Origin of the sequence: Nonomuraea longispora (genome assembly GCF_004348345.1) — a bacterium.
Lineage (GTDB): Bacteria > Actinomycetota > Actinomycetes > Streptosporangiales > Streptosporangiaceae > Nonomuraea > Nonomuraea longispora.
In genome coordinates, this window is the sequence record NZ_SMJZ01000052.1 from 1 (window position 1) to 46,004 (window position 46,004).

Annotated in this window: 46 protein-coding genes; 13 read left to right on the forward strand and 33 right to left on the reverse strand. The window is 71.2% G+C overall.

Annotated features, from left to right (window positions below; translation table 11 throughout):
- Positions 1-134: 134 nt before the first annotated feature.
- The 12 genes from hisG to E1267_RS15920 all read right to left on the reverse strand — a co-directional run bounded on the left by hisG (position 135) and on the right by E1267_RS15920 (position 11,346).
- On the reverse strand, positions 135-980 hold the full coding sequence (gene hisG / locus E1267_RS15865) for an ATP phosphoribosyltransferase (protein WP_132333229.1): 846 nt from the start codon (positions 978-980) through the stop codon (positions 135-137).
- A 61-nt stretch (positions 981-1,041) separates the two neighbouring features.
- The gene (locus E1267_RS15870) at positions 1,042-1,305 is read right to left on the reverse strand and encodes a phosphoribosyl-ATP diphosphatase (RefSeq protein WP_132333230.1); all 264 of its coding nucleotides are present in this window, start codon (positions 1,303-1,305) and stop codon (positions 1,042-1,044) included.
- A gap of 211 nt (positions 1,306-1,516) precedes the next feature.
- Positions 1,517-3,304 (reverse strand): DEAD/DEAH box helicase, encoded by a 1,788-nt coding sequence (locus E1267_RS15875; RefSeq protein ID WP_132333231.1) that lies wholly within the window; start codon positions 3,302-3,304, stop codon positions 1,517-1,519.
- Positions 3,305-3,611: 307 nt separating this feature from the next.
- On the reverse strand, positions 3,612-3,971 hold the full coding sequence (locus E1267_RS15880) for a metal-sulfur cluster assembly factor (protein WP_132333232.1): 360 nt from the start codon (positions 3,969-3,971) through the stop codon (positions 3,612-3,614).
- 61 nt (positions 3,972-4,032) lie between these two features.
- Entirely contained in the window at positions 4,033-4,473 is a 441-nt protein-coding gene (gene sufU / locus E1267_RS15885; protein ID WP_132333233.1) for a Fe-S cluster assembly sulfur transfer protein SufU, read from the reverse strand.
- Positions 4,474-4,475: 2 nt separating this feature from the next.
- Positions 4,476-5,732, reverse strand: a complete 1,257-nt coding sequence (locus tag E1267_RS15890) for a cysteine desulfurase (protein WP_132333234.1) — start codon at positions 5,730-5,732, stop codon at positions 4,476-4,478.
- Positions 5,729-6,475, reverse strand: a complete 747-nt coding sequence (sufC, locus tag E1267_RS15895; protein ID WP_132333235.1) for a Fe-S cluster assembly ATPase SufC — start codon at positions 6,473-6,475, stop codon at positions 5,729-5,731. The genes E1267_RS15890 and sufC overlap by 4 nt, the downstream gene beginning before the upstream one ends.
- A 4-nt stretch (positions 6,476-6,479) precedes the next feature.
- Positions 6,480-6,800 carry a non-heme iron oxygenase ferredoxin subunit gene (locus E1267_RS15900; protein ID WP_132333236.1) on the reverse strand — a complete coding sequence of 107 codons (321 nt, stop codon included), beginning with the start codon at positions 6,798-6,800 and terminating at the stop codon, positions 6,480-6,482.
- Positions 6,797-7,921, reverse strand: coding sequence for a Fe-S cluster assembly protein SufD (gene sufD, locus E1267_RS15905; RefSeq protein WP_132333238.1), 1,125 nt, complete (start codon positions 7,919-7,921; stop codon positions 6,797-6,799). The genes E1267_RS15900 and sufD overlap by 4 nt, the downstream gene beginning before the upstream one ends.
- A complete protein-coding gene (gene sufB / locus E1267_RS15910) occupies positions 7,921-9,333 on the reverse strand; it encodes a Fe-S cluster assembly protein SufB (RefSeq protein WP_132333240.1) in 1,413 nt (470 codons plus the stop codon). The genes sufD and sufB overlap by 1 nt, the downstream gene beginning before the upstream one ends.
- Positions 9,330-10,028, reverse strand: coding sequence for a helix-turn-helix transcriptional regulator (locus E1267_RS15915; protein ID WP_132333297.1), 699 nt, complete (start codon positions 10,026-10,028; stop codon positions 9,330-9,332). Before E1267_RS15915 ends, sufB begins: the two co-directional genes overlap by 4 nt.
- A gap of 91 nt (positions 10,029-10,119) precedes the next feature.
- A complete protein-coding gene (locus tag E1267_RS15920) occupies positions 10,120-11,346 on the reverse strand; it encodes a multidrug effflux MFS transporter (protein WP_132333241.1) in 1,227 nt (408 codons plus the stop codon).
- Between the two features lie 183 nt (positions 11,347-11,529).
- Here E1267_RS15920 and E1267_RS15925 point away from each other — a divergent pair, with 183 nt between their 5' ends.
- Both E1267_RS15925 and E1267_RS15930 read left to right on the forward strand, forming a co-directional pair.
- Entirely contained in the window at positions 11,530-12,438 is a 909-nt protein-coding gene (locus E1267_RS15925) for an ABC transporter ATP-binding protein (RefSeq protein WP_132333243.1), read from the forward strand.
- Positions 12,435-13,232: an ABC transporter permease gene (locus E1267_RS15930; RefSeq protein WP_165959636.1), complete on the forward strand. Its 798-nt coding sequence runs from the start codon at positions 12,435-12,437 to the stop codon at positions 13,230-13,232. The genes E1267_RS15925 and E1267_RS15930 overlap by 4 nt, the downstream gene beginning before the upstream one ends.
- A 37-nt stretch (positions 13,233-13,269) precedes the next feature.
- Here E1267_RS15930 and E1267_RS15935 read toward each other — a convergent pair whose 3' ends face one another.
- Positions 13,270-14,472, reverse strand: coding sequence for an MFS transporter (locus E1267_RS15935; protein WP_132333245.1), 1,203 nt, complete (start codon positions 14,470-14,472; stop codon positions 13,270-13,272).
- 185 nt (positions 14,473-14,657) lie between these two features.
- On the opposite strand from E1267_RS15935, the gene E1267_RS15940 reads away from it, so the two are divergent.
- Complete coding sequence (locus E1267_RS15940) at positions 14,658-15,548, forward strand: hypothetical protein (RefSeq protein ID WP_132333247.1); 891 nt, start codon at positions 14,658-14,660, stop codon at positions 15,546-15,548.
- 210 nt (positions 15,549-15,758) lie between these two features.
- On the forward strand, positions 15,759-16,688 hold the full coding sequence (locus E1267_RS15945) for an EamA family transporter (protein ID WP_181957806.1): 930 nt from the start codon (positions 15,759-15,761) through the stop codon (positions 16,686-16,688).
- Positions 16,689-17,020: 332 nt separating this feature from the next.
- Here the strand turns inward: E1267_RS15945 and E1267_RS15950 are convergent, their stop codons facing one another.
- From E1267_RS15950 to E1267_RS15985, 8 genes are read right to left on the reverse strand one after another with little or no spacing between them, the layout of a single operon-like run.
- Positions 17,021-17,689, reverse strand: a complete 669-nt coding sequence (locus E1267_RS15950; RefSeq protein WP_132333249.1) for a GntR family transcriptional regulator — start codon at positions 17,687-17,689, stop codon at positions 17,021-17,023.
- Positions 17,690-17,703: 14 nt separating this feature from the next.
- Positions 17,704-18,648 (reverse strand): ornithine cyclodeaminase family protein, encoded by a 945-nt coding sequence (locus E1267_RS15955; RefSeq protein ID WP_132333251.1) that lies wholly within the window; start codon positions 18,646-18,648, stop codon positions 17,704-17,706.
- The gene (locus E1267_RS15960; RefSeq protein ID WP_246063924.1) at positions 18,645-19,625 is read right to left on the reverse strand and encodes a proline racemase family protein; all 981 of its coding nucleotides are present in this window, start codon (positions 19,623-19,625) and stop codon (positions 18,645-18,647) included. Before E1267_RS15960 ends, E1267_RS15955 begins: the two co-directional genes overlap by 4 nt.
- Complete coding sequence (locus E1267_RS15965) at positions 19,622-20,623, reverse strand: proline racemase family protein (protein WP_132333253.1); 1,002 nt, start codon at positions 20,621-20,623, stop codon at positions 19,622-19,624. The genes E1267_RS15960 and E1267_RS15965 overlap by 4 nt, the downstream gene beginning before the upstream one ends.
- The gene (locus E1267_RS15970) at positions 20,620-20,964 is read right to left on the reverse strand and encodes a dihydrodipicolinate synthase family protein (protein WP_132333305.1); all 345 of its coding nucleotides are present in this window, start codon (positions 20,962-20,964) and stop codon (positions 20,620-20,622) included. The genes E1267_RS15965 and E1267_RS15970 overlap by 4 nt, the downstream gene beginning before the upstream one ends.
- Positions 20,964-22,472, reverse strand: a complete 1,509-nt coding sequence (locus tag E1267_RS15975) for an FAD/NAD(P)-dependent oxidoreductase (RefSeq protein WP_132333255.1) — start codon at positions 22,470-22,472, stop codon at positions 20,964-20,966. Before E1267_RS15975 ends, E1267_RS15970 begins: the two co-directional genes overlap by 1 nt.
- On the reverse strand, positions 22,469-22,711 hold the full coding sequence (locus E1267_RS15980; protein ID WP_132333257.1) for a (2Fe-2S)-binding protein: 243 nt from the start codon (positions 22,709-22,711) through the stop codon (positions 22,469-22,471). Before E1267_RS15980 ends, E1267_RS15975 begins: the two co-directional genes overlap by 4 nt.
- On the reverse strand, positions 22,708-23,853 hold the full coding sequence (locus E1267_RS15985; protein ID WP_246063926.1) for an NAD(P)/FAD-dependent oxidoreductase: 1,146 nt from the start codon (positions 23,851-23,853) through the stop codon (positions 22,708-22,710). Before E1267_RS15985 ends, E1267_RS15980 begins: the two co-directional genes overlap by 4 nt.
- A gap of 105 nt (positions 23,854-23,958) precedes the next feature.
- Here E1267_RS15985 and E1267_RS15990 point away from each other — a divergent pair, with 105 nt between their 5' ends.
- On the forward strand, positions 23,959-24,945 hold the full coding sequence (locus tag E1267_RS15990) for a COX15/CtaA family protein (protein ID WP_132333261.1): 987 nt from the start codon (positions 23,959-23,961) through the stop codon (positions 24,943-24,945).
- 128 nt (positions 24,946-25,073) lie between these two features.
- Here E1267_RS15990 and E1267_RS15995 read toward each other — a convergent pair whose 3' ends face one another.
- From E1267_RS15995 to E1267_RS16010, 4 genes are read right to left on the reverse strand one after another with little or no spacing between them, the layout of a single operon-like run.
- Positions 25,074-26,258 carry a PrsW family intramembrane metalloprotease gene (locus tag E1267_RS15995; protein ID WP_132333263.1) on the reverse strand — a complete coding sequence of 395 codons (1,185 nt, stop codon included), beginning with the start codon at positions 26,256-26,258 and terminating at the stop codon, positions 25,074-25,076.
- Positions 26,245-27,207: a cation diffusion facilitator family transporter gene (locus tag E1267_RS16000; RefSeq protein WP_132333265.1), complete on the reverse strand. Its 963-nt coding sequence runs from the start codon at positions 27,205-27,207 to the stop codon at positions 26,245-26,247. The genes E1267_RS15995 and E1267_RS16000 overlap by 14 nt, the downstream gene beginning before the upstream one ends.
- Positions 27,204-27,587, reverse strand: coding sequence for an ArsR/SmtB family transcription factor (locus E1267_RS16005; RefSeq protein ID WP_132333267.1), 384 nt, complete (start codon positions 27,585-27,587; stop codon positions 27,204-27,206). Before E1267_RS16005 ends, E1267_RS16000 begins: the two co-directional genes overlap by 4 nt.
- Positions 27,588-27,638: 51 nt before the next feature.
- Positions 27,639-28,583 (reverse strand): heme o synthase, encoded by a 945-nt coding sequence (locus tag E1267_RS16010; protein ID WP_132333269.1) that lies wholly within the window; start codon positions 28,581-28,583, stop codon positions 27,639-27,641.
- Positions 28,584-28,959: 376 nt separating this feature from the next.
- Here E1267_RS16010 and tkt point away from each other — a divergent pair, with 376 nt between their 5' ends.
- The 6 genes from tkt to pgl all read left to right on the forward strand — a co-directional run bounded on the left by tkt (position 28,960) and on the right by pgl (position 37,135).
- Positions 28,960-30,990: a transketolase gene (gene tkt / locus E1267_RS16015; protein WP_246063928.1), complete on the forward strand. Its 2,031-nt coding sequence runs from the start codon at positions 28,960-28,962 to the stop codon at positions 30,988-30,990.
- Positions 30,991-30,996: 6 nt separating this feature from the next.
- On the forward strand, positions 30,997-32,088 hold the full coding sequence (gene tal, locus E1267_RS16020) for a transaldolase (RefSeq protein ID WP_132333273.1): 1,092 nt from the start codon (positions 30,997-30,999) through the stop codon (positions 32,086-32,088).
- Complete coding sequence (locus E1267_RS16025; protein ID WP_132333309.1) at positions 32,088-33,713, forward strand: glucose-6-phosphate isomerase; 1,626 nt, start codon at positions 32,088-32,090, stop codon at positions 33,711-33,713. Before tal ends, E1267_RS16025 begins: the two co-directional genes overlap by 1 nt.
- A gap of 73 nt (positions 33,714-33,786) precedes the next feature.
- Entirely contained in the window at positions 33,787-35,316 is a 1,530-nt protein-coding gene (gene zwf, locus E1267_RS16030; RefSeq protein ID WP_132333307.1) for a glucose-6-phosphate dehydrogenase, read from the forward strand.
- Positions 35,317-35,377: 61 nt separating this feature from the next.
- Entirely contained in the window at positions 35,378-36,295 is a 918-nt protein-coding gene (locus E1267_RS16035) for a glucose-6-phosphate dehydrogenase assembly protein OpcA (RefSeq protein WP_132333275.1), read from the forward strand.
- Between the two features lie 66 nt (positions 36,296-36,361).
- Positions 36,362-37,135 (forward strand): 6-phosphogluconolactonase, encoded by a 774-nt coding sequence (pgl, locus tag E1267_RS16040; RefSeq protein ID WP_132333277.1) that lies wholly within the window; start codon positions 36,362-36,364, stop codon positions 37,133-37,135.
- Between the two features lie 29 nt (positions 37,136-37,164).
- Here the strand turns inward: pgl and add are convergent, their stop codons facing one another.
- Both add and E1267_RS16050 read right to left on the reverse strand, forming a co-directional pair.
- Entirely contained in the window at positions 37,165-38,184 is a 1,020-nt protein-coding gene (add, locus tag E1267_RS16045) for an adenosine deaminase (RefSeq protein ID WP_132333279.1), read from the reverse strand.
- Positions 38,185-38,505: 321 nt separating this feature from the next.
- Complete coding sequence (locus tag E1267_RS16050) at positions 38,506-39,270, reverse strand: hypothetical protein (protein ID WP_132333281.1); 765 nt, start codon at positions 39,268-39,270, stop codon at positions 38,506-38,508.
- Between the two features lie 75 nt (positions 39,271-39,345).
- On the opposite strand from E1267_RS16050, the gene E1267_RS16055 reads away from it, so the two are divergent.
- The gene (locus E1267_RS16055; protein WP_132333283.1) at positions 39,346-39,933 is read left to right on the forward strand and encodes a Clp protease N-terminal domain-containing protein; all 588 of its coding nucleotides are present in this window, start codon (positions 39,346-39,348) and stop codon (positions 39,931-39,933) included.
- On the opposite strand, the gene E1267_RS16060 is transcribed toward E1267_RS16055, so the two are convergent.
- From E1267_RS16060 to gap, 6 genes are all read right to left on the reverse strand, one after another.
- Positions 39,925-40,947: a GNAT family N-acetyltransferase gene (locus tag E1267_RS16060; protein ID WP_132333285.1), complete on the reverse strand. Its 1,023-nt coding sequence runs from the start codon at positions 40,945-40,947 to the stop codon at positions 39,925-39,927. The genes E1267_RS16055 and E1267_RS16060 overlap by 9 nt on opposite strands.
- 411 nt (positions 40,948-41,358) lie before the next feature.
- On the reverse strand, positions 41,359-41,703 hold the full coding sequence (locus tag E1267_RS16070; RefSeq protein WP_132333287.1) for an RNA polymerase-binding protein RbpA: 345 nt from the start codon (positions 41,701-41,703) through the stop codon (positions 41,359-41,361).
- 74 nt (positions 41,704-41,777) lie between these two features.
- A complete protein-coding gene (secG, locus tag E1267_RS16075) occupies positions 41,778-42,008 on the reverse strand; it encodes a preprotein translocase subunit SecG (protein WP_132333289.1) in 231 nt (76 codons plus the stop codon).
- 99 nt (positions 42,009-42,107) lie between these two features.
- Positions 42,108-42,890 carry a triose-phosphate isomerase gene (gene tpiA / locus E1267_RS16080; protein ID WP_132333291.1) on the reverse strand — a complete coding sequence of 261 codons (783 nt, stop codon included), beginning with the start codon at positions 42,888-42,890 and terminating at the stop codon, positions 42,108-42,110.
- 1 nt (position 42,891) lies between these two features.
- Positions 42,892-44,091 carry a phosphoglycerate kinase gene (locus tag E1267_RS16085; RefSeq protein WP_132333293.1) on the reverse strand — a complete coding sequence of 400 codons (1,200 nt, stop codon included), beginning with the start codon at positions 44,089-44,091 and terminating at the stop codon, positions 42,892-42,894.
- A gap of 123 nt (positions 44,092-44,214) precedes the next feature.
- The gene (gap, locus tag E1267_RS16090; RefSeq protein WP_132333295.1) at positions 44,215-45,219 is read right to left on the reverse strand and encodes a type I glyceraldehyde-3-phosphate dehydrogenase; all 1,005 of its coding nucleotides are present in this window, start codon (positions 45,217-45,219) and stop codon (positions 44,215-44,217) included.
- 187 nt (positions 45,220-45,406) lie between these two features.
- Here gap and E1267_RS16095 point away from each other — a divergent pair.
- Positions 45,407-46,004, forward strand: a 598-nt coding sequence (locus E1267_RS16095; RefSeq protein WP_220449507.1) for a hypothetical protein, incomplete at its 3' end; no start/stop codon positions are given.

Consider the following 46,004-nt stretch of genomic DNA (forward strand, 5'->3'; position numbering starts at 1 on the left):
CCGCCCGCGCGACCCGGCCCCCCGCCAGCACGGAAGCTTCCGGCTGCGTACCGGCCTTCCCCCAGGGACAGGCTCTTCGCAGAGCGCGCGGGCGCCCCGGGGCGTGTCGTGCCCGGGGGCGCCCGCGGAAGATGTCAGAGGCGGCAGGCGTAGATGTCGGTGACCAGGATCGCCCGGGCGCCGATGTCCCAGAGCTGGTCCATCACCTGCTGGTGGCCTTGGCGCCGGACCATCGCCCGCACGGCCACCCACCCCTCGCGGTGCAGCGGGGAGACCGTCGGCCCCTCCATGCCGGGCGTGAGGGCGATGGCCTCCTCTATGCGCTCGGCGCGGATGTCGTAGTCCATCATGACGAAGTCGCGGGCGTGCACGACGCCCTGGAGGCGGCGTACGAGCTGGTCGCGGCCCTGCGTCCGCGGCGCGCTCTGCTGTTTGATCAGCACGGCCTCCGAGCGCATGATCGGCTCGCCGAACACCTCGAGGCCGACGTTGCGCAGCGTCGTGCCGGTCTCCACGACGTCGGCGATGGCGTCGGCCACGCCCAGGCGGATCGCGGTCTCGACGGCGCCGTCGAGTTTGATCACGCGGGCGTCGACGCCCTGGTCTGAGAGGTATTTGTCGAGCAGCCCCGCGTAGGAGGTGGCGATGCGCCGGCCGTCGAGGTCTTTGACCGACGACATCGTGCCCGCCATGGCGGCCAGCCGGAAGGTGGAGCCGCCGAAACCGAGCGGCATGATCTCCTCGGCCGGGGCGCCCGAGTCGATCAGCATGTCGCGGCCGGTGATGCCGGCGTCGAGAGTGCCCTCGCCGACGTAGATGGCGATGTCGCGGGGCCGCAGGAAGAACAGCTCGCAGCCGCTGGCCTCGTCGACCACCACGAGCTCTTTGCTGTCCCTGCGCGGCCGGTAGCCGGCCTCTTTGAGCATGCTCTGGGCGGCCTCGCTGAGGGCGCCTTTGTTCGGTACTGCCAGACGCAGCATGTCAGGTCCTTGTCGTCTCTGTCGCTTCTCCAGGGCTTGCCGGTGACGGGCGCGTCGCGCCCTAGAGATGCTTGTAGACCTGGTCGAGCCCGATGCCCTTGGCGATCATGAGCACCTGCACGTGGTAGAGCAGTTGGGAGATCTCCTCGGCGGCTCTGTCGTCCGACTCGTGCTCGGCGGCCATCCAGCTCTCGGCGGCCTCCTCGACGACCTTCTTGCCGATGGCATGGACGCCGGCGTCGAGCGCGGCCACGGTGCCCGAGCCCGCCGGCCGGGTCATGGCCTTCTCTGACAGCTCGGCGAACAGCTCTTCGAAGGTCTTCATGGTCTCTCTCGTCGATTGGCTGACGTGCCTGTCAAGCCTAGTCTGCGCCAGGCACTGGCGCTGCCCGGTGTCCGCCACGCGGGACGCGCGAGCACAACGCTCCTTCACCCGCGGCATCGCGCTCAGCGGCCGAAGGGCTGATCCCGTACGGAACGGCGCTGCCCGCCGCACCTGGGCAGGTGCGGCGGGCAGCGGCGATGGCGAACGGGCGTCAGCGCTCGTAGCGGCCGGAATTGCGGCGGTAGCCGCCCTTGCCGCGCTCCCCCGAGCGGAAGCCGTCACGCGGCCCACGCTCGTCGGGACGGCCGCCGCCGGAGCGGTAGCCGTCGCGCGGGCCCGTGGCAGCGCGGTCGTCGGAGCGGTAGCCGCGCTCGCGGTCGGCCGAGAACGGGCGGCCGCGGTCGGAGGCGTAGCGCGGGCCCGCGGCAGCGCGGTCGTCGGAGCGGAACCCGCCCCGCTGGCCGCGGTCGTCCTGGCGGACGGGGGGACGGTCGTCGGAGCGGTAGCCGCCGCGCGGCCTGCCGTCACGGGGCTCGCGGCTGAAGGGCCGCTCACCGCCCTGGTCATGGCGGCGCGGACGCCGGTCGCCGTCGAACTCCCGGCGCGGGCCGCGGTCGCCACCCGACGGGAACGGCCGCTCACCGCCCTGGTCGTGGCGGCGCGGGCGCCGGTCGCCGTCGAAGTCCCGGCGCGGGCGGCGGCCGCGCCGCTCGGAGCCGTTGTGGCCGCCGTCACGGCGGGGCCGCAGCGGCTTGCGCACGTCGGGCTCCCAGACGGGGACGGGCTCGCCGCTCGGTGTGCGGGCCCCCGTCACCTCGGCGAGTCTGGGGTGCCCCGCGGTGACCTTCAGGCGGAACGGGTGGATGCCGGCGCGCCGGGTGAGCGCGTCGGTCGAGCGCCGCTCGTTGGGCAGCACCAGCGTGACCACGGTGCCCTTCTCGCCGGCGCGGGCCGTACGGCCGCCCCTGTGCAGGTAGCTCTTGTGGTCCTGCGGCGGGTCCACGTGCAGCACCAGGCTGATGTTGTCGACGTGGATGCCCCGCGCCGCGACGTCGGTGCAGACGAGCACGCCGATGGAGCCCTCGCGGAACTCGGCGAGGATGCGGGTGCGCTGGTTCTGGCGCTTGCCGCCGTGCAGGCCGCCCGCCTTGACACCGACCCGGGCCAGCTGCTTGCACAGCCGGTCGACGCCGTGCTGGGTGCGGACGAAGATGATCGTACGGCCCTCGCGGTTGGCGATCGCGGCCGTGACGTCGAACTTGTCGTCGCGCGTGACCTGCATCACGTGGTGCTCCATGGTGTCGACCGGGGAGGTCGCGGGGGCCACGGAGTGGGTGATCGGGTTCTTCAGGAAACGCCGCACCAGCTTGTCGACGTCGCCGTCGAGCGTGGCGGAGAACAGCAGCCGCTGCCCGTCGGCCGGCGTCTGCCCCAGCAGCTCGGTGACGACGGGGAAGAAGCCGAGGTCGCACATGTGGTCGGCCTCGTCGAGGACACTGACCTCGATCTCCGACAGGGAGCACTCACCCTGCCTGATCAGGTCGCCCAGGCGGCCCGGCGTGGCGATGACCACGTCGACGCCGCGCCGCAGCGCCTCGATCTGCTTGCCCATCGACATGCCGCCGACGATGACCTTCATGCGCAGCCCGAGGCCGCGACCGAGAGGTTCGAGGGCGTCGTGCACCTGGAGGGCCAGCTCCCGGGTCGGCACGAGGATCATGGCCTTGGGTCTGCCGGGGGCGGGGCGCACACCCGCGATGCGGGCCATGGTGGGAAGGCCGAAGGCGAGCGTCTTGCCGGAGCCGGTCTGGCCGCGGCCGAGCACGTCGTGGCCGGCGAGCACGTCGGGGATCGTCGCGCTCTGGATGGCGAACGGGCTGTCGAAGCCCAGCTTGGCCAGCCCGTTCACGAGCGGCTTCGGCAGGCCGAGCAGCTCGAACTCGGAGGGGCCAGGCTCGGGAGTGGTCTCGCCGAGCTCGGGCATGACAGCGTCAAGCATGGTCACGAAATTCGTGCCTTTCCGTCGAAGTGGCGCGTCACTTCTGCGAAAGGACGAGCCGGGACGTACGGCGCTGGCCGTACACGTTCAGGGGCACCCGCCGTCGGGGCGGGTCGAGAATGAGGGAGACACACCGGGGCACCGGCCGCAGGCGGCGCGAGACGCGCAATGAGACGTCAGGTGCGTTTGGTGCCAACGCCGGGATGTTATCGGATATTCCCCCGGATGGGCCCGGACCTTCCAAAACCCGCCTGGCACACACACTGAAACGGCCGACGCTTTACGCCAGCCGCAACAGCAGAAAAGATCAGACGTTAAAGCCTAGCATACGCAGTTGCTCACGGCCTTCATCAGTGATCTTGTCCGGCCCCCACGGCGGCAGCCAGACCCAGTTGATCTTGACATCGGAGACCATGCCGTCCAGCGCGGAGTGGGCCTGGTCCTCGATGACGTCGGTCAGGGGACAGGCCGCGCTGGTCAGCGTCATGTCGATGGTCGCCACCACCTGCCCGTCGTCGGACGGGTCGAGATTGAGCCCGTAGACCAGGCCCAGATCGACCACGTTGATGCCGAGCTCGGGGTCGACGACGTCCTTGAGCGCCTCCATGACCTCGTCAACGTTCGTGTCACCCTCGAAGCCGGTCGGGGTCTCCACTGGCTTGCTCATGACACCTCCTTCGCGGTCGTGAGCGAACCACCGGGTCGCATCGTGCCTTCGTTCCGCTCACTCACGTGGCAGCGCTCCTCACTACAGCGTCCTTGTAGGCCATCCAGGAAAGCAACGCGCATTTGACGCGCGCCGGGAACTTGGCGACGCCCGCGAACGCGACCGCGTCGCCGAGCACCTCCTCGTCGGCCTCCACCTTGCCCCTGCCCTGCATGAGCCGGGTGAACTCGTCGACCACGGAGAGCGTCTCCTCGACCGTGGAGCCGGTGGCCAGCTCGTGCAGCACGGACGCGGCCGCCTGACTGATGGAACAGCCCTGCCCGTCGTAGGAGACGTCCAGGATCTTGCCGGCGTCGCCCACCTTGACCCTGAGCGTGATCTCGTCGCCGCACGTCGGGTTCACGTGGTGAACCTCGGCGTCGTACGGCTCGCGCAGCCCCCGCCCCTGCGGGTGCTTGTAGTGTTCCAGGATCAGCTCCTGGTACATCGACTCGCCGATCATGGCTATGCGAACACCTTCTGAACGTGATGGAGGCCGCGCACCAGGGCGTCGATCTCGCCCGTGGTGTTGTACAGGTAGAACGACGCTCGCGTGGTCGCCGGTATTCCGAAGCGCAGATGCAGGGGGCGCGCGCAGTGGTGCCCCACGCGTACGGCGACGCCGAAGTGGTCGTCGAGGATCTGCCCCACGTCGTGCGGATGTATGCCCTCCAGCGTGAACGACAACGTGCCGCCGCGCTCCTCGATGGTGTCAGGACCGATGAGACGGAGGCCGGGCACCTCGCGCAGGGCATCGAGCGCGTGGGCCGTCAGCGTGCGCTCGTGGGCCTCGATGGACTCCATGCCGACGCCGGTGAGGTAGTCGACGGCCGCGCCGAGCCCGACGGCCTCGACGATCGGGGGCGTGCCCGCCTCGAACTTGTGCGGCACGGGAGCGTACGTCGAGCGGTCCATCCAGACCGCCTCGATCATCTCGCCGCCGCCCAGGAACGGGGGCATCGCGTCGAGCACCTCGGCCCTGCCCCACAACACGCCGATGCCCGAGGGGCCGACCATCTTGTGGCCGGTGAAGGCCACGAGGTCGGCGCCGAGCCGGGACACGTCCACCGGGTGGTGCGGCACGGACTGGGAGGCGTCGAGCAGGACGAGCGCGCCCATCTCGTGGGCCCGCGCGGCCACCTCGGCGACCGGGTTGACGGTGCCGAGCACGTTGGACTGGTGAGCGATCGAGACGATCTTCGTCCGCTCGGTGATGACGCCCGGGTCGTAGTCGAGCCGCCCGTCGCCGGTGACCCCGAACCACTTCAGGGTCGCGCCGGTGCGCTGCACGAGCAGCTGCCACGGCACGATGTTGGAGTGGTGTTCCATCTCGGAGATGACGATCTCGTCGCCCGGGCCGAGCGTGAAGCGGGGATCGGTGACGGCCGGGTTGCCGAAGGAGTAGGCGACCAGGTTGAGCGCCTCGGAGGCGTTCTTGGTGAAGACCACCTCGTCGCGCGAGGGCGCCCTGATGAAGCCCGCGACCTTGTCACGGGCGCCTTCGTAGGCGTCGGTGGACTCTGCGCCCAGCAGGTGCATGGCCCGGCCGACGTTGCTGTAGTGGAATGCCAGGTGCTCGCGCATGGTGTCGATGACCTGGTTGGGCTTCTGCGAGGAGTTGCCCGAGTCGAGGTAGACGAGCGGTCGCCCGTCGGGCAGCTCGCGGGAGAAGACCGGGAAGTCCTTCCTGATCTTCTCCACGTCCAAGCCGTCGTATGTCATGCAGACGCCTTCGTGTACTGCTCGTAGCCCTCCGACTCGAGCTTGTCGGCCAGCTCGGCGCCGCCCTCCTCGACGATCCTGCCGCCCGCGAAGACGTGCACGAAGTCGGGCTTCACGTACCGCAGGATGCGCGTGTAGTGGGTGATCAGCAGCACGCCGGTCTCGCCGGTGGCGCGGAAGCGGTTGATGCCCTCCGACACCACGCGCAGCGCGTCGACGTCGAGACCGGAGTCGGTCTCGTCGAGCACCGCGATCTTCGGCTTGAGCAGCTCGAGCTGGAGGATCTCGTGGCGCTTCTTCTCGCCGCCGGAGAAACCCTCGTTGAGGTTGCGCTGGGCGAAGGCCGCGTCGATGGCCAGCGAGTCCATGCCGCTCTTCAGGTCCTTGGCGAACTGGCGCAGCTTGGGCGCCTCGCCCTGGATGGCGGTGACGGCCGAGCGCAGGAAGTTGGAGACCGACACGCCTGGGACCTCGACGGGGTACTGCATGGCCAGGAACAGTCCCGCGCGGGCCCGCTCGTCGACCGACAGCTCCAGCAGGTCGACGCCGTCGAGCAGCACCTCACCGCCGGTGATGGTGTATTTCGGGTGGCCGGCGATCGCGTAGGCGAGCGTCGACTTGCCCGAGCCGTTGGGGCCCATGATGGCGTGGGTCTGGCCGGACTTCACGGTCAGGTTGACGCCGCGCAGGATTTCCTTGTCCTCGACGGCGACCTTGAGGTCACGAATCTCTAGGGTGGACATGTCTTTATGACTCCTTCGAGAGCGAGACGAGGACGTCATCGCCGTCGATCTTGACTGTGTATACGTTCACGGGCCGGGTCGCTGGCGGCCCCGTGGGCTTGCCCGTACGGACGTCGAAGCACGAGCCGTGCAGCCAGCACTCCAGCGTGCCGTCGTAGACCTCGCCCTCGCTGAGCTTGACCTCGGCGTGGGAGCAGACGTCGTGCAGGGCGAAGACCTCCCCGCCCTTGCGTACGAGCGCGACCGGCGTCTCCCCCACCTCGACGCCGAGCACCCCGCCGTCGGGGATGTCGTCGAGCGCGCACACCTTCTCGAATGCGGTCATCGGGCCAGCTCCGCCTCCACCGCGCCGAGCACGCGCTCGCGGATCTCATCGACCTGGATCTTCTCGATGAGCTGGCCGAGGAAGCCCTTGATGACCAGGCGGCGGGCCTGGTCGTAGGGGATGCCGCGAGCCTGGAGGTAGAAGATGTGCTCGTCGTCGAGGCGTCCGGAGGCGGAGGCGTGCCCCGCTCCCGCGACCTCGCCGGTGAGGATCTCCAGGTTGGGCACCGAGTCGGCGCGCGCCCCGTCGGTGAGGATGAGGTTGCGGTTGAGCTCGTAGGTGTCGGTGCCCTCGGCCTCGACCCTGATGATCACGTCGCCGATCCAGACGGCGTGCGCCCTCTCGCCCTGCAGCGCGCCGCGGTAGTCGACGTTGCTCTTGCAGTTGGGCTGCGAGTGGTCGACGAGCAGGCGGTGCTCCAGGTGCTGGCCGGCGTCGACGAAGTAGAGGCCCGACAGGTCGGCGTCGCCGCCGGGAGCGGTGTAGGACACGCTGGGCGCCAGGCGTACGAGGTCGCCGCCGAGCGTCGCCACGAAGCTGCGGAAGGTCGCGTCCTTGGCCAGCTGGGCGTGGTGGTGCGAGACGTGGACCGCGTCGTCCTCCCAGTCCTGCAGGCTGACGACCTTGAGCGTGGCGCCGTCGCCGACGACGAACTCGACGTTGTCGGCGTAGACCGCGCTCCCCTGGTGCTCGATGATCACCACGGCCTCGGCGAGCGGCCCGACTTTGACCACGACGTGACCGTAGGTGGCGCCGTCGAGGCCGCCGCCGCGCACCTCGACGCGGATCGGCTCGTCCGGCGTGGCCTCCTTGGGCACGGTCACGACCAGCGCCTTCTCGAAGGCGGAGTAGGCCTGCGCGCTGACCCGGTCGGCCGGCACGTAAGCCTGGCCGATGCGGGGGTCGCCACGCCCCACCCACTCCGCGGTGACCCCGGCCGGCGTGGTGACCTGGGTGAGCGCCTGGCCGGTGACCTCGGCCTTGCCGTTGTGCAGCCCCTTCAGGCGCGAGAGCGGCGTGAACCGCCACGCCTCCTCGCGCCCTGTCGGGACGGCGAAGTCGGCCAGGTCGTAGGACGCCTTCTCGTGCAGGGTCGACAGGGGCTTCTCGTTCAGGCCCATCAGCCGACGGCTCCTTCCATCTGCAGCTCGATCAGCCGGTTGAGCTCGAGGGCGTATTCCATGGGCAGCTCGCGCGCGATCGGCTCGACGAAGCCACGCACGATCATGGCCATCGCCTCGTCCTCGTCGAGCCCGCGGCTCATGAGGTAGAAGAGCTGGTCCTCGCTCACCTTGGAGACCGTGGCCTCGTGCCCCATCGAGACGTCGTCCTCGCGGACGTCGACGTAGGGGTAGGTGTCGGAGCGGCTGATCTGGTCGACGAGCAGGGCGTCGCACTTGACGGTGCTGGCGCTGCCGTGGGCGCCCTCCTCGATCTGCACGAGACCGCGGTAGGAGGTGCGGCCGCCACCGCGCGCCACCGACTTGGAGATGACGCTGGAGCTGGTGTGGGGCGCCAGGTGCACCATCTTGGAGCCGGCGTCCTGGTGCTGGCCCTCGCCGGCGAACGCGACGCTCAGCGTCTCACCCTTGGCGTGCTCGCCCATGAGGTAGACGGCCGGGTATTTCATCGTCACCTTGGAGCCGATGTTGCCGTCGACCCACTCCATGGTCGCGCCCTCGTAGGCCACGGCGCGCTTGGTCACCAGGTTGTAGACGTTGTTGGACCAGTTCTGGATGGTCGTGTAGCGGCAGCGCGCGTTCTTCTTCACGATGATCTCGACGACCGCGCTGTGCAGCGAGTCGGAGGAGTAGATCGGCGCGGTGCAGCCCTCGACGTAGTGCACGTAGCTGTTCTCGTCGACGATGATCAGGGTCCGCTCGAACTGGCCCATGTTCTCGGTGTTGATCCGGAAGTAGGCCTGCAGCGGGATCTCGACCTCGACGTTCGGCGGCACGTAGATGAACGAGCCACCGGACCACACGGAGGTGTTGAGCGCGGCGAACTTGTTGTCGCCCACCGGGATGACCGAGCCGAAGTACTCCTTGAAGAGCTCCTCGTGCTCCTTCAGGCCCGTGTCGGTGTCGACGAAGACGACGCCCTTCTCCTCGAGGTCCTCACGGATCTTGTGGTAGACGACCTCGGATTCGTACTGGGCGGCGACGCCGGCGATGAGGCGCTGCTTCTCCGCCTCGGGGATGCCGAGCTTGTCGTAGGTGTTCTTGATGTCGGTGGGCAGCTCGTCCCAGGACGTGGCCTGCTTCTCGGTCGAGCGCACGAAGTATTTGATGTTGTCGAAATCGATGTCCGTGAGGTCGGAGCCCCAGGTCGGCAGCGGCTTCTTGCCGAACAGGCGGAGGCCCTTCAGGCGAAGGTCGAGCATCCACTCCGGCTCGTTCTTGAGCGCGGAGATGTTGCGGACGACCTCCTCGGACAGGCCGCGCTTGGCCGCCGCACCCGCGGCATCCGGGTCGGCCCAGCCGAACTTGTAATTCCCGAGGCCTTCCAGCTCCGGGCGGTCGGTGACAGTCACCTTCCGGTCTCCTTGCTCTTGTCTCTATGTGCGGATTGGCCCAGCGTCTGCGGGCTCACATGTGTCGTGCAGACCCCGTCGCCGTGGGCGATCGTGGCCAGGCGCTGCACCGGGACGCCGAGCAGTTGCGCGAACGCCTCCGTCTCGGCCTCACACAGCTGCGGGAACTCCGCCGCCGCGTGTGCCACCGGGCAGTGATGCTGGCAGAGCTGGTCGCCGCCCGACTTGGCCTTGCTGGCCGAGGCGGCGTACCCCTCCACCGACAGCGCCTGCGCCAGCACCTGCACGCGCTGGTCCGCCGGCACCGTCCGCATGACCGGCTCCAGCCGCTTCAGCAGGCTCGAGACCTGCGAGCGGGCGAAGTCGGCCACCGCTTCGTCGCCCATGCGCTCGGCCAGGAAACGCAGCGCGCTCCCGGCCAGGTCGTCATAGGCGTGCTCGAAAGCACTGCGCCCCGCGTCGGTGATGGCGAACAGCTTGGCCGGCCGCCCGCGACCGCGCTGTCCGCGCGGGCGCGCCATGCGAGGCTCGATCAGCCCGTCGGCCAGCAGCGCGTCGAGGTGGCGGCGGACGGCGGCGGGCGTGAGCCCGAGCCGCTCCCCGAGCGCCCCGGCCGTGACGGGACCATGCTCCAGAATCAGCCTGGCGACACGGGCGCGCGTGCCGCGCTCGGTGCCGGGCTCACTCAGGTGCATGTTTTTCACAACATCAGTGTGCCGTAATTCCTTCCCGCTTCACAAACGGATCGGGGAACCGAGGGAATGCAATTTCTCACGCAGGGTAGGCTTACCTAACTTGCGGGCGGACCAGGGCTGCGAAGATCACGGCCGAGCCGGAGATGAGCCCCAGCATGACACAGGCCATCGGCACCGCACTGCCCGATCCCACCAGCCCGACCAGCGGGGCCGCGACCGCGCCGAGCGCGAACTGCAGCACGCCGAGCAGCGCCGACGCGCTGCCCGCCACCTGCGAGGGCTGCGAGGCCAGCGCCAGCGCGCCGGTGCCCGGCAGCACCAGGCCCTGGCCGAGCATGATGACGAACAACCCGGCCACGATGTACCACAGGCCGAACCCGGCGAGCGCGGCCGCCAGCAGCAGCACGGCCCCCGTCAGTCCGATGGCCAGCCCGACGAGCACCAGCCGGGCCGGGAGCACCCGCCCCGCCAGCCGGCCGCCGAGCTGGGCCGTGATGGTGAGGGCGATCGCGTTGAGCCCGAAGATGAGGGAGTACTGCTGGGGCGTGGCGTCGTACACCTCCTGGAGGACGAACGGCGAGCCCGAGATGTAGCTGAACATCGCCCCGAACGCCAGCCCGGCCGTCAGGGCGGACCCCATGAACGGGCGGTCGCGCAGCAGCCGCCAGAACGTGCGCACGGTGTGCCCGAGCCCGCCGCTCTCCCGCTCGGCCGCGGGCAGCGTCTCGCGCACGCCCGCCAGCACGGCCACCAGCAGCACCGCGCCGATGAGGCTGAGCACCACGAACACGCCCCGCCACGAGGTGAACGCCAGCACCTGGGCGCCCGCTATCGGCGCCAGGATGGGAGCCAGGCCGCTGACCAGCATGAGGGTGGCGAAGATGCGGGCGATGGCGGCGCCGTCGTACAGGTCGCGCACGACGGCCCGCACGATGACCAGCGCCGCGCCGCCCAGCATGCCCTGCAGCAGCCGGAACGCGATCAGCATGGGCACCGACGGCGCGAACGCGCACAGCAGCGAGGTCAGCATGAACCCGGTCACGCCCACTATCAGCGGCACCCTCCTGCCGCGTACGTCGCTGACCGGCCCGGCGATCACCTGGCCGACGGACACGCCGATGAGGCAGGCGGTGAGGGTGAGCTGCACCTGCGCGGGGACGCTGAGCATCTGGGAGGTGATGGCGGGCAGCGCGGGCAGGTACATGTCGATGGAGAGCGGCCCGATCGCCGACAGCGCCCCGAGGATCACCAGCAGCAGGCCGCGGCGGCTCCTCCGCTCATGAACGACGACGGCGGACGTGGCTTCTGCCACGGACATGTGCGCCCCTTCCCTCGCAGACCGGCGGCCCCACGAGGGCCGAAGGATCAAACCAGGAACAGCTCCTCCGAATTCCCGGTTATCAGATATTTCTTGGGGATTTCATGACCCGGACGAGGAACACCGGTCGGGCCGTACTCACCTGCGGCAGGGACCGCCCACCGCAGTCCCTAAACTCATGGCATGGACTCCCCAGCCGTCGAGATCATCGACCTGGTCAAACGTTACGGCGGCACCACCGCCGTCGACGGCCTCACGCTCCGCGCCGAACGCGGGGCGGTCACCGCGGTCCTCGGTCCCAACGGCGCGGGCAAGACGTCCACGGTGGAGATCTGCGAGGGGTTCCGCGAGGCCGACGCGGGCACAGTCAGGGTGCTCGGCCTGACGCCCGCGCTGCCCGAGCTGCGCTCGCGGGTGGGGGTCATGCTTCAGGCGGGCGGCGTGCCGCCGGCGATGCGCTGCGCCGAGTGGCTGCGTCTCGTCTCGCGTTTCTACGCCCGCCCGCTCGACGCCGGCGCGCTGCTCGCCCGGCTGGGGCTGACGGAGCACGTACGCACGCCCTACCGGCGGTTGTCGGGCGGGCAGCAGCAGCGCCTGTCGCTGGCCGCGGCCGTCGTCGGGCGGCCGGAGCTGGTCTTCCTCGACGAGCCGACGGCCGGGCTCGACCCGCAGGCCAGGCACGCCTGCTGGGAGCTGGTCGGCGAGCTGCGCGGCGCGGGCGTGTCCGTCGTGCTGACGACCCACCACATGGACGAGGCCGAGCGGCTGGCCGACCACGTGGCGATCATCGACAGGGGGCGGGTGGTGGCCGAGGGCAGTCCCGCCTCGCTCACCGGCGCCGAACGCCAGCTGCGGTTCAGGGCGCGGCCGGGGCTGGCGCTCGACGAGTTGCTCAACGCGCTGCCCGCGGGCAGCGCGGCCAAGGAGTCGCCCGCCGGGCACTACATCATCGAGGGCCTGGTCGGGCCCGAGCTGCTGGGCACGGTGACGGCCTGGTGCGCCTCCGAGGGCGTGACCGCCGACGACCTGCGCATCGAGCGCCGCACTCTCGAAGACGTGTTCCTTGAGCTGACCGGCAGGGAGCTGCGATGACCGCTGTGCCGTCACCCGCTGGAGGCGCGATGACCACGCTCGACCTCACCCCCGCGCCCGGCGCGGCGCCGTTCCCGCGCATGGTGTTCGCGCAGGCGTGCGCCGAGGTCCGCGCGACCCTGCGCAACGGCGAGCAGCTGGCCCTCACCCTGGTGCTTCCCGTGCTGCTGCTGGTGGGGTTCTCGATGATGCCGCTGATCGACGTGGGCGCCAGCCGGGTCGACTTCCTGTCGCCCGGCGTGCTGGCGCTGGCGGTCATGTCCACGGCGTTCACCGGCCAGGCCATCGCGACGGGGTTCGAACGCCGCTACGGCGTGCTGAAGCGGCTGGGCGCGACGCCGCTGTCCAGAGCCGGTCTCATGCTCGCCAAGACGGCCGCCGTCGTGGCCGTGGAGGCCGTCCAGGCCGTCGTGATCGTGGCCGTGGGGCTTGCGCTGGGATGGCGGCCGCAAGGTTCGTTCCTGAGCGCGGCGCTGCTCATCGTCGTCGGCACGGCCGCCTTCAGCGGCCTGGGGCTGCTCATGGCGGGCACGCTGCGCGCCGAGGCGACGCTGGCCGCCGCCAACCTCGTCTACCTGGTGCTGCTGGGCGCGGGCGGGGTGGTCTTCCCCCTGTCGAAGTTCCCCGAGGGCATGCGGCCGGTGCTGGAGATCCTGCCGATCTCGGCGCTGACCGGCGGCCTGCGCTCGGTGCTCGCCCAGGGCGCGGCGCTGCCGCTCGTCCCGCTGACCGTGCTGGCGGCGTGGGCGGTGCTGTCGCTGGGGCTGGTCTCACGCACCTTCCGCTGGGAATGACCGCAGCCCGAGCCGGGCATGACCGGCCTGCCGGGGTTCATTCGGGTCGCGGCTGGGGCGTCTCGGCGCTGAGGGCTCCGTAGCGGCGCCGCGCTAGGGCTGCCACCACGGTCAGCGGTACGGCCGCGCCCGCCGCCAGGCCGAACAGCAGCGCGTACCTCCCGTGGTCGGCCAGCGGCCCGCCCGCCCAGGACGCCACCGCGCTGCCTACGAACAGGGCCGAGGCGAAGAACGCGATCGTCGTCCCCCTGGCCTCCGGCACGACCGAGGTGGCCCACGTCTGCAGCGACGAGTGCAGGAACGACCAGCCGCCGCCGAGCAGCAGCGCCGTCACGGCCACGGTCGGCAGGCTCACGTGCACGGTCACGATCGCGAACCCGGCGCACAACTGTGCGCCGCCCACCGTCATCAGCACAGGCGGGGACCAGCGGCCCACCAACCGCTTGACGACCTTGGACAGCGCCCACAGGCCCAGTCCGTACGCGGTGATGGCGAGCCCTGCCACGGCCGCGGCGAACCCGGCGTGCTCCAGCGCGGTGGCCAGGAAGGGCATGACGCCGAGCAGGATCGCGCCCTCGACGAACGCCAGCCCGAACACCAGCAGCGCCCATCCGTGCCCGAGCACCGCCCCCAGGTAGCGGCCCACGCCCCGCGCGGCGCCGGCGGCGCGGGGCGGCTCGGGCAGCGAGCGCAGCGCGACCGCACAGGCCAGCGCGCACGCGGCGGGCGCCAGGAAGGCCACCCGCCAGTGCAGCAGACCGGCGATCACTCCGCCGACGCCGGTGGCCAGGGCGGTGCCGAGCGAGGCGGCGGCCATCAGGTCCGTGAGCGCGCGCTGCCGCACCGACGCCCTGACCGTGTCGCCCACGTACGTCAGGCCGGTGGGGATCACCGCGCCGAAGCAGGCGCCGGCGACGATCCTGGCCGCCACCAGCGCCCCGAGCACGGGCATGAGGGCGGAGACCAGGCCCGCCAGCGCCGCGCCGAGCAGCGCTCCACGCATCACCCGCACCCGGCCGAACCGGTCCGACAGCAGTCCCCACAGCGGCTGGGACAGCCCGTAGGCCAGGTAGTAGCCGCTGGCGGCGGTGACGGACGCCGCCAGGGACACCTCCAGGTCCCTTGCGATCAGCACGAGCATGGGGGTGACGGCGAAGCGGTCGAAGCTGCTGACGAACGACGACACGGACAGGGCGGGCGGCGGCCGCTCGGTGCTCACGGGGAGGTCAGGGGCTTTCATATGTCCATAGTTCGTTTGCCTAACTAAAAGGATCGAGCACCACTCTAAGTGGGGACATGTCGGGAGGGTCAGCGCGGCCGCCCCGAGCCGTTTCACCGGCGAGGGCCGCCGAGCGTAGTTGGACAACTACCGTAAAGGGCTGGCACGGTATCCTGATGCGGTTCGTCAGGGGATTTGTCGCAGTCTTGTCAGTTCTGGTCGGTTGCCTGGTGGCGGTCGCCGCCGTACCCGTGCGGTGGGCCGACGGCCAGCTACAGACGGACGCGTACGCGACCACGGTGGCTCCGCTTCTCCAGGACCGGGAGCTGCAACGCTTGCTGGCGAACACCGCGTTCGACGCGGCCGACGCGAAGGGCTACGCGGTTCCGCGCCGTTGGAAGGACCGTGTCCACACCCAGATGGCCACCATCCTCGCCACTCCGCAGGCGCGGCAGATATGGCTGGACGCGAACCTCGCGGCACGCGATCTCGTCGTGGACGGCACAGGCAGCACGATCGTGGTCGACACCGGCGACCTGATCGGCTACGTCCGCGAGCGGCTCAAGGCCCTCGGCATCAACCTGCCACGGACGCCGAGCGAGGCCGACACCAAGCTCACGCTGGCCGACTCGCCCCAGATCGCTCAGGTCAGGGAGTCCGCCCGGCTGCTGCACACGCTGGCAGGCGTCCTGCCGGTGGCCGCGCTCGGCGCGCTGGCGCTCGCCGTCCTGGTCGCACGGCGGCGGTTCCTGACGCTGGCGTCGGCCGGCTTCGCGGTCGCGATCGGCATGGGTGGCGCGATGGTGGCGCTGGGCATGGGCAGGGATCGCCTGCTCGGCTCCAGCGCGCTCGCCGCCGGCGAGGCGACCGGCACACTGGCGGCGTCGGTCTACGACGCGTTCGGAAACTCCTTGCGCGCGGACCTGCTGACCGCGCTCGTGGCCGCGGCCGTCGTCGGCGCGGCGGGGGTGGCGGCGGCCATCGTGGTGCCGTTGCTTCGCCGCCGTTCCGGCGCCGCGGACCCGCCACCCGGTGCACGGGCGCACGCGGTGCCCGCGCAGGCGGGGTATGAGCAGGGCACGAGCACCACGATGTGACACGCGAGTGCGTGTCGTTCGCACGGTGCGGGGTTCCGCGGCGGCCCCATGCCATGGGCTCCCGAGCGATGGCTACCATGTTGAGCTGGACATTGACTGGAGACTCCACCCGAACCTGGCACGTCAGCACGGCCCAGAGCGGGACATCCAGCTCAAGATTCCGGTCACCTGCCCTCTCAGGGGTTGCCCTTCTCACAGCCGAGGAGTCTCGTGTCCTTCGCCCTCGACGACCCGTTCGACCGCCGCCCCACCCTGTCCGGGCCGGGCGGCGTGCTGCGCGCGGCCGCCGACTCGATCCCGCCGTCGAGCCTCGTCCTGCTGGGGATCTTCTCCGTGCAGCTCGGCGCCGGGTTCGCCAAGGAGCTGTTCGCGGCATTGCCGCCGAGCGCGGTGGTGTTCCTGCGCATCACGGCGGGGGCGCTCATCCTGGGCCTGTTCGTCAGGCCGCGGCTCAAGGGGCTGACCCGGCGTGACTGGGCGGTGGGCGTCGGCTTCGGCGCGACGCTCGCGCTGATGAACCTGAGCTTCTACGAGGCCCTGTCGCGGCTGCCGATGGGGGTCGCCGTGGCCGTCGAGTTCCTCGGGCCGCTGGGCGTGGCGGTGGCGGCCTCCCGGCGCAGGCTCGACCTGCTGTGGGTGGGCCTGGCCGGCGCAGGCGTCGTGCTGCTCGCGCCGTGGGGGCAGTCGGCGTCGGTGAGCTTGGCGGGCATCGCCTTCGCGATGCTGGCGGGAGCGTGCTGGGCCGGATACATCCTGCTGTCGGCGGCGGCCGGGCAACGTTTCCCGGGCACGAGCGGGTTGTCGTTCGCGATGCTCGTGTCGGTGGTGCTGATCGCGCCCGTCGGGGTCACGACCGGCGGGGCAGACCTGCTCCAGCCGGAGCTGCTGCTGATCGGGCTCGGCGTGGGGCTGCTGTCGTCGGTGATCCCCTACTCGCTGGAGCTGCAGGCGCTGCGGCGCATGCCCAAGCGGGTGTTCGGCATCCTCATGAGCCTGGAGCCGGCCGCGGCGGCGCTGGTCGGCGTGCTGCTGCTCAGCGAGTTCCTGCACGTGCAGCAGTGGGCGGCGATCCTGTGCATCGTGGCCGCGAGCCTCGGCTCGACGAGGAGGGCCGGCCGCGCGAACAAGCGCGGCGAATGACGTCGGCGTCGCGGGACGGGCCGCCGCGCGCCCGTGGGATGGGGTCTCGGGCGCGCGGCGGGGGGCTCGGCCTCGGTGGGCGGGTGTGCCGAGCCCGGTGAAGGTCAGCGGAGTGCGGGAGTCCGCTTGACCAGGCTGACGCCACCGCCCGGCAGCGGGGATGGCGTGGTCCGGTGGTCCGATGGACCGGGACGACGGGCCAGCCGGGCGCCCTCGCGAGGCGCCGCTCAGCCGGCCCGCATCGAGGTTACCTCGATCGGGGAGCCCGCGATCCCTAAATATCGGAACTTACCGCTCGAATTACGGACCGCCCAGCTCCGTGCGGGCCGGGCTCAGTGTTCGGCCCAGATGCCGCGTACGTGGCCGATGTGCTCCTCCATGATCTGGCGCACGGCGGCGGCGTCGCCGCTCTTGAGCGCGTCGAGCAGCGCCAGGTGCTCCATGGCCGAGTCGGACAGGGTGCCGCGCTCGGAGAGCTGGGACAACCCGTAGAGCCTGGCCCTGGTACGCAGGTCGCGCACCACGGACACCAGGTGCGCGTTGCCGCACAGGGCCAGCAGCTCGACGTGGAAGCGCAGGTCGGCGTCGATGTAGGCCAGCAGGTCGCCCCGCTCGCTGGCCGAGACGATCTCCTCGGCGATGGGCCGCAGCCGCTCGAACTCCTCGGCCCGCGCGCTGTCGGCCAGCCTGGCCACCGTGGGCACCTCGATGAGCTGGCGGATCTCGGTCAGCTCGTCGAGATCGCGGTCGGACAGCTCGGTCACCCGGAAGCCCTTGTTGCGCACCGCCTCGACCAGGCCCTCCTTGGCCAGGTCGAGCATGGCCTCGCGGACGGGCGTGGCCGACACGCCGAACTGGGCGGCCAGCACCGGCGCGGAGTAGACCACTCCCGGCCGCATCTCGCCGGTGATCAGCGCGGCGCGCAGCGCATGGGCGACCTGCTCGCGCAGGCTCTGCCGCTCCCCCACCATCGGCAGGTCGAGCCGATCCTCGGCGACCATCCCGCCACCCCCTCCTACGTCCACGCCTCGTAAGCGGCAGCCGCGACCACGAGGTCCTCCCACGCCATGCCCGTGCCTTTGAACACACGCGGTCCCGGCCCTGTGACCACTCTCCCGCCGATCAGGTCGGCGAGGTTGCCGGCGAGATGACCGCTGGTGATCGTACCTTGGCGGATCGGGACAATCAGGTCACCCGCTTCCTCCATGGCGGCCGCCCTGGCCTCGACGACCACGGTGGCACGCGCGACCAGATCGCCGTCGAGCTCGCGTGCGCCGGGCTCGTGCGAGCCCACGGCGACCACGGTGGCGCCGTCGCGGGCGAGCTTACCGGGGAACAGGGGTTCCCTGGCGGTGGTGCAGCACGCCACGAGGTCGGCCCAGGCCACCGCCTCGTGGGTCTCGCCCTCCTGTGCGGAGGTCAGGGACCGCGCGTCCAGCCCGAGCGAGCGGCAGTGCCCGGCGAGCGCCCGCGCGCGTCCGGGGTCACGCCCGACGACCGTCACCTCCGCGACGGGCGCCACCTCGCGGAGCGCGGCCACGTGCCCCCACGCCTGCGGGCCGCTGCCGTACACCACCAGCCGCCGCGCCCCCGGCCCGGCCAGGTGGCGGACGGCGAGCGCCGAGACGGCGGGAGTGCGCAGCGAGGTGAGCGCGATCCCGTCCATGGCCGCGAGCGGGGCCAGCGTCTCGCCGTCCAGCAGCAGGTACGTCCCCTGGATCCGGGGCAGACCCCGCCCGGGGTTGGCCGGCGCGACGGTGGCGGCCTTCACCCCCGCGTACCGCCCGGCCGCGGCCGGCATCAGCAGGAGCTGCCCGGCGGGCACGTCCACGACCGACCGTTGCGGTGTGGTCTCCGGGTCGAGCCCGGCCCTGAGCGCGTCTTCGAGGACGTCCACGGCCCGTCCGGGCGGCACCAGCCGCTCCAGCGTGGCGGCGTCGAGATACGGCAGTGTGCTCATCGCAGGGTGAACCCCGTTCCCATCGGATCGTCGGGATCGAGCGTGAAGGAGTGCCGCCCGGTCCGGTACGCCATGCCTTCGATCTCCGGTACGACAGCGCCCTCGGCGACGGCGGCCACCCGGGCGCGGAAGGTGCTGCCGACGACGCTGGTGTGGATCAGCGGGCCGCGCAGCCCGTCCTCGTGCAGCAGCGCCAGGCGGGCGGCGGTGCCCGACCCGCAGGGTGAGCGGTCCACCTCGCCGTCGGCGAACACCGCGACGTTGCGCTGGTGGGCCACGCCGTCCACGCCGGGCAGCTCGTCGTAGAAGATCACTCCGTAGACGCCGGAGAGCCGGTCGTCGGCGGGATGCCGGGAGGCGGGGTGGCCGGCCAGGTCCGCCTTGACGCGCCGGGCGCGCTCGATGAGCTCGGGCAGGTGCCGCGGCTCCACCGCCAGCCCCACCACCGCGGCGGGCGCCGAGGCGTAGATGGCGCCGCCGTACGACACGTCCACCGTCGTTCCCCCGGCCGGCACGCGGCGGGCGAGCACGAACGACGGCACGCTGACGAACGTCACGGCCCGCACCTGGCCCTCCGAGCAGCGCACCCGTGCCGTGACGCGGCCCGACGGCACGTCGATGACCACGTCCGTCTCGCCGTCGGGCACAGCGTCGGCCATGCCCTCGCGCACCGCGTGCACGCCCAGCGCGATCGTGCCGTGGCCGCAGGCGGTGGAGAAGCCGTCCTTGTGCCAGAACAGCGCGCCGAACCTCGCGCCCGGGTCGTCAGGAGGGACCAGGAAGCATCCGTACATGTCGGCGTGGCCACGCGGCTCGTGGCACAGCAGCCGCCGCACGTGGTCGAGGTCCCTCATCGCCGCCGAGCGGCGGTCGAGCACGTCGGAGCCGGGGATCTCGGGCACGCCGCCGGTCACGATCCTGAACGGCTCGCCGCCCGTGTGGTAGTCGACCGTCGTGATCGCGGGCACCCCGCTCACAGCTCGAATCCCGCGGGGAAGGGGTCGCGCGGGTCGAGGAAGTACTGGGCGGTGCCGGTGATCCAGGCGCGGCCGGTGATCGACGGCGCGACGGCGGGCCCGTCGCCCACGGTCGTCTCCTCCAGCAGCCGGCCGACGAACCTGGTGCCGATGAACGACTCGTTCACGAAGTCCCGTCCTAGCGGCAGCTCGCCGCGGGCGTGCAGTTGCGCCATGCGGGCGCTGGTGCCGGTGCCGCACGGCGAGCGGTCGAACCAGCCGGGGTGGATGGCCATGGCGTGCCGCGACTGGTGGGCGTCGGAGCCGGGCGCGGCGAAATAGACGTGGTGGCAGCCCCGGATGCGGTCGTCCTCGCGGTGCACGGGCTCGTCGGCGGCGTTGACGGCCTCCATGGTGGCCAGGCCGGCCGCGATGATCTCGTTCTTTGCCTTGCGGTCGAACGGCAGGCCGTAGTCGCCGAGGTCGACGATCGCGTAGAAGTTGCCGCCGTAGGCCAGGTCGTACGGGATCGTCCCGAACCCCGGCACGGTCACGGCGGCGTCCAGCCGGTCGCAGTAGGAGGGCACGTTGCGCAGCGTCACCGACATGGCCATGCCGTCCTCGACGGCCACGTCCACCGCCACCAGCCCGGCGGGCACCTCCAGGCGTACGGTGGTGACCGGCTCGGTGACCGCCACCATGCCGGTCTCGACGAGCACGGTCGCCACGCCGATGGTGCCGTGCCCGCACATCGGCAGCAGCCCCGACACCTCGATGAACAGCACCCCCCAGTCGGCGTCCGGCCGCGTGGGCGGCTGCAGGATGGCGCCGCTCATCGCCGAGTGGCCACGCGGCTCGGTCATCAGCAGCGTGCGGATGTGGTCGAGGTGGTCACGGAAGTAGACGCGCCGCTCGGCCATGCTCGCGCCGGGGATCACGCCCACGCCTCCGGTGATCACGCGCGTGGGCATGCCCTCGGTGTGGGAGTCGACGGCGTGGAATACGCGCTTTGTCCTCATCGCAGCCCTTCCGCCAGTGCCATCTCGGTCGCCGCCCGCACGACAGCGGCCTGCTCGGCCCATCGGCGCGACTCCGCGGCACCGTACGCGCCCGCCCCCGCCATCACGTCGCGCCCGCCGACCGCCTCGACGGCGGTGTCGACCACCCGCGCCCGCTCCCGCGAGGTCAGCGTCTGGTACTCGCCGAGCGATCCGTTCGCCACGACACCGGCGCAGCCGCGGCCGGCCGGCCGGAGGCAGTGGGCGGCGTAGGCGTCGAAGTCGACGGTCAGGCCTTCGCCTCGCATCGGCAGCGCGGTGGCCACCATGACGCCGTGCCAGGGCTTGCCGCGGTGTTCCATCACGAGTTCCTCCGTGTCGGGGGGTTCGGGTGAGAAGGTGGATCGTCCGCACGGGCCCCGCCGGTCCCGTCAACGGTGACTCCGGCGCTCGCCTCGCCGCTCTCGCTGAGCGCGCCGAGGGTGACCGGCTGGGCGATGGGGCGGCGGGGCGGCTGGGGCGGCTCCCCCGCCAGGCAGGAGAGCGCGTATCCGCAGACGCGGCCCTGGCACCAGCCCATGCCGGGCCTGGCCAGCAGCTTGATGGAGCGCGCGTCGGTCGCGCCGAGGTCCTGCGCCTCGCGTACGCGGGCCAGCGGCACCTCCTCGCACCGGCACACGAGCGTGTCGTCGCGCAACCACCCCTGCCAGCCTGGTTTGACGGGGTACGCCCGCTGCAGCGCCTCCCCGAACCTCCGCCACCGGACCCGTCGCCGTACGAGCACCCCCGGCACCGCTCGGGCCGCTCCCTCACGGGGAGCCGTCCCCGTGGCGGGGCCGGCGTGCAGGGCACGGGAGTCGGCCACGACGGCCAGGCCGGCGACGCGGCCCTCCAGTTCGGACAGCCTCCACCCGCCGACTCCGGTGGGCTCGCCCGCCGCCCACACGCCCGGGACGGTGGTGCGCTGGCCGGTGTCCACGGTGAGCACCTGGCTGCCGTCCACATCGTGCCGGGTCCCGCAGCCGAGTTGCGTGCCCAGCTCGATCTGCGGCACGAAGCCGTACCCCGCGGCCACGGTGTCGCACTCGACGACGCGGGTGGCGATGATGTTCCACCCCTTGTCGAGCCGGGCGACGGTGACGGCCTCCACCTCTCGCTCGCCGTGCGCCGCGACCACCGCCTGGCGGGTGCGGTACGGCACCCGGTGGCGTGCCAGGTCCACGGCGTACCGTGCTGCTTCGCCCGCCTTGTCCAGGGCCAGGAGGGGCCGCCTGGCCAGCCCGAGCGCGCCGCCCGCCTCGTACACGCCGAGGACGCGCGCTCCCGCCCCGGCCAGCCCGCAGGCCGCGGGGAGCAGGAACGGCCCGGTGCCGGAGACGACGACCCGCCGGCCCGCCACGACGCCGCTGCCCTTGAGCAGGGCCTGAGCGCCGCCGGCGGTGAGCACTCCGGGCAGGTCCCAGCCGGGGAAGGGCAGCGGCCGGTCGTACGCGCCGGTGGCGATCAGCAGTCGCCGCGTCCGGAGGACGACCGGCCGTTCGCCCTCCGGAGAGGGTGTCACGCCGTGGACGGCCAGGGTCGCGTCCGGCTCGCGGGCGGCGCTCCACACCTGGTGCCGCAGCAGCACGTCGGCGCGCTCGCCCAGGGCCCGCGCCTGCCGCAGGAACCGGCCGAGCCCGGGCACGGCCCCGGGCACGGCCCCGGGCACGGCCCCGGGGACGGCCCCGGGGACGGCGCAGTGGCGGAAGTACTGGCCGCCCAGCCGCGCGCCGGAGTCCACGAGCGCCACCCGCAGTCCCGCCCGCACCGCCGTGAGCGCCCCCGCGACCCCCGCGGGCCCGCCGCCCACCACCACCAGGTCGTACGTCATGACGTGGTCACCTCGTCCCCCGGCGCGGCCTCCAGGAGGCAGGCCCGTTCGGGCGCCCGCCCGTTGACGGAGACCAGGCAGTCGAAGCAGACGCCGATCCCGCAGAACAGTCCTCTGGGCCGCCCGCCGAAGCGGGTGCTTCGCCAGGAACGCACGCCGGCCGCGTGCAGGGCAGCGCCGATCGTCTGCCCGGGGACGACCGGCACGGATCGGCCGTCGACCGTGATGGGGAACGTCACTGGTCCTCCTCGGAGAAGCGGCCGGGCCGGAAAGGGCTGAGGTCGAGGTCGGGTCTGTGGCCGGCGATGAGCTGGGCGAGCAGGTGCCCGGTCGCGGGGGCGAGCCCGATGCCCGCGCCTTCGTGCCCGCACGCGTGGTACAGCCCCGGCATGCGCGGGTCGGGGCCGATGACGGGCAGGTGGTCGGGGCAGTACGGCCGGAACCCGCAGTAGGACCTGATGGCCCGCACGTCGCGCAGCGTGGGGAACAGCGCGACCGCCTGCCCGGCGAGCCGCGCGAGCACCGGTACCGACGTCGTCCTGTCGAATCCGACCCGTTCCCTGCTGGCACCGATGAGCACGGTCCCCGCAGGGGTGCCCTCGACGACGGCGGACGTCTCCAGCTCCGGCGAGTCGCTGGCGACGTTGGTGACGTAGGCGGCGGTGTAGACCTTGTGCCTGATCAGCGGCTCGCGCAGGGGCTCTGTGACGAGGATGAAGCCGCGCCGGGGCAGGATCGGCAGGTCGACGCCCGCCAGCGCGGCCACCTCGCCGCCCCAGGTGCCGGCCGCGTTGATCACCGCGCCGCCGCGGACGTCGCCCTTCGAGGTGCGAACCCCCGTCGCCCGGCCGCCCGAGCGGGTGATCCCGGTGACCGCGGTGCCGAGCCGCAGTCGCAGCGCTCCCTGGCCGTAGCTGCGCGCGGCGTGCCTGAGCAGGGCGGCGGCGGCCAGCATGGGCTGCACCTGGGCGTCCTGCGGGTAGAGGACGCCGCCGGCGAGGTCGCCGGCGAGGTGCGGCTCGTAGTCGCGCAACGATCCGGCCGGCACCAGGGTGTGCTCGACGTCCTGCTTGGCCGCGAGGCCGGCGAGGCGTTCCTGGATCTCGGGGGTCTCGGCGACGACGAGCCCGCCCTTGGCCTCGAACTCGAACCCGCCGTCGCCGCCGTACCGCTGCGCCAGTGAGCGCCACAGCCGGTTGGACAGGACGGCCAGCTCCAGCTCGGGTCCTGGTTCCTTGTCGGACACCAGCACGTTGCCCTCGCCCGAGCCGGTCGTGCCGCCCGCCACGGGTCCACGGTCGATCACGGTCACGTCGAGTCCCGCCCGTGCGGCGTAGTAGGCGCAGGCCGCTCCCACCACGCCGGCGCCGACGACGATCACGTCGGACAAAACGCCACCACCTCCCAACAGTAATATGTCACATACTCAATGACCTTGAGAAGCCCTGTTCCCGGGACCGCCCTGCCCGGCCCTTACCATCGATACGTGAAGCTACCCACGGACCATCCCCACCCCCTGGTGCGCCGCCTGTTCTCCTTCTGGGCGCCCACAGAGACCAGCATGCGCGGCTGGGCCATGGCGTCCGTGGTGGTCAACGCGGGCATCACGGTGACGGGCGCGGGAGTGCGGGTCACCGGCTCCGGTCTGGGCTGCCCGACCTGGCCGAGGTGCACGCCCGACAGCTTCGTCCCGGTCGCGCACCCCGAGGTCTCGCCGCTCAACATGGCCGTCGAGTTCGGCAACCGGCTGCTCACCTTCCTGGTGCTGGCCGTGGGGGTCGCGTGCGTGCTCTCCGCGCTGCGGATGAGGCCGCGCAGGCGCTCGCTGGTGCTGCTGGCGTGGCTGCAGCCGGTCGGCATCGTGGCCCAGGCGCTGTGGGGCGGGCTGGTGGTCAGCACCATGCTCAACCCGTTCACCGTGGGCGCGCACTTCCTGATCTCCAGTGGCCTGATCGCCGCCTGCTGGATGTTGTACGCCCGCGCGGGCGAGGGCGACGGCCCCGCGCGCCGGGTCACGCACCGCGACATCAGGCGGCTCGGCCACGCGCTGCTCGCGGCGGTGTTCGTGCTGCTGGTGGCCGGCGTGGTGGTGAGCGGCACGGGGCCGCACTCGGGCGACGCCATGGCCTCCCGCTTCGACCTCGACATCGAGGTCGTGGCACGCTTCCACGCCGACATCGCCTACGTCGTGGTGGGGCTGACGTTCGCGCTGGCGTTCGCGCTGCACGTGAACAACGCCCCGCGCCCCGCGCGCCGGGCGGCGCTGGCGCTCTTCGCGGTGGAACTGGCCCAGGGCGTGATCGGCTACATCCAGTATTTCCTGGCCGTGCCCGCCATGCTGGTCCTGCTGCACGTCCTCGGCTCGACGCTGGTCTGGATCGCCGCGCTGCGGGTGGCCACCTCGCTGCGCACCCGCGCCCCTGAGGCCGCCTCCGCCGGCCCCTCCCCCACCGCGGCACACGCCGTCGCCTGAGCGGAATCGCGGGGTTTCAGGCGTTAAGTCCGCCACTCCCCCGTCCTGCGAGGGACACGCTTTGCGGGAGAAGGTCCGGAAAGGTGCGCCCTCTCGAAGAACCCTTCCGTACGCACGCGCGCCCCGTGTCAGCCGGGGGCGTAGCCCGACGGTGAGCCGCCCCTGGCGACCGAGCCTGCGTGTGTCGCCCGCACGGGGAAGTCCGCCCTGGCGGTGCTCATGCACTCCAGCAGCGCCCGCTGCTCCTCGTGGAAGGTCTGCTCGTCGACCATGTGACGGGCCGCCCGCTCGTGCAGCAGGCCCAGCTCGGTGGCGGCGAGCTGGTAGTCGCGCATCGCACGCAACCCGCGCTTGCCGCCGTGGGCCTTGGCCCACTGCCGGGCCTGCCGCCGCCTGGTGAACGTGGAGAGCATGTAGATGTCGGCCTGCGTGACCAGCTTGGTCGGCTCGTACGGCGGCAGGTAACGCTGGATGAGGGCGACGATGCGCCGCCGGTCCCTGAACACCACGCCGATGAGCACGACGAGCACAACCAGCAGCGCCAGGTAGGCCACCACGAGCCCCGGGAAGCCGCCGTAGGAGGCCAGGCCGTTCCACAGGCCGTGCAGGATCATCGCGCCCGACCAGCCGGCCAGGACGGGGAAGATGCGATCGCCGCCGCCGCGCTGGGCCGCGTAGGCGACCCCGACACCGATCATGGAGCTGAACAGCGGGTGCGCGAGCGGCGACAGGATGCCGCGCAGCACCACCGTGACCGCCAGCCCCTTGACGCCCGAGCCGGACAGCGCGGCGATGTAGTAGCTGACGTTCTCGCTCATGGCGAAGCCGAGGCCGACCATGCTCGCGTAGATGACGCCGTCGGTCGGCCCGTCGAGCTCGGCCCTGCGGAACCGGAGCAGGCCCAGCAGCACCAGGCCCTTCATCGTCTCCTCGACCACGGGCGCGCCGAACGTGGCCGCGATGTTGCGGGCGCTGGCCTCCGACAGGCGGGCCGTGTCGATGATGTAGTGCAGGTTGAGCGAGTTGATGACGCCGGCGACCAGCACCGCGATCCCGGCTCCCCACGCGAACGCGAAGATGAGGTTGCTGCGCGGCTCAGGCTCCATCCGGTCGAGCGCCAGCACCGCGGCCAGCAGCAGCGGCACCGGCGCGAGCGCCAGCATGAGCGCGATGAAGAACTGCACCGGCGCGCCGTTGAACACCACGTCGAACGAGAACGAGACGAGAGCGCAGATGCCGGTGAGGACCAGCCCGATGATCAACGCGAACGAAGGGCGGTCCTTGAACACCCAGCGTGGATCACGGGTCGCCATAGGGTGACTTTAACGGATCAGAGTGACGGGGTCCGTGCGGGTCGGAGCAGTGCGGGTCCAGGCCGGGCAGGCCGTGATCGACCTGGAGCGTGGTGTGCCCGATCTCGAAGCGTTCGTGCAGCAGATCGGCGAGGCGGGTGCGCGCGCGGTGGCACTCGGAGCCCTCGGCCACGATCACGTGGGCCGACAGCGTGGGATAGCCACTCGTCACCGCCCAGACATGCAGGTCGTGCACCTCCTCGACGTCGGGGTCGGCGGCCAGCACGCGGCCGATCTCGTCGGGGTCGAGCCCGCTCGGCGCCGCCTGCAGCAGCACCCGGCCGGAGTCGCGCAGCAGCCCCCATCCGGCCTTGAGCATGAGCGCGGCGACCACCAGTGCGGCGATCGTGTCGGCCTGGCGGAAGCCGGTCAGCCAGACCACGACACCCGAGAGCGCCGTGGCGATGAAGGCGTACATGTCGTTGAGCACGTGCTGGAAGGCGCCCTCGACGTTGAGGCTGCGCCGGTCGGCCTTCGACAGCAGCCAGACGGCCAGCGCGTTGACGCCGATGCCCGCCAGCGCGGTGACCACGACGACGGGCCCCGACACCTCGGGCGGCTCCATGAGCCGGTGCACGCCCTCGTAGACGAAGTACGCCACCAGCAGCAGCAGCGTCACACCGTTGACCTGGGCCGAGAGGATCTCGGCCCGCTTCCAGCCGAACGTGTAGGCGCCCCTGGGAGGCCTCGCGGCGATGCGCATGGCGAGCAGGGCCAGCACGATGGCGCTCGCGTCGGTCAGCATGTGGGCGGCGTCGGAGATCAGCGCGATCGAGTTGGCGATCACACCTGCGACGACCTCGACGGCCATGAAACCGACGATGAGCGCGAGCGCCCCCGCCAGGTAGCGCCTGTCGGCGGTGGCGCTCAGCGCGTGCCCGTGCCCGTGCCCGCGGCGATCAGCGCTCATCCGGTCTCCTTCAGATGCTCCCGGCTCAGGTCGAGCAGCATGCGGACATGGGCGTCGGCCAGCCGGTAATAGATCATCCGCCCGGCTCTGCGGCTGGCCACGATGCCCGCCGTGCGCAGCAGGCGCAGCGCGTGGGAGACGGCCGTGTCGGTCACCTCGACCGCGTCGGCCAGGTCGCACACGCACAGCTCCCCCGCCTCCAGCAGGGCGTAGAGCAGCCGGGCCCGGGTCGGGTCGCCGAGCAGCCGGAACAGCTCGGCCAGCCGCGTGGCCTCTTCGGGCGTCACGAGCCGGTCGCGGGTGGCCGCGACCCTGGCGGCGTCCGGCTCCTGCACCGCGCAGCCGTCCAAACCCGTGATAACACCTGAAGAGCTATTCATATATGCACTATAGGGACGAAGAGGAGCCCGGCGCAACGGCCGGACGGAAGGTCAGGCGAGCAGCGGGTCGATCGCGACCGCGAGGAACAGCAGCGCCAGGTAGGCGTTGGACCAGTGGAAGAACCGCATGGGACGCAGGGCGACACCGCTCTTGCCGGCGTTGAGCCTGGCCAGCAGGCGGTGCACCTCCCACAGGCACACGACGCCGAGCACGGCCGCCACGGCCGGGTAGAACAGCGTGGTGCCGGCCACCGGCCACAGCGCCAGCGAGCACAGCACGGTCGCCCACGTGTAGGCGATGGACTCCATGACGACCCGCCGCTCAGTGGCCACCACCGGCAGCATCGGCACCTTGGCCGCCGCGTAGTCCTCCTTGTAACGCATGGCCAGCGTCCAGGTGTGCGGCGGCGTCCAGAAGAACACCACCCCGAACAACACCAGCGGCGCCCAGGCGAGCCGGTCGGTGATGCCCGCCCATCCGATCATCACCGGCATGCAGCCCGCGATGCCGCCCCACACGATGTTCTGGGCGGTGCGCCGCTTGAGGATCATCGAGTAGACGAGCACGTAGAACAGGATCGCGCCGGTGGACAACATCGCCGCCAGCGCGTTGGTGGTGAGCCACAGCCCCACGGTGGAGAGCACGCCGAGCACGACGCCGAAGACGAGCGCACCGCGCGGCGAGACCTGGTGCCGCGCCAGCGGCCTGCGCCTGGTGCGGCGCATCTTCTGGTCGATGTCACGGTCGACGTAGCAGTTGAGCGCGTTGGCGCTGCCTGCCGACAGGGTGCCGAACACCATGACCGCGACGGACGTCCACAGCGGCGGCAGCCCGCCCGCGGCCAGGAACATCACGGGCAGCGTCGTGATCAGCAGCAGTTCGATGATCCGCGGCTTGGTGAGCGCGATGTAGGCCTTGACGATCATGCCGATCGAACGCGGCTCCCCCGCCTTCGGGGCCGGGGCCGTCGCCTGCCTGTTGGTGAGCACCGTCAAGGCGCTTCCAGCCTGTACGAGGGCGCTTCCTGCCTGAGAGGAGTCGCTTCCAGCGAGAGCGGGGTCAACGCGTAACCTCTGATTAGAGCGGATCCATGGGTGGGCGCCGTGACGCCTCTGCGAACAACCAAACTGTAGTCGCAGGGTCGGCCGGTCCGGCCAATGGGGGGCTTGCGCCCCACGTGGGACGCCGGAGTGGAACGGGAATTGATCGTCGCCTCCACTCGGTTAGGGTCCGTGTGGGCGGGATAGCCAAACCGGCGTGACCGATGACAACTAGATTCCGGAGATCGAGCACTTGAGCACCGAACTCGTGCCAGCCCTCGAATGGACCGACCTCGACAAGAAGGCGGTCGACGTCGTTCGAGCCCTGGCGATGGACGCAGTGGAGAAGGCGGGCTCGGGTCATCCCGGCACCGCCATGAGCCTGGCCCCCGCCGCATACCTGCTTTTCCAGCGCGTGATGCGCCACGATCCGACCGATCCCGGATGGATCGGGCGCGACCGCTTCGTGCTGTCGTGCGGCCACAGCAGCCTGACGCTCTACATCCAGCTCTTCCTTTCCGGCTACGGCCTGTCGCTCGACGACCTGAGGCGGCTGCGGCAGTGGGACAGCCTCACGCCCGGTCACCCCGAGCACGGCCACACGGCCGGCGTCGAGACCACGACGGGCCCCCTCGGCCAGGGCCTGGGCAACGCGGTCGGCATGGCCATGGCGGCCCGCCGCGAGCGCGGCCTGTTCGACCCGGGCGCCGAGCCGGGCTCCTCTCCGTTCGACCACCACATCTGGTGCTTCGTCAGCGACGGCGACATCGAGGAGGGCATCAGCCACGAGGCCAGCTCGCTCGCCGGCCACCAGAAGCTGGGCAACCTCATCGTCATCTGGGACGACAACCAGATCTCCATCGAGGACGACACGCTCATCGCCAAGTCGGAGGACGTCGTCGCCCGCTACGACGCCTACGGCTGGCACACCCTGAGCGTCGACTGGACCGACAGCGGCGACTACGTCGAGGACGTCCAGGCGCTCCACGACGCGCTGCAGGCGGCCAAGGCCGAGACCGGCAGGCCGTCGTTCATCCGGCTGCGCACCATCATCGGCTGGCCCGCGCCCAACAAGCAGAACACCGGCAAGATCCACGGCTCGGCCCTGGGCGAGGCGGAGGTCGCCGCCACCAAGGAGGTCCTCGGCCTCGACCCCGCCAAGAGCTTCGACGTGCCCGACGAGGTGCTCAAGCACGCCCGCGGCCTCGCCCAGCGCGGGCGCACCGTCCACGCCGAGTGGGAGAAGGGCTACGCCGAGTGGCGCCTGGCCAACCCCGAGCGCGCCGAGGAGCTCGACCGCATCTCGCAGCGCCAGCTGCCCAACGGCTGGGCGAGGGCGCTGCCGTCGTTCGAGCCGGGCGCCTCGATGGCCACCCGCAAGGCCTCGGGCGAGGTGCTGAGCGCGCTGGCGCCGGTGCTGCCCGAGCTGTGGGGCGGCTCCGCCGACCTGGCGGAGTCGAACAACACCACGATGAAGGGCGAGCCGTCCTTCATTCCCGAGGAATACCAGACCAAGGAATTCCCGGGAAACCGCTACGGCCGCACGCTGCACTTCGGCATCCGCGAGCACGCCATGGGCGCCATTCTCAACGGCATCGCCCTGCACGGCGGCACCCGCCCCTACGGCGGCACGTTCCTCGTCTTCTCCGACTACATGCGCCCGGCGGTGCGCCTGGCCGCGCTGATGAAGCTGCCGGTCACGTACGTCTGGACGCACGATTCCATCGGCCTCGGCGAGGACGGCCCCACCCACCAGCCGATCGAGCACCTGTGGTCGCTGCGCGCGATCCCCGGCCTCGACGTGGTCCGCCCGGCCGACGCCAACGAGACCGCGTACGCCTGGAAGGCGGTGCTCCAGCACACCGACCGCCCCGCGGCGCTGGCCCTGACCCGCCAGAACCTGCCCGTCTTCGAGGGCACCAGCGCCGAGGGCGTGGCGAAGGGCGCCTACGTCCTGCGCGAGGCCTCCGACGGCCAGCCCCAGGTCCTGCTCATCGCCACGGGCAGCGAGGTGGAGATCGCGGTGAACGCCCGCGAGCTGCTGGAGGGGCAGGGCATCCCGACGCGCGTGGTGTCGATGCCGTGTGTCGAATGGTTCAACGGGCAGGACACCGCATACAGGCAGACGGTCCTGCCTGCGTCGATCCGGGCTCGGGTCGCGGTCGAGGCGGGCGTCGCCCTCGGCTGGCACCAGTTCGTCGGAGAGTGCGGCGAGGTCGTCGGCCTCGAACACTTCGGCGCGTCGGCCCCGTACAAGACCGTGTACGAGCAGTTCGGGCTGACGGCGGAGCGCGTGGCCGCGGCGGCACATGCGAGCCTGGCCAAGCTCGGTCAGGAAAAGGGCGAGACGACGGGAAACTGAACGAACATGAGTGAGATCCTGAACAAGCTGTCCGGCCAGGGCGTCGCCATCTGGCTCGACGACATCAGCCGTGAGCGGCTGCGCACCGGCAATCTGGAGCAGCTGATCCGCGAGAAGAACGTCGTCGGGGTGACCTCCAACCCGACGATCTTCGCCAGCGCGCTCAGCAAGGGCGACGCGTACAACGCCCAGCTGCACGACCTCGCCGTGCGCGGCGTCGACGTGGGCGAGGCCGTACGCGCCATCACCGCCTACGACATCCGCTGGGCCGCCGACGTGCTGCGCCCGGTCTACGACGCCACCGGCGGCGTGGACGGCCGGGTGTCGCTCGAGGTCGACCCGCGCCTGGCCCGTGAGAGCGAGAAGACCGTGGCCGAGGCGCGGGCGCTGTGGTGGCTGGTCGACAGGCCCAACCTGTTCATCAAGATCCCGGCGACGGTGGAGGGCCTGCCCGCGATCACGCAGGCGCTGGCCGAGGGCATCAGCGTCAACGTCACGCTGATCTTCTCCCTCGAGCGTTACCGCGCGGTCATGGACGCCTGGCTTGCCGGCCTCGAGGCGGCGCAGGCCAAGGGCCTCGACCTCAGCAAGATCGACTCGGTGGCGTCGTTCTTCGTCAGCCGCGTCGACTCCGAGATCGACAAGCGGCTCGACAAGCTCGGCAAGCCCGAGCTGAAGGGCCAGGCGGGCGTGGCCAACGCGCGCCTGGCGTACGCGGCGTTCGAGGACGTGATGAACTCCGAGCGCTGGCAGCTCCTGCGCGCCGCGGGTGCCCGCCCGCAGCGGCCGCTGTGGGCCTCGACCGGCGTGAAGAACCCGGAATACTCCGACACCCTCTACGTCGACCAGCTCGTCGTCCCCGGCACCGTCAACACGATGCCGGAGAAGACGCTCGACGCGACGGCCGACCACGCCAACGTCTCGGGCGACACCGTACGCCCCTTCTACGAGCAGGCCTGGAACACCATGGCCGCGCTCAAGGAGGCCGGCGTCGACTACGACGACGTGGTGAAGGTGCTGGAGGACGAGGGCGTCGACAAGTTCGAGGCGTCCTGGAACGAGCTGCTCGAGAGCGTCAGCAAGAACCTGGTCCCGTGATGAAGGTCTCCTGCCGCGAGGAGGGGGTGGCCTCGGCCGCCGCCTCCGCCGCGGGGCGCCTCGTCGCCGACGGCGTGCCCGCGCGGCTCGCCGCCGGCGACCCCACGCTGTGGGGTGAGGACGCCGAAGCGGGCACGCCGGCCGGCCCAGGCCGGCGGGGAGACCCGCAGGCGCCGTACCGCGGCTCGCGCGAGCTGCTGCCCGAGCTGGGCCGCCTCGCCGAACGAGCACGCGCGCAGGGGCTGACGCATGTGGTGCTGGCGGGGGCGGGCGGCTCGCCCGCCGCCGCGGAGGTGATCTGCGACACCGACGACGTGCCGCTCACGGTGCTCGACACGACCGATCCGGGGCAGGTGCTGCGGGCGCTCGCCGAGCCGCCCGATGCCACGATCGTGGTCGTGGCCGACGCGGCCGGCTCGGCCTTGGAGACCGACGCCCTGCTGCGGGTCTACGAGCGCTACTTCACGCAGGCGGGCATCGCGCCCGCCGAGCGGATCGTGGTCGTCACCGGGCCGGGCTCGCCGCTGGAGGCACGGGCCCGCGAGAGCGGCCTCCAGGTGCTGCTGTCGGCCCCCGGCTCGGGCGGCCGCGTCCCGGCGTTGTCGGCGTACACGCTGGTGGCCTGCGCGCTGGCGGGCGCGCGCGTGGAGCGCCTGCTCGACGACGCCGGCCAGGCGCTGCCGCTGCTGTCGCTCGACACGGGCAACCCCGGGCTCGACCTGGGGGCGGCGCTCGGCGGCGCGGCGCTGGGCGGGCGCGACAAGCTGCTGCTCGAGGACCAGCTCTCGGCCATCACCGGGCTGCCCGGCTGGATCGAGGAACTCATCGCGGGGTCCACCGGCAAGCGGGGCAGGGGCATCCTGCCCGTCGTCGGCGCCGATCCCCACCGCAGCGGCGACGAGCTGGTCGTCGCCATCGAGTCCGACGTCGGCGACGTACGCGTCGACGGGCCCCTGGGCGCGCAGTTCCCTGTGTGGGAATATGCCGCCGCCGTCGCCGCGCTGCTGCTGGAGGTCGACCCGTTCGACCGGCCGGACGAGGCGGGCGCGCGCGACGAGACCGACGCGCTGCTGGCCCTGCCCGATCTGCCGGCCGGTGCTCCCGCGTTCACCGACGGCCCCGTCGAGGTGTACGGCGGGGTCACGGCCAAGGATCTGCCCGGCCTGTTCGCCGAGCTGCTGCACACCGTTCCGGCCGGCGGTCACCTGTCGATCATGGCCTATCTCGACCGGCTGGCCGCGTTCGACGCTCCGGTGCCGGACGGCGCCGGCTTCGAGCAGCTGACCGACGCCTGGATGATGGCCGACGCGGCCACGCTGCGGGCGCTGCTCGCGCTGCGCACCGACCGGCCGGTGACCTTCGGATGGGGGCCGCGCTGCCTGCACACGACCGGCCAGCTCCACAAGGGCGGGCCCCAGAACGGCGTGTTCCTGCTGATCACCGGGGCGGCGGCGGAGGACGTCGAGGTCCCCGGGCGGCCGTACACCCTGGGCCGGCTCCAGCTGGCGCAGGCCCTCGCCGACCTCGGCGCCGTCGAGACCCGCGGGCGCCCCGCCGTACGTTTGCACGTGACCGACCGCGCGGCTGGAGTCGCGCGTCTGCTCGCAGCCGCACAGGAGGTTTGAGATGACAGATCCGGCAGCGCCCGCGGAGGAGGCCGCGACCGTGGCCACCTCGGCCGCGGGCACCTCCACCACCATGGAAGTCCTGGCGGCCAACCCGCTGCGCGACCCGCGTGACAAGCGGCTGCCACGGGTGGCCGGACCGTGTGTGATGGTGTTGTTCGGCGTGACAGGCGACCTGGCCAAGCGCAAGCTGCTGCCGGCGATCTACGACCTGGGGAACCGTGGGCTGCTGCCGCCGGGCTTCTCGCTGGTCGGGTTCGCCAGGCGAGACTGGAAGGACCAGGACTTCGCCCAGTTGACGCACGACGCCGTCAAGGCGCACGCGAGGACGCCCTTCCGCGAGGAGGTGTGGAAGCAGCTGCGCGAAGGCATCCACTTCGTCCCCGGCGAGTTCAACGACGACGGGGCGTTCGACGCGCTGGCCATGGCCTTGAACGAGATCGACGAGACACGGGGCACCGGGGGCAACTACGCGTTCTATCTGTCGGTGCCGCCGAAGTTCTTCCCCGTGGTGGTCGAGCAGCTCAAGCGGACGGGGTTGTCCGACGCGCCCGAGGGGTCGTGGCGCCGGGTGGTCATCGAGAAGCCGTTCGGTCACGACCTGCGCTCGGCCCACGAGCTGAACGAGATCACCACCTCCGCCTTCCCAGAGAGCTCGATCTTCCGGATCGACCACTACCTGGGCAAGGAGACCGTCCAGAACATCATGGCGCTGCGGTTCGCCAACAACCTCTACGAGCCGATCTGGAACCGCAGCTTCGTCGACCACGTGCAGATCACGATGGCCGAGGACATCGGCATCGGCGGGCGGGCCGGCTACTACGACGGCATCGGCGCCGCCCGCGACGTGATCCAGAACCACCTGCTTCAGCTGCTCGCGCTGGTCGCGATGGAAGACCCGACCTCGTTCGACGCCTCCGCGCTGCGCCGGGAGAAGGAGAAGGTGCTCAAGGCCGTGCGGCTGCCGGCCGACCTCGGGCTCAACACCGCGCGCGGACAGTACAAAGCGGGCTGGCAGGGCGGCGAGAAGGTCGTCGGCTACCTGCAGGAGGACGGCATCTCGGCCTCGTCCACCACGGAGACGTACGCCGCCATCAAGCTGGAGATCGCCAACCGGCGGTGGGCGGGCGTGCCGTTCTACCTGCGCACCGGCAAGCGCCTGGGCCGCCGGGTGACGGAGGTGGCCGTGGTGTTCCAGCGGGCGCCGCACCTGCCGTTCAGCGCCGACGACACCGAGATCCTCGGCCACAACGCGCTCGTCATCAGGGTCCAGCCGGACGAGGGCATCACCGTCAGGTTCGGCAGCAAGGTGCCGGGCACGGCCATGGAGGTGCGCGACGTCTCCATGGACTTCGCCTACGGCGAGTCGTTCCTCGAGTCGTCCCCCGAGGCGTACGAGCGGCTGCTGCTCGACGTCATGGTCGGCGATCCGCCACTCTTCCCGCACCAGCGGGAGGTCGAGCTGTCGTGGAAGATCCTCGACCCGATCGAGGAGTTCTGGGCCACGCAGGGCCAGCCGGAGGGCTACGAGTCGGGGTCGTGGGGGCCGGAGCCGGCCGACGCGATGATGGCCCGCGACGGCCGCGTCTGGAGGAGGCTCTAGTGACCGTACGAGCTGTCACGTCCGGTACGGCTGTCGCCGCGCGATCGACGGAGGAGCGCCCGTGACGACGTTCATGTTGTCCGACACGACGGCGGGCAAGATCTCGGCGCAGTTCATGCACCTGCGCCACCAGATGGGCGCACCCGCCATCGGCATGGTGCTGACGCTCGTGGTCGTCTGCGAGGAGCGCCACCAGTACGACGCCCTGCGCGCCGCCACCGAGGCGGCCCGCGAGCACCCTTCCCGCATCATCGTCGTGATCAAGCGCGAGGAGGACGAGCCGATCAGGCTCGACGCCGAGCTGCGCATCGGCGAGTCCACGCCCGGCGAGGTCGTGGTGCTGCGCCTGTACGGCGAGCTCGTCGACCACGCGGACTCCGTGGTCAGCCCGTTGCTGCTGCCCGACACGCCGGTCGTCGTGTGGTGGCCGGGCGCGGCGCCCGAGGTGCCGTCGAAGGACTCCATCGGCGCGCTGGCGCAGCGGCGCATCACCGACGCCAAGGGCCTGGACGAGGGCGGCATCACGTCGCTGGTGACCAGGGCCAAGGGGTACGCCCGCGGCGACACCGACCTGTCGTGGACCAGGCTGACGCCGTGGCGCAGCCTGCTGGCCGCCGCGTTCGACCAGCCGGTGGGCCAGGTTGTCGAGGGCGTCGTGGGGGCCGTGAAGGGGCACCCGAGCGCGCCGCTGCTGGCCTCGTGGTTGTCGGAGCGCCTCGGCGCGCCGATCGAGGTCGCCGACTCGGCGGGCCCCGGCCTGACCTCCGTACGCCTGCGCCTCGACGACGGCGGCGAGCTGTCCATCTGCAGGACGGACGCCCGCCTGGCCACGCTGTCGCGGCCGGGCCAGCCCGACAGGAACGTGGCCCTGGCCCGGCGCCACACCTCCGAACTGCTGGTCGAGGAGCTGCGCAGGCTCGACAGTGACGAAATCTACGAGGCCGCGGTCAAACACTTCGCCCGCACGTACAAGGGATGACGTTCCTCCCCGGGCGGCCCGGCCGCCCGGGGGTTTCTGGCTGGATTTGGTGAGATAGTAGTGCTCGTGAGCGTGCCCAGTGTTGTCGTACACCGCAATGCCGACGTCCTCGCCAAGGCGGTGGCGGCACGGATCATCACCCGGCTGGTCGACGTGCAGTCGGCCAAGGGGTCGGCGTCCATCGTGCTGACCGGTGGCACAGTGGGCATCGCCACGCTGGCCGCCATCGCCGCGACGCCCGCCCGCGACGCGGTCGACTGGCGGCGCCTCGACGTGTGGTGGGGCGACGAGCGGTTCGTGCCCACGGGCGACAAGGAGCGCAACGAGACCGGCGCCCGCGAGGCCCTGCTCGACCACGTCGACCTCGACCCTGAGCGGGTGCACGTCATGCGCGGCCCCGACTCGGGCATGACGGCCGAGGAGTCCGCCGACGCCTACGCCGCCGAGCTGCGCAAGGCCGCCAGGCCGGAGGATCATGGCCCGGTGCCGAGCTTCGACGTGATGCTGCTCGGCATGGGCCCCGACTCCCACGTGGCCTCCCTGTTCCCCGGCATGCCCGCGCTCTACGACACGCGCCCGGTGGTGGCCGTGCACGGCTCGCCGAAACCGCCGCCCACGCGCATGTCCCTGACGCTGCCCGCGATCCAGGCGGCGCGCGAGGTGTGGGTGGTGGCCGCCGGGGAGGAGAAGGCGGGCGCGGTGCGGCTGGCCCTGTCCGATTCGGGGCCCGTGCAGGTGCCGGCGGCGGGCGCCAGGGGACGGGCGCGCACCCTGTTCCTCCTGGACCGGGCGGCGGCGGGCAAGATCCCGCCGGGCCTGGGCCGCATGGCCTCACCGTAGGCGCTCCCGGCGGGCACCCGGGTGCGGGGTCAGCCGGCCGCGACGAGCGCGTCGATCTCCGCCACGAGGGCCTGCTTGCGCCCCTCGGCCAGGTAGGACGCCTGGACCCCGTTGCGGGCGAGCTGGGCCAGTTCCTGTGCGCCGAGGCCGAAGACCTTCGCCGCGAGCCGGTACTCCCCGGCCAGCGTGGTCGCGAACATCGGCGGGTCGTCGCTGTTGAGCGTGACGTACAGCCCTTCCTCCAGCATCCGCGGCAGCGGGTGGTCCTCCAGGCGGGCGACCTGGCCGGTGCACAGGTTGGAGGTGGGGCAGACGTCCAAGGGCAGCTGCGTCTCGCGCAGGTGGGCGACCAGGCGGGGGTCCGACAGGCAGGTGATGCCGTGGCCGATGCGCTCGGCTCCGTAGCCCTCGATGACCTCCCAGATCGTCTCCGGGCCGGTCATCTCGCCGCCGTGCGGGACGCTGTGCAGGCCGGCCGCGCGCGCCGCAGAGAACGCAGAACGGTAGGCATCACGATATTTCCGGCGCTCCTGCTCGATCCCGCCGATGCCGAAACCTACCAACGCGGCGGGAGGTTCCTGCAGAGCGTGCTCGACGGTGATCCTGGCGGCCTCCTCGCCGTACTCGCCGGGGATGTCGAAGATGTAGGCCGTCTCCACGCCGTACTCGGCCGCCGAGCGGCGGGCGGCCAGGTCCAGGGCCTCGGTCACCTCGCGCATGGGCATGCCGACGACGTGGTGGGCGTATGGCGTGACCTGCAGCTCGACGTAACGGGCGCCCTGGAGGGCAAGGTCGCGGGCCAGGCCGAGCACGAGCGTGGCCACGTCCTGCGGTTCGCGTACGAGCGCGTTCACGGCGCCGTACACCTTGGCGAAGTGGGGGAAGTCGCGGAAGGTGTAGAAGCGGTGCAATTCCTCCTCCGTCGTGGGGACACCGCTGCCGGGGTGGCGGCGGGAGAGCTCCAGCACGGTCGCGGCGGAGGCCGAGCCGATCAGGTGCACATGAAGCTCGACCTTGGGCAGGGCGTCGATGAAGGCGTCGATGGTCATGGCGACGACGATACGAGCTGGTGGAGGGGCGACGACAGCCTTTCACACCGAATCTCACATGAAAGTGTCCGCTTTCCGGGCGGGGCTAGGCTGAGATCCGTGACCAACGCCGAAGCGTACGATCGCGCACCGCCCACGACACACCACCGCGCTTCACAGCGCTGCTGCGGGCGGCGGGCTTCCGCGCAACGGCCGTGGACGCCGTACGGTGGCGGCACCGGGCCGGCTCGGCTCGTGGTGGGACGACATCGTCCAGGCGGGCGGCCCTAAGCACAGCGCCCCAGGGACATGGGCTCGGCCCTGCCGGTCACGCTTCGTGGGTCAGCGTTCCAGTCGCCGCCGTGCGTGCCGTTCCTCGCGCTGGGCGACCTCGAGCCGCTGACGGCTGTCGGCCAGCCTTCTGCGCGCCTCATCCAGCTTGCGTTCCAGCGACGCGACCTTGTCGGCTCGCTCGTCGTGCTCCTTCGTGGCCGCTTCGAGCGCCTCGCGCCACTCGCGGTGGGCGTTCTCGGCCTCCTGACGCTCCTTGGCCTTCCTGGCCTCGGCCTCCTCGCGTTCCTCCGCGCGGGCGGCCTCCTCGTCGGGTGCCGGTCTTCTCCGGGCGGCGGGCCGCTCGCGCCGCACCGGGGCCGGGGCGAAGCCGCTGTAGCTGAGCGGCTTCGCCAGGGTGCCGCGCCGCACCTGCCCCGCCGCGTCGGCGTCGACCATGGCGGCGTCCAGGGTCTGGTCCACCTCGGCGGACGCCGCGGCCGACAGGTCACCGGCCTGTCTGGCGAGCCTGCCCACCGTACGCGTCACCTCGCCGCGGCGCCGCGTCAGATCGGCCAGCGCTTCGGCGTCCTGCTCCTGCCAGGCAGCGCGCAGCCGCTCCCCCACCTCCAGCAACTCACCCAGCTCGCCGGGGTGTTCGCGGGCGACCCTGTTCACCGCCCAGGCGGACACGGTCGGCTTGCGCAGCTTCGCGATCTCGCGCGACAGCCGTACGTCACCCGCGTCCTTTGCCGCGCGGGCCTCGGCCGTGCGGGCGGCGGTGAACTCGGACGGCGGCAGCGCGTAGAGCCGGCCGGCCACCTCGTCAAGATCCACACTAGACAAATACCCCACATCCGCGGGTTTCTAGCGCATAGTGGAAGCAGCCCCCCATGTCGAACGGAGACTCCGGTGTTCGAGCGCTTCACCGACCGTGCGCGCAGGGTCGTCGTCCTCGCACAGGAGGAGGCCCGGAGGTTGGACCACGACCGCATCGGCACGGAGCACATCCTGCTCGGTCTCATCCACGAGGGCGAAGGGCTGGCCGCCCTGGTGCTCGACGGCTGCGGTGTGGAGCTGGGTCACGTACGCGCCTTCGTCGAGCGCGAGGAGGGACGCGGCGCCAAGTCACCGGGCGGGCACATCCCGTTCACGCAACGGGCCAAGAAGGTGCTGGAGCTGTCGCTGCGCGAGGCGCTGCAACTGCGCCACAACTACATCGGCACCGAGCACATCCTGCTCGGGCTGGTCAGGGAGGGCGAAGGGCTGGCCGCCCGAGCCCTCATGGACGCCGGCGCGGACCTGACCGACGTACGCCAGCGCCTGCTCGACCGGGTGGGCCACGGCCCCAAAGTACGCCCCGCCGAGATGTTCCACTCCGGCGGCGCCGCGCTCGACGAACGCCTCACGCAGATCCAGGAGAGCCTTGAGCGCATCGAACGCCACCTGGGCATCCAGCCGCCGGCCAGGAAGCCGCAGGACGAAGAGGGCCTAGGCTGAGGCCATCACGCCCACGGGCAGCCGGGCTGCCACGACCCCCGGGTCCTCGGTGTAGCAGAGTGTGGCGCCCAGCGAGAGCAGCAGCCGGCGCATCCGGGCGTTGTCGGACAACATCGTCGCCCTGATCTCGGCGTAGCCGAGGTCGCGGGCCGCGTTCACCAGCGCCCTCGCCATCGCCGTGCCGAGACCGCGCCCCTGCCAGCGGTCTTCGACCAGGACGGCCATCTCGGCGCTGCCGGGATCGGAGGTGAACAGGAGGTTCGCCATCCCGACGACCTGCCCGTCGTGCCCGGCGACCAGCGCATGCCCCCGGTTCCTGTCGCACATGCGGTCGAACACGCGCTCGGGCAGCGCCGGCAGCGCGGTGAAGTAGCGGAACCTGCGCGACTCGGGTGAGCATCTGTCGTGCAGGTCACGTACGGCCTCGCGGTAGATCGAGGTGAGCGTGCGGAGCGTGACCTCCGCCCCGTCGGCGAGCTTGACCCCGCGCTCGGCGCCCTCCTGCTCGGCGACCGGCTGGGCGAGCCGGGCGAAGGCGGCGGCCCTGGCCGCCTCCGTGGAGGTGAAGGGCAGCTCGCCGCGGCGCAGCCGGACCGCGCGCCTGGCGGCCACGGGCACGACGAGCAGGGTGGGGTCGGGAAGATCGTGCACGGGTTCACCATAGATCCAACGGGCATCGTCCGCGCGCAACAGCTCGGCGAGCAGCTCAGGCAGCCGCCACGGCATCGAGCGCAGCCGGGAGGACAGCAGCAGGGCCCTGGTGGGCTCGTCGGTGAGTTCGTGGGCCGTGGCGGGCACCACCTGGACCCGGCTGCCGCCGGCCGCCTCCAATGCCTGGCGCACGGTCTCGGGGTGTGCGGGGATGTCGGCGACGAACTCGTCGACGGTTCCGTCAGTGTCGGGTTGGACGCTCAGCCCGAGAATGTTGCCGCCTCTGTCGGCCAGGGCCGCCGCCAGCGACGCGAGCCGTCCGGGGCGTTCGTCCACCGTGGTCCGGATGCGCAAGAATCCCATGGCCACGAGCATGCCTGGTGGCTGTTACACCGCCACTAACGATGTGTTTCATCAGGAAATATGCCGATTCATCACCGTATATGGCTCCATACCCGACCTACCGGCGGCGAGGGAGATCCGATGACCACGCTCTCCCGAGGGAGCCGCGTGTTCGCGCCCGGCGTCGCGACTGACGCGGTGCTGGTGCGCGACGGCATGATCGCCGCGGTGGGCCTCCGAGCGAGACCTGGCGCGTCTCCCCCGCGAGACCGTCGGCCCGGACGGCGGGCTGCTGACGCCGCAGTTCGTCGACGCCCACATCCACCCGGTGCAGGCCGGCCTGGAACGGCGCAAAGTGAGCGCGGCTGACGAGCCCGCCCGGTAACGGCGGAAGGGCCCCCGCGCAACGCTGAGGCCCTTCCGTCGACACGCCTACCAGGGGGACTTGTTGCTCCGCAGGCGTTCCAGCGCCTCCTCGAGGATCGCCTTGCCGTCCTTGTCGCTCCTGCGCTCCTTCACGTAAGCCAGGTGCGTTTTGTACGGCTCGTTCTTGGGCGGGGCAGGCGGTGCCGCCTCGTCCTGTCCGGCTGGGAGGCCGCAACGGGGGCAGTCCCACAGCTCGGGGACCGCCGCGTCACTGGCGAAGCTGGGGCGCGTCTCGTGCATGTTGGCGCACCAGAACGAGACCCGCACTCTCGGAGCTGCCTCGCCGCGCTCGGCCTCCCCCATAGGGCCGGCGCCGACTCGGCTGCCACGGATCGCGTTGCCACTACCCACGGATGAACTCCTCGCTCGATCGCCCCGCGCGCAGACACGGGGGGAGAATCACTGTCACGCGTTGACTTGCTAGCTCAGGGCCGCAGCAGCAGGCCGAGAGCGACGATGCAGACCAACCAGATGACGCCGGTGATGACGGTCAGCCGGTCGAGGTTGCGCTCCACCACCGAGGAACCACCGAAGTTCGACGAGAACCCGCCGCCGAACATGTCGGACAAGCCGCCGCCCTTGCCCTTGTGCATCAGGACGAGCAGGATCATAAGAAGGCTCGCCAGGATGAGGGCGATAGAGATTCCGAGTACCACGGTATGCCTGTTCCTTCAATGCTCTGTTACGCGTGACGAGTCAGACTTGCTTCTTGAGGGTACGGCCTGATGTCAAGTCGCACCCCCAGAACGGCTCAGTTAGCCGGGCATATCGGAGAAACGGCAGATCTTCGTGTACTCCCCCGCGTCGATGCTCGCACCACCAACGAGCGCGCCATCGACATCGGGCTGAGCCATGATTCCTGCGATATTGCCTGACTTGACCGAGCCACCGTAAAGGATACGGACCGCAGAGGCCACTTCGGGGTCGTAGAGCTCAGCGAGTCTCACTCGCAACGCTCCGCAGACCTCCTGAGCGTCCTGCGGGGTGGCCACCTCGCCGGTGCCGATCGCCCACACCGGTTCGTAGGCCACCACTATCGATTTTGCCTGCTCGGCCGTGATTTTGCGCAGCGCTCCGTCGAGTTGGCCAAGACTGTGCGCGATGTGGCGGCCTTCTTGACGCACCGACAGTCCTTCGCCCACGCACAGGATGGGGGTGAGCGAGTGGCGGTAGGCGGCCTGCACCTTGGCGTTGACGAGGTCGTCGTCCTCGCCGTGGTACTGCCGCCGCTCGGAGTGCCCGATGGTGACGTAGGTGCAGCCGAGCTTGGCCAGCATGGCACCCGACACCTCGCCGGTGTAGGCCCCGGAGTCATGCTGAGAGAGATCCTGGGCGCCGTAGACGATGCGTAGCTTGTCGCCGTCGACCAGGGTCTGGACGCTGCGCAGGTCGGTGAAGGGCGGCAGGACGGCGACCTCGACCTTGTCGAAGTCTTTGTCGCTGAGCCCGAAGGCCAGCTTCTGGACCAGCGCGATGGCTTCCAGGTGGTTGAGGTTCATCTTCCAGTTGCCGGCGATGAGCGGCTTGCGGGTCGTCACGTCACGCCTCCAGAGCCGCGAGTCCGGGGAGGGTCTTGCCCTCGAGATATTCGAGACTGGCCCCGCCGCCTGTGGAGATGTGCGAGAACCCGTCTTCCTGCAGGCCGAGCCGGCGAACGGCGGCCGCGGAGTCGCCGCCGCCCACCACGGTGAAGGCACCGTCGCCGGCGGTCCGGGCGATCAGCGCCTCGGCTACCGCCTTCGTGCCGCCCGCGAACGCGTCGAACTCGAACACGCCCATCGGGCCGTTCCAGAACACGGTCTTGGCGTCGGCCAGCTTGCCGGCGAACAGCTCGCGCGTTCTGGGCCCGATGTCGAGACCCTCCCGGTCGGAGGGGATCGCGGTGGCCTCGACCACCTCGTGCTCGGCGTCGGCGGCGAAGGTGACGGCCGCCAGCACGTCGACCGGCAGGACGAGCTCGACGCCCCGTTTGGCGGCCTCCTCGAGGAAGCCGCGGACCTGGTCGAGCTGGTCCTCCTGGAGCAGCGACCTGCCGACCTCGTGGCCCTGCGCCTTGAGGAAGGTGTAGGCCATGCCGCCGCCGATGAGCAGCCGGTCGACCTTGGTCAGCAGATTGGCGATGACGCCCAGCTTGTCGGAGACCTTGGCTCCGCCCAGCACGACCACGTAGGGCCGCTCGGGCTCCTCGGTCAGCTTCTTCAGCACCTCGACCTCGGCCACGACCAGCCCGCCCGCCGCGTGCGGCAGCAGCTGGGCCACGTCGTAGACGCTGGCGTGCTTGCGGTGCACCGCGCCGAAGCCGTCGCCGACGTAGAGCTCGGCCAGCCCGGCCAGCCGCTCGGCGAAGGCGCGCCGCGTGGCGTCGTCCTTGGACTCCTCGCCCGGCTCGAAGCGCAGGTTCTCCAGGAGCGCGACCTGGCCGTCCTGGAGCGACTCGACACAACCGCGGGCGCTGTCGCCGACCACGTCGGAGGCGAAGGCCACATCCTGTCCGAGCAGTTCCCCGAGCCGCGCGGCCACCGGCCGCAACGAGTATTCCGGCGTGACCTCGCCCTTGGGCCGACCCAGGTGGGCACAGACCACGACCTTGGCGCCCGCGCCGGTCAGCGCGCTGATCGTCGGGACGGACGCGCGGATGCGGCCGTCGTCGGAGATCGTCTCCCCGTCGAGGGGCACGTTGAGGTCGGCGCGCACGAGCACGCGCCGACCTTTCACGTCGAGATCGTCAAGCGTGCGCATGCTCGTGCTCCTGCCCATGGCTCACCCCGCGAGGCGGGCTCGGTCGCCGTCCACCGCAGCCTTGCGTCGCTCCGGTCGCTTCACTCCCGCCGCCCGTGCGGACGGTGGCACTCCCTCGCCGCATCAGGCGCCGCGACCGACCAGCTCGACCAGGTCGGCGAGGCGGTTGGAGTAGCCCCACTCGTTGTCGTACCAGCCGACGACCTTGACCTGGTTGCCGATGGCCTTGGTGAGGCCGGCGTCGAAGATGCAGGAGGCCGGGTCGGTGACGATGTCGGAGGAGACGATCGCGTCCTCGGTGTAGCTGATGATGCCCTTGAACGGGCCCTCGGCGGCGGCCTTGACCGCGGCGTTGACCTCGTCGACGGTGACCTCACGGCCGACGTCGACGGTGAGGTCGGTGGCCGAGCCGGTGGGGATCGGCACGCGCATGGCGAAGCCGTCGAGCTTGCCCTTCAGCTCGGGCAGCACCAGGCCGATGGCCTTGGCGGCGCCGGTGGAGGTGGGCACCACGTTGAGCGCGGCGGCGCGGGCGCGGCGCAGGTCCTTGTGCGGGCCGTCCTGCAGGTTCTGGTCCTGCGTGTAGGCGTGGATGGTGGTCATCAGACCCTTCTCGATGGTGAAGGTGTCGTGCAGGACCTTGGCCATCGGCGCCAGGCAGTTGGTGGTGCAGGAGGCGTTGGAGATGATGGTGTGCTTGGCCGGGTCGTAGGCGCCGTCGTTGACGCCCAGGACGATCGTGACGTCCTCGTTCTTCGCGGGCGCGGAGATGATGACCTTCTTCGCGCCATTGTCGGCGTGCGCCTTGGCCTTGGTGGCGTCGGTGAACAGGCCCGTGGACTCGAGCACCACGTCGACGCCCAGGTCTCCCCACGGGAGCTTGGCCGGGTCACGCTCCTCGAAGACCTTGATCGCCTTGCCCTCGACGGTGATCTCGTCGCTGGTGGCCTTCACCTCGTAGGGCAGCCGGCCGAGGATGCTGTCGTACTTCAGCAGGTGGGCGAGCGTCGCGTTGTCGGTCAGGTCGTTGACCGCGACGATCTCGATGTCCTTGCCGCTGGCGGCGACAGCGCGCCAGAAGTTGCGACCGATGCGGCCGAAGCCGTTGACGCCTACGCGGATGCTCATCGGGAACCGATCTCCTCGAACAAATGATGGCGGGCTGGTACCTCAACCACGAACCTTATCGGACTCAAATTGGTTTAGACCACTTCAGGTGCCCCCCTGTGAATCGTCGTTCTTGCGGCGCGTTTTGAGAGGTTCGAGTAAAGTGCCCGACTCGTCGGAGTAAATTCGTGATTCTCTGGGGGCTGAGATGTCACACAAGCGGTCCGGCCTGCTATCCGGACTGATCGTCGGCCTGCTGGCCGGGCTGATCTGCGCGGCAGGGCTGGGGGCGGCCGCGCTTCTGCAGGAGAGCCTGCCCAGCGGCGTCACGACGTTCGGCAACGGACTTCCTCTCCCCCTGGCTCTTTCTCTGGTCATCGCGCTGCTGGTGGCCTTCGCCATGGGCTCGGTGCGCCCGCGCGCCTTCGTCCTGGTGCCGTTCGCCGCGTTGTACGCGGGCGGAGCCGTGGCCGCGGGCCAGATCGCGGGGCTGGCCATCATGATCGGCTCCGCCCAGCGCGAACCCGGCAGGCAGGCCCCCGCCGGCCTGTCCGACATCACCCTGCCCACCTTCACCGATGGCCTGCCCGGAGCGCTGGCCCTCTATCGTGACCCGCTGACGCAGACCTGGCCGACCTGGCTCTACATCGCCGTGGCGGCCCTGGCCGCCCTCGTCCTGGTCACCCTCCGGGTCACCCGCGTACGCCGCTCGCAGCGGGCCCACGAGGCTGAGGCGAAGGCCGCGACCGAGGCCGAGGAACCGCGGGAGCCGGAATACCGGGCGCCTTTCGAACCCGCCCAGGCCC

Coding starts and splice junctions, on each gene's coding strand:
- E1267_RS15970 (WP_132333305.1), bottom strand. CDS start 20,964: ATGGAACACCGCGGCAAGCCCTGGCACGGCGTCATGGTGGCCACCGCG.
- add (WP_132333279.1), bottom strand. CDS start 38,184: ATGACCATCGACGCCTTCATCGACGCCCTGCCCAAGGTCGAGCTTCAT.
- E1267_RS16060 (WP_132333285.1), bottom strand. CDS start 40,947: ATGGGATTCTTGCGCATCCGGACCACGGTGGACGAACGCCCCGGACGG.
- E1267_RS15875 (WP_132333231.1), bottom strand. CDS start 3,304: ATGCTTGACGCTGTCATGCCCGAGCTCGGCGAGACCACTCCCGAGCCT.
- tkt (WP_246063928.1), top strand. CDS start 28,960: ATGGACGCAGTGGAGAAGGCGGGCTCGGGTCATCCCGGCACCGCCATG.
- E1267_RS15955 (WP_132333251.1), bottom strand. CDS start 18,648: ATGAGCACACTGCCGTATCTCGACGCCGCCACGCTGGAGCGGCTGGTG.
- E1267_RS15975 (WP_132333255.1), bottom strand. CDS start 22,472: ATGACGTACGACCTGGTGGTGGTGGGCGGCGGGCCCGCGGGGGTCGCG.
- E1267_RS15925 (WP_132333243.1), top strand. CDS start 11,530: ATGGACTCCCCAGCCGTCGAGATCATCGACCTGGTCAAACGTTACGGC.
- E1267_RS15995 (WP_132333263.1), bottom strand. CDS start 26,258: ATGGCGACCCGTGATCCACGCTGGGTGTTCAAGGACCGCCCTTCGTTC.
- E1267_RS15915 (WP_132333297.1), bottom strand. CDS start 10,028: ATGCACCTGAGTGAGCCCGGCACCGAGCGCGGCACGCGCGCCCGTGTC.
- zwf (WP_132333307.1), top strand. CDS start 33,787: ATGGAAGTCCTGGCGGCCAACCCGCTGCGCGACCCGCGTGACAAGCGG.
- E1267_RS15890 (WP_132333234.1), bottom strand. CDS start 5,732: ATGACATACGACGGCTTGGACGTGGAGAAGATCAGGAAGGACTTCCCG.
- E1267_RS16085 (WP_132333293.1), bottom strand. CDS start 44,091: ATGCGCACGCTTGACGATCTCGACGTGAAAGGTCGGCGCGTGCTCGTG.
- E1267_RS16025 (WP_132333309.1), top strand. CDS start 32,088: ATGAAGGTCTCCTGCCGCGAGGAGGGGGTGGCCTCGGCCGCCGCCTCC.
- E1267_RS16000 (WP_132333265.1), bottom strand. CDS start 27,207: ATGAGCGCTGATCGCCGCGGGCACGGGCACGGGCACGCGCTGAGCGCC.
- hisG (WP_132333229.1), bottom strand. CDS start 980: ATGCTGCGTCTGGCAGTACCGAACAAAGGCGCCCTCAGCGAGGCCGCC.
- E1267_RS15965 (WP_132333253.1), bottom strand. CDS start 20,623: ATGAGGACAAAGCGCGTATTCCACGCCGTCGACTCCCACACCGAGGGC.
- sufD (WP_132333238.1), bottom strand. CDS start 7,921: ATGGGCCTGAACGAGAAGCCCCTGTCGACCCTGCACGAGAAGGCGTCC.
- sufU (WP_132333233.1), bottom strand. CDS start 4,473: ATGATCGGCGAGTCGATGTACCAGGAGCTGATCCTGGAACACTACAAG.
- gap (WP_132333295.1), bottom strand. CDS start 45,219: ATGAGCATCCGCGTAGGCGTCAACGGCTTCGGCCGCATCGGTCGCAAC.
- sufC (WP_132333235.1), bottom strand. CDS start 6,475: ATGTCCACCCTAGAGATTCGTGACCTCAAGGTCGCCGTCGAGGACAAG.
- E1267_RS16005 (WP_132333267.1), bottom strand. CDS start 27,587: ATGAATAGCTCTTCAGGTGTTATCACGGGTTTGGACGGCTGCGCGGTG.
- E1267_RS15870 (WP_132333230.1), bottom strand. CDS start 1,305: ATGAAGACCTTCGAAGAGCTGTTCGCCGAGCTGTCAGAGAAGGCCATG.
- E1267_RS15900 (WP_132333236.1), bottom strand. CDS start 6,800: ATGACCGCATTCGAGAAGGTGTGCGCGCTCGACGACATCCCCGACGGC.
- E1267_RS15950 (WP_132333249.1), bottom strand. CDS start 17,689: ATGGTCGCCGAGGATCGGCTCGACCTGCCGATGGTGGGGGAGCGGCAG.
- E1267_RS15920 (WP_132333241.1), bottom strand. CDS start 11,346: ATGTCCGTGGCAGAAGCCACGTCCGCCGTCGTCGTTCATGAGCGGAGG.
- E1267_RS15880 (WP_132333232.1), bottom strand. CDS start 3,971: ATGAGCAAGCCAGTGGAGACCCCGACCGGCTTCGAGGGTGACACGAAC.
- E1267_RS15935 (WP_132333245.1), bottom strand. CDS start 14,472: ATGAAAGCCCCTGACCTCCCCGTGAGCACCGAGCGGCCGCCGCCCGCC.
- E1267_RS15930 (WP_165959636.1), top strand. CDS start 12,435: ATGACCGCTGTGCCGTCACCCGCTGGAGGCGCGATGACCACGCTCGAC.
- tal (WP_132333273.1), top strand. CDS start 30,997: ATGAGTGAGATCCTGAACAAGCTGTCCGGCCAGGGCGTCGCCATCTGG.